This is a genomic window from Streptomyces diacarni, from assembly GCF_003323715.1.
GTDB lineage: Bacteria > Actinomycetota > Actinomycetes > Streptomycetales > Streptomycetaceae > Streptomyces > Streptomyces diacarni.
In genome coordinates, this window is record NZ_QOIN01000066.1 from 57,149 (window position 1) to 113,037 (window position 55,889).

The 55,889-nt window shown below is 71.7% G+C and carries 51 protein-coding genes and 1 pseudogene (2 of these 52 running past the window's edge); 26 read left to right on the forward strand and 26 right to left on the reverse strand.

Annotation, left to right across the window (positions count from 1 at the left end; translation table 11 throughout):
• The 3 genes in view from DTL70_RS29875 to DTL70_RS29885 are tightly spaced (at most 51 nt apart) and all read right to left on the reverse strand, a layout consistent with a single transcriptional unit that may run on beyond the window.
• On the reverse strand, window positions 1-1,021 hold the 5' end (the start) of the coding sequence (locus DTL70_RS29875) for an FAD-binding and (Fe-S)-binding domain-containing protein (RefSeq protein WP_245980050.1). 1,904 nt of this gene lie to the left of the window's left edge; the window shows 1,021 of its 2,925 coding nt (coding positions 1-1,021); it begins with the start codon at window positions 1,019-1,021; its stop codon lies off the left edge, out of view.
• Between the two features lie 2 nt (window positions 1,022-1,023).
• On the reverse strand, window positions 1,024-2,373 hold the full coding sequence (locus DTL70_RS33980; RefSeq protein WP_114025127.1) for an MFS transporter: 1,350 nt from the start codon (window positions 2,371-2,373) through the stop codon (window positions 1,024-1,026).
• 51 nt (window positions 2,374-2,424) lie between these two features.
• Entirely contained in the window at window positions 2,425-3,708 is a 1,284-nt protein-coding gene (locus DTL70_RS29885; protein WP_114025128.1) for a hydroxyacid-oxoacid transhydrogenase, read from the reverse strand.
• A gap of 295 nt (window positions 3,709-4,003) precedes the next feature.
• Between DTL70_RS29885 and DTL70_RS29890 the strand changes: the two genes are divergently transcribed.
• A complete protein-coding gene (locus DTL70_RS29890; RefSeq protein WP_114025129.1) occupies window positions 4,004-4,843 on the forward strand; it encodes an IclR family transcriptional regulator in 840 nt (279 codons plus the stop codon).
• Window positions 4,844-4,904: 61 nt separating this feature from the next.
• Here the strand turns inward: DTL70_RS29890 and DTL70_RS29895 are convergent, their stop codons facing one another.
• Genes DTL70_RS29895 through ald form a run of 3 tightly spaced genes read right to left on the reverse strand, consistent with a single transcriptional unit; the run spans window position 4,905 to window position 9,014 of the window.
• Window positions 4,905-6,422: an amino acid permease gene (locus tag DTL70_RS29895; protein WP_245980055.1), complete on the reverse strand. Its 1,518-nt coding sequence runs from the start codon at window positions 6,420-6,422 to the stop codon at window positions 4,905-4,907.
• Between the two features lie 57 nt (window positions 6,423-6,479).
• Window positions 6,480-7,865 (reverse strand): aspartate aminotransferase family protein, encoded by a 1,386-nt coding sequence (locus tag DTL70_RS29900; RefSeq protein WP_220183675.1) that lies wholly within the window; start codon window positions 7,863-7,865, stop codon window positions 6,480-6,482.
• A 33-nt stretch (window positions 7,866-7,898) separates the two neighbouring features.
• Window positions 7,899-9,014 carry an alanine dehydrogenase gene (gene ald, locus DTL70_RS29905; RefSeq protein WP_114025130.1) on the reverse strand — a complete coding sequence of 372 codons (1,116 nt, stop codon included), beginning with the start codon at window positions 9,012-9,014 and terminating at the stop codon, window positions 7,899-7,901.
• A 124-nt stretch (window positions 9,015-9,138) separates the two neighbouring features.
• On the opposite strand from ald, the gene pdxR reads away from it, so the two are divergent.
• Entirely contained in the window at window positions 9,139-10,608 is a 1,470-nt protein-coding gene (gene pdxR / locus DTL70_RS29910; protein ID WP_114025131.1) for a MocR-like pyridoxine biosynthesis transcription factor PdxR, read from the forward strand.
• An 81-nt stretch (window positions 10,609-10,689) separates the two neighbouring features.
• Here the strand turns inward: pdxR and DTL70_RS34865 are convergent, their stop codons facing one another.
• Genes DTL70_RS34865 through DTL70_RS29925 form a run of 3 tightly spaced genes read right to left on the reverse strand, consistent with a single transcriptional unit; the run spans window position 10,690 to window position 14,194 of the window.
• Window positions 10,690-12,456: a cobaltochelatase CobT-related protein gene (locus DTL70_RS34865; RefSeq protein WP_114025132.1), complete on the reverse strand. Its 1,767-nt coding sequence runs from the start codon at window positions 12,454-12,456 to the stop codon at window positions 10,690-10,692.
• Entirely contained in the window at window positions 12,453-13,424 is a 972-nt protein-coding gene (locus DTL70_RS29920; RefSeq protein ID WP_114025133.1) for an AAA family ATPase, read from the reverse strand. Before DTL70_RS29920 ends, DTL70_RS34865 begins: the two co-directional genes overlap by 4 nt.
• A complete protein-coding gene (locus DTL70_RS29925) occupies window positions 13,421-14,194 on the reverse strand; it encodes an IclR family transcriptional regulator (RefSeq protein ID WP_245980058.1) in 774 nt (257 codons plus the stop codon). The genes DTL70_RS29920 and DTL70_RS29925 overlap by 4 nt, the downstream gene beginning before the upstream one ends.
• A gap of 299 nt (window positions 14,195-14,493) precedes the next feature.
• On the opposite strand from DTL70_RS29925, the gene xsc reads away from it, so the two are divergent.
• The 3 genes from xsc (at window position 14,494) to DTL70_RS29940 (ending at window position 18,212) form a co-directional block, all read left to right on the forward strand.
• Window positions 14,494-16,266 carry a sulfoacetaldehyde acetyltransferase gene (gene xsc / locus DTL70_RS29930; protein WP_114025135.1) on the forward strand — a complete coding sequence of 591 codons (1,773 nt, stop codon included), beginning with the start codon at window positions 14,494-14,496 and terminating at the stop codon, window positions 16,264-16,266.
• Between the two features lie 207 nt (window positions 16,267-16,473).
• Window positions 16,474-17,523 carry a phosphate acyltransferase gene (locus DTL70_RS29935; RefSeq protein WP_114025136.1) on the forward strand — a complete coding sequence of 350 codons (1,050 nt, stop codon included), beginning with the start codon at window positions 16,474-16,476 and terminating at the stop codon, window positions 17,521-17,523.
• On the forward strand, window positions 17,520-18,212 hold the full coding sequence (locus DTL70_RS29940) for a phosphonatase-like hydrolase (protein ID WP_114025137.1): 693 nt from the start codon (window positions 17,520-17,522) through the stop codon (window positions 18,210-18,212). Before DTL70_RS29935 ends, DTL70_RS29940 begins: the two co-directional genes overlap by 4 nt.
• A gap of 81 nt (window positions 18,213-18,293) precedes the next feature.
• On the opposite strand, the gene puuE is transcribed toward DTL70_RS29940, so the two are convergent.
• The gene (gene puuE / locus DTL70_RS29945; protein ID WP_114025138.1) at window positions 18,294-19,271 is read right to left on the reverse strand and encodes an allantoinase PuuE; all 978 of its coding nucleotides are present in this window, start codon (window positions 19,269-19,271) and stop codon (window positions 18,294-18,296) included.
• A gap of 211 nt (window positions 19,272-19,482) precedes the next feature.
• Here puuE and DTL70_RS29950 point away from each other — a divergent pair, with 211 nt between their 5' ends.
• The 7 genes from DTL70_RS29950 (at window position 19,483) to DTL70_RS29980 (ending at window position 25,832) form a co-directional block, all read left to right on the forward strand.
• Window positions 19,483-20,244 (forward strand): FCD domain-containing protein, encoded by a 762-nt coding sequence (locus DTL70_RS29950; RefSeq protein ID WP_114025279.1) that lies wholly within the window; start codon window positions 19,483-19,485, stop codon window positions 20,242-20,244.
• A 107-nt stretch (window positions 20,245-20,351) separates the two neighbouring features.
• A complete protein-coding gene (locus DTL70_RS29955; RefSeq protein ID WP_114025139.1) occupies window positions 20,352-21,542 on the forward strand; it encodes a sialidase family protein in 1,191 nt (396 codons plus the stop codon).
• Between the two features lie 86 nt (window positions 21,543-21,628).
• The gene (locus DTL70_RS29960) at window positions 21,629-22,261 is read left to right on the forward strand and encodes a hypothetical protein (protein ID WP_114025140.1); all 633 of its coding nucleotides are present in this window, start codon (window positions 21,629-21,631) and stop codon (window positions 22,259-22,261) included.
• Between the two features lie 30 nt (window positions 22,262-22,291).
• On the forward strand, window positions 22,292-23,089 hold the full coding sequence (locus DTL70_RS29965) for an energy-coupling factor transporter transmembrane component T family protein (protein ID WP_114025141.1): 798 nt from the start codon (window positions 22,292-22,294) through the stop codon (window positions 23,087-23,089).
• A 3-nt stretch (window positions 23,090-23,092) separates the two neighbouring features.
• The gene (locus DTL70_RS29970; protein ID WP_114025142.1) at window positions 23,093-23,959 is read left to right on the forward strand and encodes an energy-coupling factor ABC transporter ATP-binding protein; all 867 of its coding nucleotides are present in this window, start codon (window positions 23,093-23,095) and stop codon (window positions 23,957-23,959) included.
• Window positions 23,956-24,837, forward strand: coding sequence for an energy-coupling factor ABC transporter ATP-binding protein (locus DTL70_RS29975; protein ID WP_114025143.1), 882 nt, complete (start codon window positions 23,956-23,958; stop codon window positions 24,835-24,837). Before DTL70_RS29970 ends, DTL70_RS29975 begins: the two co-directional genes overlap by 4 nt.
• A 2-nt stretch (window positions 24,838-24,839) precedes the next feature.
• Complete coding sequence (locus DTL70_RS29980) at window positions 24,840-25,832, forward strand: NAD-dependent epimerase/dehydratase family protein (protein WP_114025144.1); 993 nt, start codon at window positions 24,840-24,842, stop codon at window positions 25,830-25,832.
• Window positions 25,833-25,842: 10 nt separating this feature from the next.
• Here DTL70_RS29980 and DTL70_RS29985 read toward each other — a convergent pair whose 3' ends face one another.
• Both DTL70_RS29985 and DTL70_RS29990 read right to left on the reverse strand, forming a co-directional pair.
• The gene (locus DTL70_RS29985; protein ID WP_114025145.1) at window positions 25,843-26,184 is read right to left on the reverse strand and encodes a winged helix-turn-helix domain-containing protein; all 342 of its coding nucleotides are present in this window, start codon (window positions 26,182-26,184) and stop codon (window positions 25,843-25,845) included.
• Window positions 26,171-26,695, reverse strand: a complete 525-nt coding sequence (locus DTL70_RS29990) for a hypothetical protein (protein ID WP_114025146.1) — start codon at window positions 26,693-26,695, stop codon at window positions 26,171-26,173. Before DTL70_RS29990 ends, DTL70_RS29985 begins: the two co-directional genes overlap by 14 nt.
• A 405-nt stretch (window positions 26,696-27,100) precedes the next feature.
• Between DTL70_RS29990 and DTL70_RS35215 the strand changes: the two are divergent.
• Window positions 27,101-27,151: pseudogene (locus tag DTL70_RS35215) on the forward strand (hypothetical protein); the annotation flags it as partial.
• Between the two features lie 107 nt (window positions 27,152-27,258).
• Here the strand turns inward: DTL70_RS35215 and DTL70_RS30000 are convergent.
• Entirely contained in the window at window positions 27,259-27,879 is a 621-nt protein-coding gene (locus DTL70_RS30000; RefSeq protein WP_181861146.1) for a hypothetical protein, read from the reverse strand.
• A 204-nt stretch (window positions 27,880-28,083) separates the two neighbouring features.
• On the opposite strand from DTL70_RS30000, the gene DTL70_RS30005 reads away from it, so the two are divergent.
• Entirely contained in the window at window positions 28,084-29,586 is a 1,503-nt protein-coding gene (locus DTL70_RS30005) for a PucR family transcriptional regulator (RefSeq protein ID WP_245980069.1), read from the forward strand.
• Window positions 29,587-29,673: 87 nt separating this feature from the next.
• On the opposite strand, the gene DTL70_RS30010 is transcribed toward DTL70_RS30005, so the two are convergent.
• The gene (locus DTL70_RS30010; protein ID WP_114025149.1) at window positions 29,674-30,834 is read right to left on the reverse strand and encodes a CaiB/BaiF CoA transferase family protein; all 1,161 of its coding nucleotides are present in this window, start codon (window positions 30,832-30,834) and stop codon (window positions 29,674-29,676) included.
• Between the two features lie 211 nt (window positions 30,835-31,045).
• On the opposite strand from DTL70_RS30010, the gene DTL70_RS30015 reads away from it, so the two are divergent.
• Window positions 31,046-32,212 (forward strand): acyl-CoA dehydrogenase family protein, encoded by a 1,167-nt coding sequence (locus DTL70_RS30015; RefSeq protein ID WP_114025150.1) that lies wholly within the window; start codon window positions 31,046-31,048, stop codon window positions 32,210-32,212.
• Window positions 32,213-32,345: 133 nt separating this feature from the next.
• Here DTL70_RS30015 and DTL70_RS30020 read toward each other — a convergent pair whose 3' ends face one another.
• Both DTL70_RS30020 and DTL70_RS30025 read right to left on the reverse strand, forming a co-directional pair.
• On the reverse strand, window positions 32,346-32,939 hold the full coding sequence (locus DTL70_RS30020; protein WP_114025151.1) for an RNA 2'-phosphotransferase: 594 nt from the start codon (window positions 32,937-32,939) through the stop codon (window positions 32,346-32,348).
• 133 nt (window positions 32,940-33,072) lie between these two features.
• The gene (locus tag DTL70_RS30025; RefSeq protein WP_114025152.1) at window positions 33,073-34,257 is read right to left on the reverse strand and encodes an ROK family transcriptional regulator; all 1,185 of its coding nucleotides are present in this window, start codon (window positions 34,255-34,257) and stop codon (window positions 33,073-33,075) included.
• 330 nt (window positions 34,258-34,587) lie between these two features.
• On the opposite strand from DTL70_RS30025, the gene DTL70_RS30030 reads away from it, so the two are divergent.
• From DTL70_RS30030 to DTL70_RS30045, 4 genes are all read left to right on the forward strand, one after another.
• Window positions 34,588-35,607, forward strand: coding sequence for a Gfo/Idh/MocA family protein (locus tag DTL70_RS30030; RefSeq protein ID WP_114025153.1), 1,020 nt, complete (start codon window positions 34,588-34,590; stop codon window positions 35,605-35,607).
• A 38-nt stretch (window positions 35,608-35,645) separates the two neighbouring features.
• The gene (locus DTL70_RS30035; RefSeq protein WP_114025154.1) at window positions 35,646-37,181 is read left to right on the forward strand and encodes a sugar porter family MFS transporter; all 1,536 of its coding nucleotides are present in this window, start codon (window positions 35,646-35,648) and stop codon (window positions 37,179-37,181) included.
• Between the two features lie 162 nt (window positions 37,182-37,343).
• Window positions 37,344-37,775 (forward strand): PPOX class F420-dependent oxidoreductase, encoded by a 432-nt coding sequence (locus tag DTL70_RS30040; RefSeq protein ID WP_114025155.1) that lies wholly within the window; start codon window positions 37,344-37,346, stop codon window positions 37,773-37,775.
• A 149-nt stretch (window positions 37,776-37,924) separates the two neighbouring features.
• The gene (locus DTL70_RS30045; RefSeq protein ID WP_114025156.1) at window positions 37,925-39,430 is read left to right on the forward strand and encodes a cryptochrome/photolyase family protein; all 1,506 of its coding nucleotides are present in this window, start codon (window positions 37,925-37,927) and stop codon (window positions 39,428-39,430) included.
• A 124-nt stretch (window positions 39,431-39,554) separates the two neighbouring features.
• On the opposite strand, the gene DTL70_RS30050 is transcribed toward DTL70_RS30045, so the two are convergent.
• The 3 genes from DTL70_RS30050 to DTL70_RS30060 form a co-directional block, all read right to left on the reverse strand.
• Complete coding sequence (locus DTL70_RS30050; RefSeq protein WP_114025157.1) at window positions 39,555-39,992, reverse strand: glutaredoxin domain-containing protein; 438 nt, start codon at window positions 39,990-39,992, stop codon at window positions 39,555-39,557.
• 105 nt (window positions 39,993-40,097) lie between these two features.
• Window positions 40,098-41,456, reverse strand: a complete 1,359-nt coding sequence (locus DTL70_RS30055; protein ID WP_147266839.1) for a hypothetical protein — start codon at window positions 41,454-41,456, stop codon at window positions 40,098-40,100.
• 82 nt (window positions 41,457-41,538) lie between these two features.
• On the reverse strand, window positions 41,539-42,921 hold the full coding sequence (locus DTL70_RS30060; RefSeq protein ID WP_245980071.1) for an MFS transporter: 1,383 nt from the start codon (window positions 42,919-42,921) through the stop codon (window positions 41,539-41,541).
• A gap of 87 nt (window positions 42,922-43,008) precedes the next feature.
• Between DTL70_RS30060 and DTL70_RS30065 the strand changes: the two genes are divergently transcribed.
• Window positions 43,009-44,460, forward strand: a complete 1,452-nt coding sequence (locus DTL70_RS30065) for an aromatic amino acid ammonia-lyase (protein ID WP_114025160.1) — start codon at window positions 43,009-43,011, stop codon at window positions 44,458-44,460.
• Window positions 44,461-44,574: 114 nt separating this feature from the next.
• Here the strand turns inward: DTL70_RS30065 and DTL70_RS30070 are convergent, their stop codons facing one another.
• Together DTL70_RS30070 and DTL70_RS30075 are read right to left on the reverse strand one after the other, a co-directional pair.
• Complete coding sequence (locus tag DTL70_RS30070) at window positions 44,575-45,066, reverse strand: DUF6292 family protein (RefSeq protein ID WP_114025161.1); 492 nt, start codon at window positions 45,064-45,066, stop codon at window positions 44,575-44,577.
• Between the two features lie 200 nt (window positions 45,067-45,266).
• Entirely contained in the window at window positions 45,267-45,968 is a 702-nt protein-coding gene (locus DTL70_RS30075; RefSeq protein ID WP_114025162.1) for a GNAT family N-acetyltransferase, read from the reverse strand.
• Between the two features lie 243 nt (window positions 45,969-46,211).
• Between DTL70_RS30075 and DTL70_RS30080 the strand changes: the two genes are divergently transcribed.
• From DTL70_RS30080 to DTL70_RS30095, 4 genes are all read left to right on the forward strand, one after another.
• Window positions 46,212-46,829, forward strand: a complete 618-nt coding sequence (locus DTL70_RS30080) for a TetR/AcrR family transcriptional regulator (RefSeq protein WP_245980072.1) — start codon at window positions 46,212-46,214, stop codon at window positions 46,827-46,829.
• Window positions 46,830-46,925: 96 nt separating this feature from the next.
• Entirely contained in the window at window positions 46,926-48,155 is a 1,230-nt protein-coding gene (locus tag DTL70_RS30085) for a cytochrome P450 (RefSeq protein WP_114025164.1), read from the forward strand.
• A 36-nt stretch (window positions 48,156-48,191) separates the two neighbouring features.
• Complete coding sequence (locus tag DTL70_RS30090) at window positions 48,192-48,386, forward strand: ferredoxin (RefSeq protein WP_114025165.1); 195 nt, start codon at window positions 48,192-48,194, stop codon at window positions 48,384-48,386.
• Window positions 48,383-49,600, forward strand: coding sequence for an NAD(P)/FAD-dependent oxidoreductase (locus tag DTL70_RS30095; protein WP_245980076.1), 1,218 nt, complete (start codon window positions 48,383-48,385; stop codon window positions 49,598-49,600). Before DTL70_RS30090 ends, DTL70_RS30095 begins: the two co-directional genes overlap by 4 nt.
• Window positions 49,601-49,669: 69 nt before the next feature.
• Here the strand turns inward: DTL70_RS30095 and DTL70_RS30100 are convergent, their stop codons facing one another.
• The 4 genes from DTL70_RS30100 to DTL70_RS30115 all read right to left on the reverse strand — a co-directional run bounded on the left by DTL70_RS30100 (window position 49,670) and on the right by DTL70_RS30115 (window position 53,099).
• The gene (locus DTL70_RS30100) at window positions 49,670-50,287 is read right to left on the reverse strand and encodes a TOPRIM nucleotidyl transferase/hydrolase domain-containing protein (protein ID WP_114025166.1); all 618 of its coding nucleotides are present in this window, start codon (window positions 50,285-50,287) and stop codon (window positions 49,670-49,672) included.
• 40 nt (window positions 50,288-50,327) lie between these two features.
• Window positions 50,328-51,197 carry a class I SAM-dependent methyltransferase gene (locus DTL70_RS30105; protein ID WP_114025167.1) on the reverse strand — a complete coding sequence of 290 codons (870 nt, stop codon included), beginning with the start codon at window positions 51,195-51,197 and terminating at the stop codon, window positions 50,328-50,330.
• A gap of 157 nt (window positions 51,198-51,354) precedes the next feature.
• Window positions 51,355-51,951, reverse strand: coding sequence for a helix-turn-helix domain-containing protein (locus tag DTL70_RS30110; protein WP_181861136.1), 597 nt, complete (start codon window positions 51,949-51,951; stop codon window positions 51,355-51,357).
• A 254-nt stretch (window positions 51,952-52,205) separates the two neighbouring features.
• Window positions 52,206-53,099 (reverse strand): NADP-dependent oxidoreductase, encoded by an 894-nt coding sequence (locus DTL70_RS30115; protein WP_114025168.1) that lies wholly within the window; start codon window positions 53,097-53,099, stop codon window positions 52,206-52,208.
• Between the two features lie 69 nt (window positions 53,100-53,168).
• Here DTL70_RS30115 and DTL70_RS30120 point away from each other — a divergent pair, with 69 nt between their 5' ends.
• Window positions 53,169-53,747, forward strand: a complete 579-nt coding sequence (locus DTL70_RS30120) for a TetR/AcrR family transcriptional regulator (protein ID WP_114025169.1) — start codon at window positions 53,169-53,171, stop codon at window positions 53,745-53,747.
• 78 nt (window positions 53,748-53,825) lie between these two features.
• Here the strand turns inward: DTL70_RS30120 and DTL70_RS30125 are convergent, their stop codons facing one another.
• Window positions 53,826-55,277 carry an amidase gene (locus DTL70_RS30125; protein ID WP_114025170.1) on the reverse strand — a complete coding sequence of 484 codons (1,452 nt, stop codon included), beginning with the start codon at window positions 55,275-55,277 and terminating at the stop codon, window positions 53,826-53,828.
• Window positions 55,278-55,399: 122 nt separating this feature from the next.
• Here DTL70_RS30125 and DTL70_RS30130 point away from each other — a divergent pair, with 122 nt between their 5' ends.
• Window positions 55,400-55,889 carry the 5' portion of a TetR/AcrR family transcriptional regulator gene (locus tag DTL70_RS30130; protein WP_114025171.1) on the forward strand. 143 nt of this gene lie beyond the right edge of the window, so the window shows 490 of its 633 coding nt (coding positions 1-490); its start codon is at window positions 55,400-55,402; its stop codon lies off the right edge, out of view.

Consider the following 55,889-nt stretch of genomic DNA (forward strand, 5'->3'; position numbering starts at 1 on the left):
GCCGCTCCGCCGCCGCGGTGAGCGCCGCGGTGTCCGGTCCCGCCAGCTCGACCAGCAGCCAGCCGTCCCCGCGCGGGAGTTCGGGGACCGCGGCCGCGCCCCGCCGCTCGGCGACGGTGCGGACGATGCGCGCGTCGATCCCCTCGCAGGCGACCGGTGCGTGCGCCAGGAGTGCCGGTACGGCGTCCGCCGCCTCGGCCATCGCCGGATAGCCGAGGACGACCAGGAGGCGCGCGGGTTCGTCCCGTACGAGATTGACCCGCGCGGCCAGGGTGAGACCGAGGGTCCCCTCGCTGCCCACCAGAGCTCGTGGCACATCGAATCCCCGCTCCGGCAGGAGGTGTTCGAGGGAGTAGCCGGAGACCTGGCGCGGGAAGCGGCCCAGTTCGGTACGGATGACGGCGAGGTCGGCGCGGACGGTCCGCGACAGCTCATCGAGGAGGGGAGAGTGCGCTGTCCGCCCCGGCACGTCGCCCAGGCGCAGCCGCTCGCCGGTGCCCGCGAGGACGTCGAGTCCGAGGACGTTGTCGCTGGTGCGGCCGTAGCCGAGCGCTCTGCTGCCGCAGGCGTTGTTGCCGAGCATGCCGCCGAGCGTGGCGCGGTTGTGGGTGGAGGGGTCGGGGCCGAAGCGCAGACCGTGCGGGGCGACGGCCTGTTGCAGGCGGGCCTGGACGACGCCGGGTTCGACGAGCGCGGTGCGGGCCTCCGCGTCGACCTCCAGCACCCGGTCGAGGTGGCGGCTGGTGTCGACGACGACGCCGGGCCCGACGGCGTTCCCGGCGATGGAGGTGCCTGCGCCGCGCATGGTGACGGGGACGCCGTGTTCCCCGCACACGGACAGCACGGCGGCGATCTCGTCGGGGTGGCGGGGGAAGACGACGGCGCTGGGCGGGATGCGGTAGAGCGAGGCGTCGGAGGCGTACAGGGAGCGGGCGAGTGGCGAGTCGTCGGTCTCTGTCACGCCTGCGCGGTGGAGGGCGGCGGTGAGGTCGGCGGTGGCGCCGGAGGGAGAGGTGGGCACGTTCACTGCCTTACGGGCGGAGCGGAGGCCGGCTGTGCGGCGGCGGGTACGGGCTCGGGGGCGGCGGCGCGGGCACGGCGTCGTGCCAGCACGGCGATGAGGACGACGGAGACCAGGCTGACCGCCGACATGCCCACGATGTAGGTGACCATGAGCCACGGGCTGCCGTCGCCCGCGTTCAGCAGGCTGGTGAGGATGAGCGGGGTGCAGCCGCTGGCGAAGATCCCGGAGACCTGGTAGACGAACGACACGCCGCTGTAGCGGACGTTGGGCGGGAAGAGTTCGGCGTACAGGGCCGCCTGAGGGCCGTACATGGCCCCGTAGAACAGGCCCATTGTCACGACGAGCGTGCCGCCGATGACCAGCGCCGAACCGGTGTCGAAGAGGACGAACGCCGGCACCGCCGAAGCGCCGAAGAGCGCGGCTCCCAGCCCGAACGTGCGCAGTCTGCCGAACCGGTCCGAGACGGCCCCCCACAGGGGGATCATGGGTACGCACACCGCCGCGGCCACCATCACCCCGATCAGCGCGTGGGTCCTGGGCACGTCCAGTTCGGTCGTGGTGTAGGCGATGGCGAAGACGCCCCAGGTGTTGAAGGCGATGCCCTCGGCCATGCGGGTGCCCATGCCGAGCAGCAGGTTGAGCTTGGAGGTGCGCAGGAGTTCGACGATCGGGATGCGCGCTTGGGTGTCCTCCTTCCTGACGGCCTGGAAGTCCGGGGTCTCGAAGACCTGGAGGCGGATCCAGAGTCCGAGCAGGACGAGGAGGGCGCTCAGCAGGAAGGCGATGCGCCATCCCCAAGCGAGGAACTGCTCGCTGGACAGGGTGCTGGAGAGGAGCGCGAAGACGCCCGTCCCCAGCATGAGTCCGGCCGGCACGCCGATCTGGGGCCAGCTGCCGTAGTAGCCCTTGCGGCCTTCCGGCGCGTGCTCGACCGACATCAGCACGGCGCCGCCCCACTCGCCGCCGATGCCGATGCCCTGGATGATGCGGAGGAGGACGAGGAGGACCGGCGCCCAGACGCCGATGGCGGAGTAGGTCGGCAGGACGCCGACGAGGAAGGTGCCGACGCCCATGAGGAACATGGTGGTGATGAGGGCGGTCTTGCGGCCGACCCGGTCGCCGAAGTGGCCGAAGATCAGGCCGCCCAGGGGCCGGGCGACGAAGCCGACGGCGAAGGTGGCGAAGGCGATGAGTGTGCCGACGACGCTGTCGAAGCGGGGGAAGAACAGCTTGTCGAAGACGATGCCGGCGGCGGTGCCGTAGAGGAAGAAGTCGTACCACTCGATGGTGGTGCCGATGGCGCCGGCCAGTGCGGCCTTACTGGTCGGCGACTGCGCGGTTGCGGGCATGCGAATGCCTCCGGAGGGGGCGCAGGGTGCGGGGTCTGCCGGGCGTGCCGGTCACCAGTTGCTCAGTGACTCGCGGAAGATACGGGCGGCGGCTTGGGCCGTCAGGGGACGCGGGGTGACGGAGAGCTGACGGGACTGCTTGAGCGTGCCGGACACGAGGGTGTCGAGGTCGTCCTCGGTGAACCCGAAGGCGGAGACTCCGGTCGGCATGTCGATGTCGCGCTGGAGTTCGCGCAGGACGCGGGGGAGGGCTTCGGCGCCCTCGTCGGGGTCGACGGGGCGGCCGCCGATCAGTTCCGCGGCCCGCAGGTGGCGCTGAGGGTTCGAGGGGAAGGTGAAGCGGAACGCCGCCATCGCCGTGGAGGCGACGGCCTGGCCGTGCGGCACCATGGGCATCGGCGGGTAGCCCTCGGCCTGGTAGTTCTCGACGGCGCCGGCGATCGGGTAGGCGTTGGCGTGCGGGATGTGGGTGCCCGCGTTGCCGAAGCCCATGCCGGTGACGGCCGAGGCATAGGCCATGCCGTAGCGGGCGCTGAGGTCGTTGCCGTTCATCACCGCCCTGCGCAGGTGGGTGCCGACCAGTTCCATGGCCTTCTCGCACCACACGTCGCTGACGGGGTTGGCGCCGCAGAAGGCCGCGCGTGCCTTGGCGTCGGGGAAGGCGGGGCGGGCGTCGAAGGAGAGCGCCGTGTAGCTCTCGGCGGCGTGGGTGAGGACGTCCATGCCGCTGGCCGCGGTGACGGCGGGGGGCACGGTCAGCGTGGTGAGCGGGTCGACGACCGCGAGCGCGGGCCGCAGCCGCGGGTGGCTGACGCCGGCCTTGAGGCGCAGGCTCAGCAGGTCGACGACGCAGATGGTGGTCGCCTCCGAGCCGGTGCCCGATGTCGTCGGCACCGCTATCAGGGGCCGCACCGGCTGCTCGGGAACCTTGCCGCCGCCGATGGGCGGGGCGATGTAGTCCATGAGTGTGCCGGGCTGGGTGGTGAGCAGGTTGACGGCCTTGGCGGTGTCCATGGCCGAGCCGCCGCCGACGGCGATGTAGCCGTCCCAGGGGCCTGAGCGGGCGAAGGCGACGGCTTCCTCGATGCTGGCGTCGGTCGGCTCGACGGCGACGCGGTCGAAGATGTCGACGTCCAGCCCGGCCGTCTTGACGGCGTGGGCGACCCGGTCGGGCACTCCACTCGCCGCGACACCGGGGTCGGTGAGGATCAGGGGGTGGCGGACGCCGTGGGCCTGCAGGTCCTCGCCGATCTCGGCGAGGGCGCCGAGGCCGAACTTCAAAGGGGGTGCGGCCCAGGTGAAGACGGTCTCGGTGGGGTGGTCGAAGGACGGCACGGGGCCTCCTCGGAGTCGGGGGGTGGGGAGTGTGGGTGGGCCGATGGCCGTGCTCCCTGGCGGCGGTTCGGCCGGGTTCGCCCGTTCGGCCGGCTTCGGCCGGTGGGCCGGAAGGCGGGCCGGGACCGCAGGAGCAAGATTTTTGGAAGAGCATCCACAATGTGGAGTGAGTGGCACGGTAGAGGTGCCCGGACAGAGGGTCAAGGGTCTTGCAGCAGACGGTTCGCACCGCCGGTAGGCTGCACGGGCACGGGCCCGAAGTGCCGTAGGGGTGAGAGGACGGAGGCCGCCTGCAGTGGGAGACACCTCGGAGCGGCACGGACGAGGGACATCCGAGAGTCCGGCCGGAACTCAGGCCGTCGGCCGAGCCCTTGCCGTGCTGCGGCTGTTCATCGAGGCCGAGGGCGACGTCCAGATCACCGAGATCACCCAGCGTCTCGGCCTCACCCCGGGAACCGCGCACCGGGTCGTGGGAGCGCTGGCGGCCGAGGGCTTCCTCGTCCGCAACCCCGCGACGGACGGCTACTACCTCGGCAGCACCGCCATCCTGCTCGGCCAGGCCGCCCAGCGGACCCTGGGCGCCGACCGGGCCATGCCCCTGCTCAAACAACTCAACGCAGAGACCAACGAGTCGGTCAACCTCGTGGTCAGGGACGGCGACGAGTCGGTGGTGGTGATGCGGGTCCAGTCGACACTGCCGCTCCGCTTCGAACAGCACCCCGGTGCGCGGTTCCCGCTGTACTCCACGGCGTCCGGCAAGGCGATGATGAGCCGTGCGGGAGACACCGAGGCGTACGTCCGCTCACTCCCCGCACGGCTGCCTGCGGTCACCCCGCACACCGTTTCCACCCCGCGGCAGCTCACCGGCGAGTTGGAACGCACGCGGGCACGCGGCTACAGCATCGACAACGAGGAGAACGTCGAGGGCGTCCGCTGCATCGGCGCCCCGGTGCTGGACGCGCACGGGCACGCCCACGCGGCCGTGGTCGTCCAGGTGCCGGCCGTACGGCTGCCCGACACGCGCATCGAGGAGCTCGCGCCGCGGCTGATCGAGGTGGCCGGCCAGGTGGCCCAGGTCGTCCCCTCCGACCGCACGATGCGCTCGGCGCACAGGCGCGCCGAGCCGGGCCGGTGAGCCGGGGCGGGGCGTCGCGGCCCCGCCCCGGCTCACCGGCCCGGCGTTCGGTTCCCGTGGGTCAGGTCCGCCCCCGGCGGCGTCGTATCGCGTAGGCACCGAGCACCACCGCCAGGGTCAGGGTGCTGGCGACGAAGTCCATACGGGTGTCGGGAAGGAAGGCCATCGCGAGGATCACGATGGCCATCGCGGCGACCGTGAACCAGCTCAGATACGGATAGCCCCACATCTTCAGCGTCAGCGCCCCCGGATCCTCGCGCTCCAGCCGGCGCCGCAGCCGGACCTGTGACAGGGCGACGAGCAGGTAGACGAAGAGCGCGACGGCACCGTAGGAGTGGACGATGAAGGAGAAGACGGTGTCGGGGGAGACGTAGGCGAAGACCACCGAGACATAGCCGAGGACGGTGGCCAGCAGGATCGCACGGCGCGGTACCCCGTTGCCGCTGAGCCGGGTGAGGCCGCGCGGCGCGTCGCCGTTGCGGGTCAGCGCGAAGACGATGCGGGACGCGCTGTAGAGGCCCGCGTTCAGCGCCGACAGGACGGCGACGAGGATGATCAGGCGCATCACGTCGGCGGCGGCCGGTATCCCGATCTGCTGGAGCGCGGCCACGTAAGGACCGTCGCCGATGCTCTTGGAGTTCCACGGCACGATCGCCACGATGAGGAAGATCGAGCCGACGTAGAAGAGCAGCACGCGCAGTACCACCGAGTGCGTGGCCCGGGCGACCGCGCGGCGCGGCTCGGTGGACTCGGCGGCGGCCAGCGCCGCGATCTCCGCGCCGGTGAAGAAGCCGACGGCCGGGATCACGGAGGTCAGCGCGGGGCCGAGGCCTTTGGGCGCGAAGCCGCCGTGCTCGGTCAGATTCCCCGCGTCGGCGTGGGCGCCGGGCCACAGGCCGACGACGAACGCCAGCCCTATGACGAGGAAGACGACGATCGCGGCGATCTTCAGCGAGGCGAACCAGTACTCGAACTCGCCGAAGGACTTGACCGAGAAGAGGTTGACCACCGTCAGCAGCACCATCAGACACAGGCTGATGACCCACAGGTCGATGCCGGGCAGCCAGGCGTGGATGATCGTGGCTCCGGTGACGGCCTCCAGGGCGACGACGTTGACCCAGAAATACCAGTAGAGCCAGCCGATGGTGAAGCCGCCCCAGGGGCCGAGGGCCAGCCGCGCGTACGCGTAGAAGGACCCCACCGCCGGGCGGGCCACCGCCATCTCGCCGAGCATCCGCATCACGAGGATGGCGAGCCCGCCCGCCAGCAGGAACGAGACGATGGCGATGGGGCCCGTCTCGCCGATGACGACACCGCTGCCGACGAACAGCCCGGCCCCGATCACGCCGCCCAGCGCGATCAGTGTCATGTGGCGCTGCTTGAGCCCGTTGTGCAGCCCCGCGCTCGCCTCCGCGGCCTCCGGTTCCCCGGCATCCCGCGATCCGTCGGTGGGATCCTTCGATCCGCCGGAGGCCGCGGGCCCGGCGGGAGGGTGGACGCCGCCGGGAACCCGGGCTCCACCGAGTCCCCCGTTCCGGCCGGGGACCTCGGTGGTGCCCGCGGATGCCGGTTCCGGCACCCGCGGAGGGTCCGGTGTGGTGTCGGCCGTTCCGTCCTGTCGCACAGGGTGCCCCTCTCAGCCGTGGACGCTGTGCGCCACGTCGTCCACCATCACCGCGATGCCGGCCAGCAGCTCGCCGAGCACCTCGCGGTCGGCCACCAGGGGCGGCGAGACCATCAGCATCGTGGCGCCCCGGTCGTCGGGGCGCAGCACCACACCGGTCTTGCGGAACGCGGCGGGCAGCACCTCGCGCAGCACCCGCGCCGACTGCTCGTCGCTCAACTCGGCGCCCGCGTCGCGGTCGGCGGTGAACTCGATCGCGTAGAAGAATCCCATGCCGCGCACGTCCTTGACGACGCGGTGCCGCTCCTTGATCTCCTCCAGCCCGGCGCGGAGCTCGGGGCCGAGCGTGCGGACATTGTCGAGCACGTGCTCGTCGCGCATGGCGGTGATGTTGGCGACCGCGACGGCGGTGGACACCGGGTGCCCGCCCCACGTCGCGCCGTGGGTGAACGTGCCGCCGAGCGGTGATTCGTACAGCGCACGCACCAGCGGCTCGCGGGCGATCATCCCGCCGAGCGGCGCGTAGCCCGAGGTCGCCCCCTTGGCGAAGGTGATCATGTCGGGGACGGTGCCGAACGCTCCGCTGCCGAACCAGTGGCCGAGCCTGCCGAACGAGCAGATCACCTCGTCCGCGACGAGCAGCACTCCGTGCCGGTCGCAGATCCTGCGCAGCTCCTGCCAGTAGCCGTCGGGCGGCACGAGCGCGCCGCGTCCGTTCTGCACCGGCTCGGCGAAGACGGCGGCCACCGTCTCGGGGCCCTCCTCGACGATGGCCCGCTCGATGGCGCGGACGCACTCCAGCGCGTCGGCGGGCCCCTGGTCACCGGTGACGCCGAGGGTGTTGGGGACGTGCCGCACCCCCTCCAGCAGGGGCATGAACGGCTCACGGATCTTCTCCAGCCCGGTGACGGACAACGCCCCCAGCGTCACCCCGTGGTAGGCCATGCTGCGGCTGATGATCTTCGTACGTCCGGGCCGGCCCTGGCTCCTGTGGTACTGCCGCGCGAACTTGATCGCCGTCTCGACGGCCTCCGAGCCCGAGTTGACGAACCACGTCACGTCCAGGTCGCCCGGCGCCAGCTCGGCGATGAGGCTCGCGGCCTCGACGGACGGCGGGTGCGCGGCGCCCCAGTTGGTGGAGTACGCCATCGTCTCCATCTGTTCGGCGGCGGCCGCGACGATGTCGGAGCGGCTGTGGCCCATGTTCACGCAGAACAGTCCGGCCAGTCCGTCGAGGAACCGGCGGCCTTGGTCGTCGTAGAGGTGGCAGCCCTCGCTGCGGACGAAGACGGGCAGTTCCTCGCCCTGCCACACGTCCCGCCGGGTGAAGTGCTGGCCCAGGTGCGCCTGCGCCTTGGCGCGCAGGCCGGTGTGGGTGCCGGTGGTGGTCACGGTCACGGTGAGCTCCTTACGAGAGTGTGCGGTGCCCGGTCAGTGCAGGAGGGAGGCGGGGTCGGTGTAGCCCAGACCGTGTGCCTCGGCGACGGGCCGGTAGGTCACGCGGCCGTCCAGGACGTTGACGCCCCGCAGGACGGCGGGATCGGCCTGGGCCGCGGCGGCCAGGCCGTTGCCCGCGATGGACAGGACGTAGGGCAGCGTGACGTTGGTCAGCGCGTAGGTGGAGGTGTTCGGCACGGCACCCGGCATGTTGGCCACGCAGTAGAAGAGCGAGTCGTGCACCGGGTAGACGGGGTCGGTGTGCGTGGTGGGGTGGGAGTCCTGGAAACACCCGCCCTGGTCCACCGCGATGTCCACCAGCACCGAACCCGGGCGCATGCCCGAAACCATCTGGTTGGTGACCAGCTTGGGCGCCCGCGCGCCCGGTACCAGCACCGCCCCGATCACCAGGTCGGCGTCGGCGACGGCGGCCTGGAGTTCGTACGCGTTGGACGCGACCGTGGTGATCCGGCCCTGGTACATCCGGTCGGCGGCGCGCAGTTTGTCGACGTTCAGGTCGAGCAGGGTCACGTCGGCCCACATGCCGGTGGCCACGGCGACCGCGTTCATGCCCGAGACGCCCGCGCCGATGACGGTGACCTTCGCGGGCCTGGTGCCGGAGACGCCGCCCATCAGCACACCGCGTCCGCCGGCGGCCCGCATCAGGTGGTAGGCGCCGACCTGGGGCGCGAGCCGCCCGGCCACCTCCGACATGGGGAAGAGCAGCGGCAGTGAGCCGTCGCCGGGCTGCACCGTCTCGTAGGCGACACCGGTGATGCCCGAGGCCAGCATCGCCTCGGTGCACTCCAGCGAGGCGGCGAGGTGGAGGTAGGTGAAGAGGGTCTGGCCCGCCCGCATCCGGGGATACTCCTCGGCCACCGGTTCCTTGACCTTGAGCACCAGCTCGCTCTCGCCCCACACCTCGTCGGCGGAGCGCAGCACGGTGGCACCGGCGGCCTTGTAGTCGGTGTCGGCGATGGACGATCCGGCGCCCGCCTCCTCCTCCACGTACACCGTGTGGCCCGCACGGGCCAGTTCGTGGACACCCGAGGGGGTGATGGCAACGCGGTACTCGTGGTTCTTGATCTCTTTGGGGATGCCGATCCGCATAACGAACTCCCATCTGCGCAGCTCTGTCCAGCGGCTGCGATGGGGTTTAGATTGCGAGCCCAACTGGTCCGGTGGAAAGTGCCAGGACCGGCGACTCTGATGGGACCAGACGGCGGGAGGCGGCATGCCACGCACGGTGATCGAGGTGGACCGGGAGTCGGACGAACCCCTCTACCGGCAGCTGCGCAAGGCGATCGAGCACGGCATAGGATCCGGCCTGGTGGACGCGGAAGGCCGGCTGCCCTCGTCCCGGGAACTCGCCCGTGAGCTGGGACTCTCCCGCAACACGGTGAACGCCGCCTACCAGGAGCTGGTCGCCGAGGGGTTCGTCGAGAGCCGCGCCCGCCAGGGCCTGTTCGTCAACCGCGAGATGCGCCCGTACTGTGCGGTGGAACCCGCCACCGCCGTCCGGCGCTACGACTGGTCGGCGCGGCTCACCGACCTTCCCAGCCGCGCCGATCCGCTGCCGCACATCGAGAAGCAGACCGACTGGGTCGGCTACCCGTACCCTTTCCTGGCCGGGCAGGTCGACTTCCGGGCCTTCCCCGCGCGCGCCTGGGCACGGGCACTGAACGAAGCGCTGTACCACCCGCACGCCCAGTTCAGCCTCCAGGACAGCATCGCGGCCGACGATCCGCTGCTGGTGGAGACGTTGTGCACCCGGCTGCTGCCCGCCAGGGGAGTGCGCGCAGAGCCCGACGAGGTGCTGGTCACCGTCGGCTCCCAACAGGGCCTCGACCTGCTGAGCCGAGCGCTGCTGGGCCGCGGCTCGGTGGTCGCGGTCGAGGACCCCGGCTATCTGGACGCCCGGCACATCTTCGCCCGCGCCGGCGCCGAGCTGCGCCCCCTGCCCGTCAACGCCGCAGGCCTCAAGCCCCCCGCCACGCTCGCCGGTGTCGACCTGCTGCACGTCACCCCCAGCCACCACCATCCGACCAACGTGACACTCAGCATCGGCCGCCGCCGCGAACTGCTCGCACTGGCCCGGGAGTCGGGTACCGCGATCGTGGAGGACGACTACGACAGCGAGTTCCGCTACCAGGGCAGGCCCACACCGGCGCTCAAGGGCCTGGACGAGACGGGGCAGGTCATCTACCTGGGCACGTTCTCGAAGTTCCTCGCCCCAGGGCTGCGGCTCGGCTACCTGGTGGCCTCGCGTGAACTCGTACGGGAGCTGCGCGACATCCGGCGCTACTCGGTGCGGCACCCTTCCGGGCACACCCAGCGCGCGCTGGCGCTGTTCATCCGCTCGGGCGAGTACCACAGGGCCGTGCGGCGCTACCGCACGCGGCTGATGCGCAAGTGGGAGGCGGCCTGCACCGCCGTCAACACGCATCTGCCGTGGCGCTCAGCGCCGCCGCCGGGCGGAGTCAGCCTCTGGATGACGGGCCCTCCCGCGCTCGACGGGCGGCGCCTGGCCGGGCTGGCCCAGCGGCGGGGCGTGCTGATCGAGCCCGGCGACCTCTACTTCCTGGGGGACGACCCGCCCCGCAACCACTTCCGCATCGGCCTGGCCGCGCCCCAGCTCGCCGCGATCGACCCGGGAATCGCGATCCTGGGCGAGCTGGTGGAGGCCGCGAGCGCGCACGGGTGAGAACCCGGCTCGCCCGGTCGGCGCGGGCGCTCTCCGGTCTGCGCCCGGCTGGGCTTCGTCGCGCCGGTCGGGTCGGTGGCGTCACGGCCGGCAGGCGGCGGGCAGCAGCCGTGCGGAGCGGGCCAGCGGGGCGGCCGGATCCAGGAGCGAGGTACGGGACAGATACGGGCTCAGGTCGCCGCCCACCGTCAGCCCGTGCAGCTCCACCGCGCCCTCGGCCTCGATCCGTGCGGCCACCGACGCCAGATGGGAGTCCAGCAGGTGCGGCGGGTTCACCTGGACCGTCGCCCCGTCCGTCGGCCCGCCGTCCGAGACCAGGAACAGCAGCCGGCGCCCCGCGGGACGCCGCGCGGCACGGCCCGCGGCCCATTCCAGCGCCTCACCGTCCACCCCCTCGCGGTACAGGTCCGGCTTGAGCAGCGCCGCGAGCGCGGTCCTGGCGCGGCGATAGGGCACCTCGGCGTCCCTGACCACGAGGTGCAGCCGCTCGTTGAGTCTGCCCGGACACGCCGGGCGGCCCGCCCGCAGCCAGTCCCGGTGGGCGCGGCCGCCGTGCCACGCGGCCGTGGTGAAACCCAGGACCTCACTCCGCACGCCGGCGAGGTCGGCAGCCCGCGTCCACACGTCGAGGAGCGCCGCGAGCTGCTCCCTGTGCTGCTTCATCGAACCCGAGCAGTCCAGCAGGAACGTCACCAGCGCCGCCGGCCGGTGCTCGGCCCGCCGGGTGCGGAAGACGCGCCGATCGCCGGGGGAGACCACCAGCCGCGCCAGCGCCCGCCCGTCGACCAGTCCTTCCTCCTGGCCGCCGGCCCAGTCACCGGGCCCTGGCCTCGCCAGCCGTTCGCGCAGCTGCCTCGCCAGCCGCGCCGTGTGCGGGCGCGCCTCCTCGATCCGCTGGTCCAGCCGGGCGCGGAAGTCGGCGAGGAGAGCGGGCCTCACAAGGGCGTGGGCGGCGCGTTCCCGGTCGTAGGCGGTGGTGAAGACCCGGTAGTCCGCGTCACCGCCCGCGCCGTCCGGCGCGGTGCCGAAGCCCCCCGCCGCCCCCTCGCCGTCCTGCGCGCTCTCCTCCAGCAGCAGCGAGAAGCGCGGCTCCTCCCTGCCGCGGGGCCCGTTGCGGCCCTTGCCGCCCGCCTCGTCCTCGCTCAGCATCGCGGCGACGGTGCGGGCCACCTCCCGTGCGTGCGGCGCGTACGCGGCCTGGTCGGCGCGGTGCCGTCGCAGCGCGGCGAGGTGAGGCCCGAGCCGGGCACCGAGCGCCGCGCGTGTCGCCTCGATCAGGTCCTCGGTCTCGGCGAGCACCGGCACCCCCAGCACCCGGGAGCGGCAGACCTCCAGCGTCGTGTGGAGCAGCAGGCCGCGCGCGGTCGCCGTCAGTCCCGAGCGGTGGAAGGCGCGGGCCCACTCGGTGTGGCGACGGCGCAGATTGTGCGCCATGCCGGGAAACGGGTCAGGAACGAGGGATTCGGCGCGGTACTGCTCCAGCGTCTCGAACAGCAGCCGCTCCACCGGGTCCACGGGCCGCAGCCTGGTGTGCAGCGCGGCATCGGAACGGATCAGCCGCAGGGCGAGTCCGTCCGCCACGCCCCGCAGCGCCGCGGGGCCGTCCGCGGGGGAGGGGCGCAGGTGCGGGGCGTGTGCGGGGACCGGCGTGCGGCCGTCGTGCAGCCGGTGGCCTCGGAACGTCAACCCCGGTGTGCCGCTCAGTGCCCGTACGGCCGCCGCGCACAGCTCTTCGGCGCTGGGTTCGGCCGTTCCGGCGGCGGCGTACCGCGATGCGTCCTGGGCGGCGTGCCGCGAGGTGTGCTCTGCGGCGGATCCAGGCGTGTCCTTGCCGGCGGGTTCGCTCACGCCGCCTCCAGCTCGCGGTCGAAGCAGCGCTGGAAGAGTTCGGCGACGAGCGGGCGTTCCTCCTCGTCGCACTTGTTCAGGAACGAGAGCCGGAACGCGAGCGCCACGTCGCCGAAGAGTTCGGTGTTCTCGGCCCAGCTGATGACCGTGCGGGGCGACATCAGGGTCGACAGGTCGCCCGCGCGGAAGCCGGAGCGTGTCAGTCCCGCGACCGCGACCATCGCCTCCACGAGCGCCGGGTGCCCGAGCCCGGGCACCCGGGCCCGCACGATGGCGGCCTCCTCGGGCGGGGGCAGGTGGTCGAGGGCCGCGACGATGTTCCAGCGGTCCAGCTGCGCGTGGTTGAGCCGCTGCGCACCGCGGTAGAGGCCGTACGGGTCGCCGAGCCCGACCGTGTTGGCGGTGGCGAACAGACGGAAGGACGGGTGCGGCTCCAGCACCCGGTTCTGGTCGAGGAGGGTGAACTTGCCGTCGCGCTCCAGCAGCCGCTGGATCACGAACATCACCTCGGGCCGCCCCGCGTCGTACTCGTCCAGGACCAGGGCGACGGGCCGCTGCAACGCCCAGGGGATGACCCCTTCCTGGAACGCGGTGACCTGCTTGCCGTCCCGAAGCGTGACCGTGTCCTTGCCCACGAGGTCGAGGCGGCTGAGGTGCCCGTCCAGGTTGACACGGACGCACGGCCAGTTGAGCCGCGCCGCGACCTGCTCGACGTGGGTCGACTTCCCCGTCCCGTGCGGGCCCTGGAGCAGCACGCGGCGGTTGTGCGTGAAGCCGGCGAGGAGCGCCCGGGTGACGTCCGGGTCGAAGCGGTAGGCGTCGTCGCGCTCTGGTACGTGAGCGGAGGGCTCGCTGAACGCGGGGATCTTCAGATCGGTGGACAGACCGAAGACCTCCCGCGCGCTCAGCCGGGTGTCGGGGCCCGTCACCTCGCGCGCGTCGGTCCCCGCAGGTGCCGTCTCGTTCATTCCTGTCCTCCTTCGTGCTCGACGCGGGCGATGGCCTCGGCCGCGCGTTGCAGCGCGGGCAGCAGGTGCAGCGCCTTGTCCGCGGTGAGCCGCATGACGGGTGCCTGGACGGCGACGCACTGGTTGGAGCGCCCGGCGGGGGAGGGGACCAGCACGGCCACGCAGACGAGACCGGGCAGGAACTCCTCGTCGTCCACCGCGAAACCGTCCCGCCGCACGCGGGTGAACTCCTCCTCCAGCGGTCCCGGCTCGGTCACGGTGTGGGGCGTGTACTGCTTCAGCGGCGCGTGTGAGAGGAGCTTCGCGCGCTGGCCCGGGCTCATCTGGGAGAGGATCATCTTGCCGCTCGCCGAGCAGTGCGCCGGGACGCGGGAGCCGGGGCGCAGGTAGAAGCGCAGCGGCTCGGGGGTCTCGACGCGGTCGAGGTAGACGACCTCGTTGCCGGACAGGGCGGTGACGTTGCAGCTCTCCCCGATCTCCTCCACCAGGTGGCGCAGCACCGCGTGGCGTGCGCCGTGGTGGGTGGCGTTGAGCAGCAGGTTCTCCGCCAGTCTGCGCAGCCGTGCGCCTGTGCCGTAGTGCCGCCCGTCGCTCTGCCGCACGAGGAGGCCCGCGCTCTCCAGCTGTTGCAGCATGCGGTGCAGCGTCGGCTTCGGCATGCCCGTCTCGTCCACCAGGTCCTGGAGGGTGACGAGCCGGTCCTTGGCGGCTATCAGCTCCAGCAGGGCGAACAGCCGGATGGTGGGCGTCTCGCCGTTGAGTGTGTCCATGTGTGTGCGCCTCCGGGCGGGTTCTGTGACGGCTCCCATGATCGACCATCGGTTCCGAAAAACAAGCTAGCAGGTACCGAATTGCGGAACACATGGTTGACGCCTGCGATGGCGGCTCCCTATCGTCCAGTGCGATCCCGGATTCAGGAACACAACGTACCGATTTCTCGACTGCCACGGCGAGTTGCCGTGTTCTCCCGGGGCCCGACCCTCCGGCCCCACGAGCGGACCGCCCGGAGCGCTGACGCGTGCCGCCGGACCGCTGACGCGTGCCGCACTGGAAGTGAAGGAGCTGGACCATGAGCGAGCAACAGAAGATGACACCCTCCGAAGCCTTCGTCGAGACGCTGGCCGCCAACGGCGTGACCGACATCTTCGGCATCATGGGCTCGGCGTTCATGGACGCGATGGACATCTTCGCGCCCGCGGGCATACGCCTGGTCCCCGTCGTCCACGAGCAGGGCGCCGCGCACATGGCCGACGGCTACGCCCGCGTCAGCGGCCGGCACGGCGTCGTCATCGGCCAGAACGGCCCCGGGATCAGCAACTGCGTCACCGCCGTGGCAGCCGCCTACTGGGCACACAGCCCCGTCGTGATGATCACGCCCGAAGCAGGCACCATGGGCATGGGCCTGGGCGGCTTCCAGGAGGCCCACCAGCTGCCCATGTTCCAGGAGTTCACCAAGTACCAGGCGCACGTCAACAACCCGCGCCGGATGGCCGAGTTCACCGCACGCGCCTTCGACCGTGCCATGTCCGAGATCGGCCCCACCCAGCTCAACATCCCGCGAGACCACTTCTACGGCGAGATCGAGACCGGGATCCCCGAGCCGATGCGCGTCGACCGCGGCGCGGGCGGTGAGCGCAGCCTGAACGAGGCCGCCGAACTCCTGGCCACCGCCGAGTTCCCCGTCATCATCTCCGGCGGCGGTGTCGTCATGGCCGACGGCGTCGAGCAGTGCAAGGCACTCGCCGAGCGGCTGGGCGCCCCCGTCGTCAACAGCTACCAGCACAACGACTCCTTCCCCGCCAGCCACCCCCAGTGGTGCGGCCCGCTCGGCTACCAGGGCTCCAAGGCCGCGATGAAGCTCATCTCCCGGGCCGACGTCGTGGTGGCCCTCGGCACCCGGCTCGGCCCCTTCGGCACCCTGCCGCAGCACGGCATGGACTACTGGCCCAAGAACGCGAAGATCATTCAGATCGACGCCGACCACACGATGCTCGGCCTGGTCAAGAAGATCACCGTGGGCATCTGCGGCGACGCCGCCGACGCCGCCGAGGCCCTGACGCGGCGCCTGGCGGACAAGACCCTCGCCTGCGACGCCACACGCGAGCGCCGCGCCGCCGAGACCGCCGAGGAGAAGGCGGCCTGGGAGACCGAGCTGAGCGAGTGGACCCACGAACGCGACCCCTACAGCCTCGACATGATCGCCGAACAGGACGCTGAGGAGGGCAACTGGCTGCACCCCAGGCAGGTCCTCCGCGAACTGGAGAAGGCCATGCCCGAGCGGGTCATGGTCTCCACGGACATCGGCAACATCAACTCGGTCGCCCACAGCTACCTGCGGTTCGAGGAGCCCCGCAGCTTCTTCGCCCCGATGAGCTTCGGCAACTGCGGCTACGCGCTGCCCACCATCATCGGTGCCAAGGCCGCGGCCATGGACCGGCCCGCGATCGCCTACGCCGGTGACGGCGCCTGGGGCATGAGCATGGGGGAGATCATGACGGCCGTCCGCCACGACATCCCCGTCACCGCCGTCGTCTTCCACAACCGCCAGTGGGGCGCGGAGAAGAAGAACCAGGTCGACTTCTACGACCGGCGCTTCGTCGCCGGCGAGTTGGAGAGCGAGAGCTTCGCCGGCATCGGCCGGGCCATGGGCGCCGACGGCATCGTCGTCGACAAGCTGGAGGACGTCGGCCCCGCGCTGCGGCGCGCCGTGGACCGGCAGATGAACGAGGGCAGGACGACGGTCCTGGAGATCATGTGCACCCGGGAGCTGGGCGACCCCTTCCGCCGCGACGCGCTGCAAAAGCCCGTCCGCTTCCTGGAGAAGTACCAGGACTACGTGTAGGAGCCGGTCCGTATCGGACCACGCGTGGAAGCCGGCACGTATCCGGCCGGCCGGGCCCCGAGGCCCCCGGCCGGTGCCCGCCCGTCCCGCCGGGGACGGGCGGGCCCGCCGGAGCGGGGAGGGCACCACCCCTCACCGGGCCCTCCCCGCCCCGGCACCTCCCCTCCCCGGAGCACCGATGCCCGTCACCACCCACCGGGAGCGCTCATGCTCGTCGAACCGCACGATCCCCTCCCGTTCCCCGGCGCTGCCGGACCCGCCGTCAGGCGGCTGGCACAACGGTGGGCGACGCAGCTCGAAGGGGCCGCGCGCAGACCCCGCGTGGCCCTCGTCGAGGGGACGGATCCGCGAGTCCTGTGGGCGGCGGCCCGTCTCGCCCAGGAGCAGGCCGTCACCCCCGTCCTCGTCGCGGAAGAACCGGCCGCCGTCCGCGACCGCGCCGCCGACCTCGGCCTGAAACTTCCCGAGGACCCCGCGCTGCTGGAGATCCTGCGGCCCTCCCGCTACACGGACACCCTCGCGGCGCTGCTCGAGGAACGGCCGCGCCTGGCCGCCCAGGTCCTCGACGACCCGCTCTTCCTCACCGCCGCCGCCCTGCGCCGCCACGACGTGGACGTGTGCGTGGCGGGCAGCAACCGCCCCACAGCCGACGTGCTGCGCGCCGGGCTGCGTGTCGTCGGCCTGGCGCCCGGCATCCGCACCCTCTCCAGCAGCTTCCTGATGCTGCGGCCCGACGGCGGTGCGCTCACCTACGCGGACTGCGCCGTCGTCGTCGATCCGGACGCCGGGCAGCTCGCCGACATCGCCCGCGCCGCGGCCGCCACGCACCACGCCCTCACCGGCGACGAGGCGAGGGTCGCGCTGCTCTCCTTCTCCACGCGTGGCAGCGCGGCACACCCGCGCGTCGACGTGGTGCGGGAAGCACTGTCGGTGCTGCGAGCGGCCGCCCCTGAGCTGCCCGTCGACGGCGACCTCCAGTACGACGCGGCCGCCGACCCCGACATCGGCGCGGCCAAGGCGCCCGGCTCGCCCGTCGCCGGGCGCGCGAACACCTTCGTCTTCCCTTCCCTCGAAGCGGGCAACATCGGCTACAAGGTCGCCCAGCGCGTCGGCGGCTGCGCCGCGATCGGCCCGTTCCTCCAAGGGCTCGCCGCACCTCTGCACGACCTCTCGCGCGGGTGCACCGGATCGGACATCGCCGCCCTCGCCCTCGCCGGCGGCGTGCAGGCTCTCACCACCGCGCAGGAGACACCATGACCACCCTCAGCCTCGCCGTGCTCGACCTCGCGGGTACGACAGTGGCGGACGACGGAATCGTCGAGGACGCCTTCCTCCACGCGCTCTCCCGCGAAGGCGTACGCCAGGGCAGCGCCCGCCACGACGCCATGATGCGCCACGTCCGGGACACCATGGGAGAGTCCAAGGTCTCCGTCTTCCGGCATCTCTTCGACGGTGACGAGGACACCGCCCAGCGGGCCAACACCGCCTTCGAGGAAGCGTACGCGCAGATGGTCGCGTCGGGCCGCTGTTCCGCGCTTCCGGGTGCGCGGCAGGCCATCGAGTCGCTCAGGGCACATGGCTGTGCCGTCGTCCTCAACACCGGCTTCTCGCCCCGCACCCGTGACGACCTGCTCGCCTCGCTGGGCTGGAGCGCACTCGCCGACGCGGTGCTGTCCCCCGCCGACGCGGGTCGTGGCAGGCCCTATCCCGACTTGGTGCTGGCGGCGCTGCTGCGCACGGGAGCCCCCTCGGTCGACTCCGTCGCGGTCGTCGGAGACACCCCGCACGACATACGGGCGGGCCGCGCCGCCGGCGCCGGGCTGGTGGCGGGTGTGCTGACCGGCGGGCACGACGCGCAGTCCCTGCGCGCCGCGGGCGCCGACCAGGTGCTCGACTCGGTGGCCGGGCTGCCCGCGCTGATCGAGGCGGCCGACCGCGCCGCCTGACGCGCGCCGGCCCTGACACGCGGTCCCCGCCGGGCGGGCGCGGGCGCCGCGCCCGCCCGACGGGTACGGATGTGGTGACCGTCAGGGCCGGTCCTTCGCGCGGTCGTCCTCCGCCAGCGGATCCGCGGACTGCGGCAGCCACCGGGAGGCGGGGTGGACGGTGCGCCAGTGGCGGGCGATGTCCACACGGCGTGTGACCCACACGTCCGGGTGCTGAGCCACGAGATCCAGGAACCGCCGCAGGTCGGCGGCGCGGCCCGGCCGTCCGCTGACCCTCAGGTGCAGACCGACACTCATCATGCGGGGGCGCTCCGCGCCTTCTTCCAAGAGGAGTTCGAGGGCGCGTGTGAGGTACGCGGAGAAGGACTCGGACTGGAAGCCGTAGGTGTTGACGTACCGGCCGTCGTTGTTGTCGAGGGTGTAGGGGACGACGAGTTGCGCCGTGCCGTCGACGTCGACCCAGTACGGCAGGTCGTCGCTGAAGGAGTCCGAGTCGTAGAGGAAACCTCCGTGCTCGACGACCAGGCGGCGGGTGTTCTCGCTGTTGCGCCCCGTGTACCAGCCGAGGGGCGGCCGGCCGCACACCTCGGTGTGGAGGCGCACGGCCTGCTCGATGTGCTCGCGTTCGACCTCGGGGGCGAGTTGCGCGTAGTTGATCCACCGCAGCGAGTGTGAGGCGATCTCCCACTCGGAGGCCTGTGCGGCCGCCACGAGTGGCGGGTTGCGGCGCAACGACTCCGTGATGCCGAAGACCGTCACAGGCAGGCCGCGTTCTTCGAACAGCCGGTGCAGCCGCCAGAAGCCCGCGCGGGTGCCGTACTCGTACTGGGACTCGACGTTGAGGTTGCGGCGGCCCCGCAGCGCGGTGGTCGGCTCCTCGGTGAGGAACGCCTCCGAGGCCTCGTCGCCGTGCAGGACGTTGTTCTCGCCGCCCTCCTCGACGTTGAGGACGAACTGCACGGCCACCTTCGCTCCGCCGGGCCACTGCGCGTGGGGGAGCCGCCCGCCGTAGCCGGCCATGTCACGGGGGTAGTCACTGGGTGAGGAGACGCGTGTCATCGCAATTCCTTGCCTCGGTCACGAATGGGCGTGCCGCCGCGCGAACAAGCGCGATATCCTCTTCCTGACAAGCCCTGGTCACTTTTGACTAACCATGCTCGGCGTGGGGTGCCGAGTCAAGTGCCCGCTTCTGCGGACCTGTGGCACGCGGCGGGTGAGGATGGACCGGCCGGCGAACGAGGCGTCCGGCGGCACGAGTGAGAGGACGACGATGCACGACCGCGAAGGAGCCATGCTCGCGCTCCTGCAACTGATGTCGGGGTCGAGCGATCCGCTGGGCACGCGCAACGCCCAGCGGGAGTTGGCGCGCCGCGGCAGGGAGCTCAGCGAGTCGTCCGTTTCCCGGCTGCTGCGGGAGATGGACGCCCGGGGCTGGACCGAGCCCGTGGGCACCAAGGGGCGGACGCTGGCCGTCGAGGGGAGGCGCCGTGCGGCCGAGGCGGTACTGACCCACCGCGCGAAGGACTCGTTGCACAACGCGGTGCGCGACACCAAGGACCTGCTCGACCTGCTCAGGGCGCGTCTCGCCGTGGAGAGCGCGGTCGCGGGCGACGCCGCGAGGGCGCCCCGGGAGGGGCAGTTGGAGCGGTTGCGGGGGCTGTGCGTCCAGCACGCCCGCGTCGTCGGCAGCGCCCCGATGATCGAGCAGCCGGGGCTGCAGTTCCACCGGGCCGTCGTCGAGATGTCGACGAACAAGATCCTCGGAGTCGCCGCCGAGATGATGCTCGCGCCGCAGCTGGACCGGGTTGAGGCGGTGCTGGACACGGTGTTGGCCACCCGGCGCGACGAGGAGAAGGTCGTGGCCGAGCACCAGGCGGTCGCCGACCGGATCGCCGGGCGGGACCCGGTCGGTGCCGAGGAGGCCATGCGGGCGCACTTCGAGGCGATGATCGCCGCGGTGGAGACCTCGATCGTCGGCGGGAACGAGGTGCTCGTCCAGCGACTGCTGGAGTGGGTGCCTGTGAACGACTGACATGTGAGCAGCGTTCGTCACTATTGACAGACGGCGATGCCTCCTCAACACTGTCGTGCACCGTCGCACGTACCGATGGCGCAGCACCACCGATGACAGGAGCAGGCATGCCGCAGGCAGGCACCATGTCCCCCGCACGAATCCACTCACGCCCCACCGGTGCCCGCTACCAGGACGCACACCGCAAGTGGCAGGGCATCCCCTCCATCGAGCGGACCCGAGGCGGCCGGCTGTACGTCAACTGGTACTCGGGGAAGGAGACGGAGACCGGCGGGAACTTCGTCGTCGTCACGACCAGCGACGACGACGGGACCAGCTGGGACGGCCCCCGTTTCGTCGTCGAGCACGACGACCCCGAGGTGCGGGTGTACGACCCCTGCCTCTGGCGCGACCCCCACGACCGGCTGTGGATGACGTGGAACCAGAGCCGCGACTTCTTCGACGGACGGATCGGCGTCTGGGTCGCCACCAGCGACAACCCGGACGACGAGGAGCCCGTCTGGAGCGCTCCGCGCCGGATCGCCAACGGCATCATGATGAACAAGCCCACCGTGCTCTCCGACGGCACCTGGCTGTTGCCCGCGGCCATCTGGGCCTGCCACACGCCCACCGAAGAGCACCAGCTCCAGGCGGAGCGGTTCTCCAACGCGTACGTCTCGACCGACGAGGGGGAGACGATCTCCTACCTCGGCGGTGCGGACGTACCGAACCGCAGCTTCGACGAGCACATGATCGTCGAGAGGCGCGACGGCAGGCTGTGGATGCTCGTCCGGTGCTTCGACGGCGTGGGGGAGAGCTTCTCCGACGACGGCGGCAGGACATGGTCACCCGGCCGCAGGAGCCACATCGACGGCCCCTGTTCCCGCTTCCACATCCGGCGGCTGCCCTCGGGCCGCCTGCTCATGATCAACCACGCGGACTTCGGCGACCGGCGGTCCCGCGAGGAGATCGAACTGCAGGGCAACGTCAAGGAGTGGAAGGGCCGCACCAACCTCACCGCGTTCCTCAGCGACGACGACGGTGACACCTGGCCGCACAGGCTCCCCCTCGACGACCGCGAGGACATCTCCTACCCCGACGCGGCCGTCGGCCCCGACGGCCGTATCCATGTCGTATACGACCACGACCGCTTCGGCGACCGGGGCGTCTACCTCGCCCGGTTCACCGAGGAGGACATCCTGGCCGGCCGGATGGACAGCGCGGACTCCGCTGCCCGCCTGCTCGTCAACCGCGCCCTCGCACTGCCCGAGCCCGGTGGCGACGCCCCGGCACGGGTCGGTACGGCCGCCGCCGGCTGACCGGCCTCCACGGCGGCCGCTCCGGCCACCTCGCAGGGCGCCCGCGTCGACGCCCGCGCCCGCACCCACCAGTGAAGGAAAGACGCATGGCTATGGCGACACCCGTGTCGGCGAAGCGCTGGACGACGCTTCCCAACTGGAGATTCCGGTTGCTGCCCCGGGACACCCGCACGATCATCACGTGCGTGTTCCTCGGGCTGACCATGGCGGTGGTCCTCCAGATCACCGAGCGCCTCGACCTGGCTCTCACCGGCGGCAGCGTTCCGCTCGTCTCCGCGATCGTCGTCTGCGCGATCTGGGTGCCCTCCGCGGCGTTCTACGGCCTCACCGGGGCGCTGATCACCGCGTGGATCAACCCGATCATCTCCAACCTCACCGCCTCCCAGCCGATGGCCCCCTTCCTCTTCCTCACCAACGCCGCGCACACGATTCCCGTCGCGCTGCTGGTGTGGCTGATGAAGACCCGCGGCAAGGGCCTCAAGCTGTGGCAACTCGTCCTCATCGGGCAGATCGCCGGCCTGGGCGACGCGCTGATGTTCGGCGTGGGCAACCGCCTCATCCTGCATCTGCCCTGGGACTTCATCGCAGGCCAGATCCTGGTCGTCCAGCCGTGCTATCTCGCAGGATCCTTCATCACCTACGGGATCATGCGCCGGCTGGTCAACACCGGGCTGGTCCAGAAGGAACGCGATGCCCAAGCGGTCGCCGACGCGATCTGACCGGCTCGCACGAACCAGGAGAAGCCCGCAATGAGCGGAACGATGCTCTACCAGCCAGGAAAGACGGTCCTGCACCGCGCCGACGCGCGCGCGAAGATCGTCGCCATCCTCGTCGTCCTCGCCCTCGCGCTGACGACGACCCGCGTTGACGTGCTCGTCGCGCTGACCGCGGTCGTGGTGCTCGGCCTCGCCGTGCTCGCACGGATCACCCCGGCCTCGTACGCCAAAGCCCTGCTCCTCATCATCCCGCTCGTGCTCCTCCTCACTCTCCTGCAGGCCCTGGTCCAGGGTGGCCCGGCGATCGCCACGCTCGCGGGGGTCCCGCTGTCCCGGTCGGGCGTCCTGCTCGGACTGGGCATCGGAATGCGGCTGTTCGCCATGGGGATCTGCTTCTACGGGTTCTCGGTGACCACCAGCCCGTCCGACATCGCGCTCGCCCTCCACAAGGTCGGCGTGCCCTACAAGTTCGCCTACCTGACCAGCTTCGCCTTCCGGTTCCTGCCCCTGCTGCAGGACGAGGCGAAGACCCTGCTGACCGCCATGGCGGTACGCGGATCTGCCGAGAGCAGTTCGCGTCACCCGCTCCGCCGCGGACGCGCCATCGTCCGCATGCTGTTCCCCATGCTGGCCGGCTCGATGAAACGCAGCAGCGAGATCGCCCTGTCCATGGAGCTGCGCGGCTACAGCCTGCCGGGGCCGCGGACGTTCTACCGGTCGGCCACCTTCAGGGGCAGCGACGCGGCGCTGGTCGCCGGCGTCCTCGTTCTGGCCGCGGCGCTGCTGGCCATGCAGTGGCAGCTGCCCGCACCGTTCACCGAAGGGGCATGAGCAATGAGCACACCGGCCCTGGCCGTCTCCGGCCTGTCCGTCCGCTACGAGGGCGCCGAGCGGCGTGCGCTCGACGAGGTGGCCTTCGAGGTCGCACCCGGACAGATCGTGGGTATCCTCGGCCCGACCGGCGCGGGGAAGTCCACCCTTCTGCAGTGCCTCTCCGGCGTCATTCCCCGGCACGAGGACGGCGCCGCCATGCGTGGCGACATCGCACTCTTCTCACGCCCGCTGACCGACTTCGCGGGCCTGTCCGACATCACGGAGACCATCGGCCTCGTCCTGCAGGACCCGGAGGTGCAGCTGGTCAACACCGTGGTGCGGGAAGAGCTGGTCTGGGGCATGGAGAACCGGGGTGTCCCGGTACCGGAGATCGAACGCCGCCTGAGCCGGGCCGCCGAACTCTTCGGCATCGGCGACCTCCTCGACAGGTTCACGCACGCGCTCTCCGGCGGGGAGAAGCAACGCGTCGTCGTCGCCTCGGTCTTCTGCCTCAGCCCGCGGATCATGCTGCTCGACGAACCCACCTCGGAGCTCGACCCCGCCGGCACCGAAGGTGTCATGAACGCCATTCGCGTACTCGCCGACGAGGGTGTCACCGTCCTCGTCGTCGAGCACAAGGTCGAGGAGCTCGCCGTGTACGCCGACCGCCTCATCGCCATGCGTCAGGGCAGGATCGAGGCGACAGGCACCCCACGCGAGGTTCTCATGGGCACCGCCGCCCCCGACCGGCCCCAGGTACTGGACATCGCGCTGCGGCTGAGGGAACTGGGGCACTGGGAATCCGAGCTTCCCCTGTCCGTCCCCGCGGCCGTAACCGCCTGGGAAGCGATGACGAACACCCCGCACAGCGACAGGAACCGCACATGAGCCACCCGGACCCCGTCATCGAGGTCGTCGACGTCGAGCACACCTACAAAGGCGACACCAAGGCCCTGGCGGGAGTGGACCTGACCATCGGCCGCGGCGAGTTCGTCGCCATCATCGGCAAGAACGGCTCGGGCAAGACCACTTTGGCCAAACACTTCAACGGCCTGCTCCGGCCGACCAACTCCGGCGGCGCCGTCCGCCTGCACACGGGGGAGGGCAAGACCATCGACACGCGCGGCTCGCGACTGCACCACCTCGCCGCCACCGTCGGATACGTCTTCCAGAACCCCGACCGGCAGATCTTCCACGACACCTGCCGCGAAGAACTCGAGTACGGCCCGCGCAACCTCGGCGCCGATCCCGCCACGCTCGCACACCAGGTGTCCGAAACCCTGGAGCTGGTCGGGCTGGAGGGGCGCGCGGAAGCCAACCCGATCCACCTCTCACGGGGCGAACGCCAACGCCTGGCCATCGCTTCGACCCTGGTCATGGGGTGTGACGTCGCCGTCGTCGACGAACCCACCACGGGCCAGGACCGGGCCGAGTCACGCAAGATCCTCGACTCGCTCGCCCACCACCACGCCCAGGGCCGCACGGTCGTCATCATCTCCCACGACATGGCGCTGGTCGCCGAGTACGCCACCCGCGTCATCGCGATGCGCCGGGGGCACGTCCTCGCCGACGGGACACCGGCTCAGGTCTTCTCCCAACGCGAGGTGCTCCAGGAGACCAACATCCGGCCACCGCAGGCCGCCGTACTCGCAGCCGAGATCGGTCTGCCCGGCGCCCTCACCGTCGACCAGGCGGTCCGCTCCATGCGCGACGCCCTGCTGCCCACGTCCCGCACCCCTGTCTCCCCGATCGGCGAGGTCGAGTGAACATGCGCTATCTGGTCACCGGAGCCCGGGGCTTCGTCATGAGCGTCCTGGTCAGGGAACTGCTCACCGCCGAACCCGACGCCTTCGTCACCGCACTGGACCTGCACGAGCCCGACGAGGTCCTCACCCGGCACCTCGGCGAACACGGGGAACGCGTGCGCTACCTGCGCACCGACGTCACCGACAGCGGGGCGGTGACGGACGCGGTCGCGGCCGGCGCGCCCGACGTGATCGTCCACGGTGCCACGGTCACGCACGACGCGCTGACCGAGCGCCGCGACCCCGCGCGCTTCGTCCGCGTGAACGTCACGGGTATGACGCACGTCCTCGACGCCGCGCGGCGCGCCGGCAGCGTGCGGCGCGTGCTCCTCGTCAGCAGTGGTGCCGTCTACGGGAGCTCCCCGCAGCGGCTGCTCACCGAGGAGACGCCGCCCGCACCCGACGAGATGTACGGCGTCACCAAGGTGACCGGCGAGCTCGTCGCGCAACGGTTCAGCGAGCTGTACGGGCTCCAGGTGCCCATCGCACGCCTGACCAAGATGTTCGGTCCCATGGAGCGGCCGAGCAGTGGCCGCGCGGTCATGTCCCTGCCGTATCACCTCGCGGCGGCAGCGGTACGCGGACGGGAGGTCGGACTGACGGAACGGACGCTCCAGGCGGGTGGCGACTGGCTCAGCGCGACCGACGCCGCCCGGGCCCTGAGCCGGCTCGCCGGGGGAGAGAGCGAAGGCAGCCGGACGTACAACATCTCCAGCGGCGTCCGCACCACCGTCACCGACCTCCTGGCGCACTTCGGCGTCGAGGCCCGCACGGTCCCCGCCGAACAGGCCGACGCCGACATGGACCCGGCCGCCGAGAACGGCAAGAACGGTGTGTACGCGGCCGACCGCGCCTGGGACGAGTTGTCGTGGAAACCCGCCGACCTCGCGCAGCAGGCCGGCGAGTACCTCGCGTGGGCGAGGCAGCATCCCGACATCTTCGCCGACGGCCGGTGACGGCTGCCCCTCAGCCGTGCGAGGGCCTCTCGTCCGTCGCCCGATAGGTGTCCGCGGCCCGCCGGGAGTCCTCGACAACCCGCTGGAGCGCCCCGAGATGGGCCTCCAGCGCGGCGCGTCCCTCCCCGCTCAGGTTCAGCCAGGTGCGGGGGCGCTTACCGACGTAGCCCTTGTCGATGTCGACGTAGCCCTGGGTGCCGAGCGTGGTGATCTGCTTGGAGAGGGCCGAGGCGGACAGGCCAACCGATTCCCGCACCCAGGCGAACTCGGCCCACTGGACCCCGGACAGCAGTGACACGATCGACAGCCGTGTCGGGTCGAGGAGCAGAGGGTCGAAGTCAGCGGCCGCCATGCGCCCAGCCCAGATCCTTCCCCTCGGTCCTGTCCCGGCGGGCGACGGCGAGCAGTGCCTGCTCGGACCGGCGTCCGAACACGATCACGAAGCCGCCGAGCAGCACGCCTGCGACCGTCCGCCAGTAGGGGAGGGGTATGCCCGGGTGCGGGATGAAGGCGGCCGCGAGGCCGGCCGCCATGACCAGCAGCAGGATCACGCGCGCGATAGTGGCGAACCTCGGTGCGATCTCCTTCCTGCGCAGCCGCGTGGGCCGGCCCAGCAGGGCCGAGCCGCGCCGCGTGTTGAGCATGACCGCGTAGGTCACGGACAGCACCGCGAGGAGGGGGGAGGTCCAGCGCGTCGCCTCGGAGCCGAAGAAGTCCGGCGCCGCGAGGCACGCGAACAGCACGGTCCCGCACACCACCGCGACCCACCGGGATTCCTGTACCGAGGCGAAAACCTGGTCCCTTCGGTGCTCGGCCTCCTGCAGCGCGCGGGCGGCCTCGGCGGGGGTAGGACGGTCTGTCATCGGGAGCCTCCCAAACTTTCCCGGGCGGAATCACTTTCCTACAAGGAAAGTAGTTGCCTCACGGGGAGAGGTCAACCCGAGCGGTGGCGCCCCGCGGCCTCATGAGCCGGGCCTCGCGACCGCGCGCGTGCGCCGCGTGGACGCGACGCCGCGTCCTCGGGCTGGGCGGTGCGTTTGGGCTGGCCACCGCGGTTGGACTGACGCTGTCCGGAGCGATGGCCACCGTCCGGCGCACACCGGCAACCAGCTCAGCAGCGCCGTGCCGCTGCCCGAGCCGTACTCCGTGCCGCAGCCGATTCCGCCCGTCCTCCGACTGGATGGGACCACCGGGGGCGTCGACCGCTATGAGATCACCCGTTTCGACGGCTACCGCGGGCGCGTCACTTCTTCCACTGCCACAACGCGGAACACGAGGACATGGGCATGATGGCCGATCTCGAGGCCATCTGGGGGTGACGTCGGCTTCGCCGCCGGCACGCTGGCGGCCAGCGCACCCCATGAGCAGGCAGGCGGCGAGGGCTCTCACCGCGTCACGCGACGAGAGCCCTCGCCCTGCCCCTCGCCTACGCCTCGCCTCCTGGTGGCCGGTCATCGATCACGATGCGCGTCACCTGCCGCTCGTCCGCGCCGTCATCCACAGACTGACCCGTCTCACGCAGGGCCTCCCCGATCCGTTGGTACGCCAGAGCCGCCATCCGTTGCGTGCCCACCGACGCCCCGGGCTCGCGCCGCACCGCCCACAGCTCGTCCACCGCCGCGAGCAGCGACCGCCCCGACACGTCCACCTCCACCGTGCCGTCCGGCTGCTCGGAGATGTCCGTAGGCAGCCTGAAGTGCTCACCGCGGGACGCCCGCTCCACGACGAAGGCCCACGTGTCCCGATGGCACACCAACTCGGCGCGGGCGACACCCGCAGCCAGGCCCAGCAACTCCTCGCGGTCCTGCTCGCCTGCTTCCTCACCCGGGCCCCGGGTCACCGTGGTCCGATCCTGCCGGGACCGTTCCGCCAGTTCGGCGCGCAGTGCTGCCACCGCGTCGCGTGACTGCTCCACCTCCCGTCGCGTTGTGACCAGGTCAGCATGGGCTTGACCCAGCAAGCCACGCAGCTCCTGGTTCTGCTCCCGCAACTCCGCGAGCCCCGACCCCACCCCTTCCCCGAGCTGAGCGATTGCCTCGCGCAGCATTTTGACGTCTTCCTTCCAACCCATCCGAACCCCCCAGAGGCGACGGCGTATCACCCCGGGAAGCTCCCCCGCCAAAGCAGTCACCACGCGGCGACTTTCGGCCGCGGCAGATCGCTCCCGCCCAGGTCAGCCAGGGCCTACGCCTTACCGCGCGTGTTCCCGAACGGTTCGTCCCGGCACCCGGGTCTGGTGCACAATCGCGAGGTGTCTGTCACCGTTTCCGATCTCCTGGACGAGTCCGCTCTGGGGCTGTGTGCCCTCACCCGTCACTGCCGGGCCGGTGACCGGTCGATCAGTTGGGTCTCGACGACGGAGCTGCCCGATCCGCTCCCGTTCCTGCGCGGCGGTGAGCTCGTCCTGTCCACGGGCATGCTGGAGCGAACGGACGCGGAATGGCGGCGGCTCGTCCATCGGCTCGCCGAACTCCCCGTGGCGGCGCTCTGCTTCGGTACCGGCCTCGTGCACCGCAGTGTGCCCGGTGCCGTGGTCGAGGCCGCGGAGGAAGCGGGGCTCGCGCTGGTCAGCTCACCGGTCGAGGTGCCGTTCGTCCAGATCAGCCACTGGGTGGCCGAGCGGATCTTCGCCGAGCAGTACGACGCGGTACGCGCCGCGGTCACGCTCCAGGACGAGCTCGTGCGCGAGCTGACCTCGGGGCACGGCTTCCGCGGCCTGCTGCGGCGGCTCCACCAGCAGCTGGGGGCGGGGGCGCTCGCCGTCGTCGACCCCGCGGGCCTCGTCCTGTCCCGGTTTCCGGCCTCGTCCGCCTGGCCGGACGCCCCCCAAGGCCGCCAGGTGGACGAGGCGGGAACGGCGGTGCCGGTCAGTGTGGACGACGTGCCGGTGGCGTGGTTGTGCACACAACGGCCCGCCGAGCAGCGCGAGTTGCTATCGTTCGCCACCAGCATCCTCGGCCTGGAGGCCGCCCGCCACCAAGCCGTACTCACCGGCCGGCGGGAGCTGCTGGGGCAGCTGCTCGAAGACGTCGTGCACCGCACCGTGTCCGAGGGCGAGGCCCGCCGTCGCCTGTCGTCGTACGGCATCTCCGCCGAGGCGCAGCACGCGGTCGTGGTGGCGCGGATCGTCGGCGACGCCGGGCGGTTGCGCACTCTGCCGTGGACGCTGCGTCCGCTGCTGGAGCGGGAGGGGGACCGGTTGCCCACCGCCCTGATCGACGACACCGTGACGGTGCTCGTGCCCGAGGGGGCCGACGCCGAGGCGAGCGCCCACACGGTCGCGGGGCACCTGGCGATGGTGGACCCGCACGTGCAGGTCGGCGTGAGTGAGGCGCGCCGCGGTGTGCCGGGGCTGCGGACGGGGTATTTCGAGGCGCGCCAGTGGGCGCGGTCGGGGCCCGGTGTGCACCGGGCTTCCCCGCTGAGCATCACCGGACTCCTGATGGGCAACCTGGAGCTGCCGCTGCAGGATCTCGGCCGGACCGTTCTGGCTCCTCTGCTCCGCTACGACGAGGAGCACCACGCCGAACTGACCGCGACCCTGCGCACGTACCTCGCCCACGACTGCGCGCCCGCCGCCACCGCGAAGGCTCTCACTCTCCACCGCAACAGCCTGCGCTACCGGCTGCGGCTGGTCGAACAGCTCACAGGGCGCGACCTCGGCCGTCTCGCGAACCGCATGGAACTGTGGCTCGCGCTGAGCGCACTGGAGGCCGGGGGAGAGGGAGGCGCGGGCGCGGTTTCCGGGCCGTGAGACGGAGGCCGCACACGATTCCGCCCGCACGCGCGGCAGCCCGGGACGGGTTCTCGCCCTGGACCAGACGCGCGACCGCGCGCGTGTTCACGAAGGCCGCTCTTCGGAGAGCCACTGGCTCATGATCTGCGCCGCGTGTTCGCCGAGACCCGGACTCGAAGGCGCCGTGTCCTCGTCGGGCGCGGTGACCTCACCGAAGCGGACCGGCTGGCGCAGGAAAGGGGTGCGGCCCAGCACGGGATGGTCGAAAGCGCCGATCAGGCCGCGGTCCCGTATCTGTTCGCTGTCCACCGCCTGGGCGAGGTCGCGGATGGCGGCGGCGGGGACGCCCGCGTCCAGCGCCTGCTTAACCGCGTCGTCCGTGGTCAGCGTGGCGGACCAGCTCTCGGTGATCTCCCGTATCTCCCCGATGTGCCGGGCCCTGGCCGTGTCGTCGCTGAACCGCGGGTCCGCGGGCAGCTCGGGTCGTCCCACCAGGTGGGCGAAGCGCGCGAAGCCCGTGTCACTGGCGACGGCGACGGCGACGAGTCCGTCGGCGGTGCGGTAGGTGTCGAAGGGCGCGGAGACGGGGTGCCGGTTGCCGATGCGCCCTGGCAGCCGGCCGGTCGCGGTGAGCAGGCTCATCGCGGTCACCTGCAAGGACACCAGCGAGTCGAGCATGGCGACATCGACGTACCGGCCTCGGCCCGTGCGTTCGCGGTCGAACAGGGCCGCACCGACCGCCCAGGAGGCGAACAGTCCGGCCATGAGGTCCCCGACCGACTCACCCACCCTGGTGGGCGGTCCGTCCGGTGTGCCGGTCGCCGCCATGAGCCCGGACATCGCCTGCACGATCAGGTCGTAGGCGGGGTACTCGCGCATCGGGCCCGTCTGGCCGAAACCGGAGATGCTCGCGTAGACCAGCCGCGGATTGGCGGCGCGCAGCGTGGCGTGGTCGATACCGAGACGCCGGGTGACACCGGGGCGGAAGTTCTCCACCAGGACGTCGGCCCGCTCGGCCAGCCGCAGCAGCGCGGCATGGTCGTCGGCCTTCTTCAGGTCGAGGACGATACTGCGCTTTCCGCGGTTGAGCTGGGCGAAGTACACGCTCTCCCCGTCCCGGAACGGGCCCAGGTGGCGGGCGTCGTCACCGGTTGGTGGCTCGACCTTCACCACGTCGGCGCCCAGGTCGGCCAGCAGCGCTGTGCAGTACGGGCCGGCCAGGACCCGGCTGAGGTCGAGGACACGCAGTCCGGTGAAGACGTTCATCGCGTGGGCCTTTCGGTCCGGGGAGGGGCGGTGGAGGAGCCGCGACGCGGCGGCAGAGGGAACGTACGGACGCGCCCGGCGCTGCGTCGACGTGCGCCTGCACGAAGACGCGGCCGATCCTCGTGCACACGCACATTGGCCCCGACCCCTGTGGTGCGCCCCAATGAGCTGGCACACGCGTTGTCCGCAACCGGCCGCGAAGGAGCCCGCCATGACACAGGACCCTCTCCAGACGTCGACGCCGTACCTGCTGCCCGAGGTGTACGAGGAGTTCCGGGCCGCGGCCCGTACCGTCGCGGAGAAGAAGCTCGGTCCCCGGGCCGCACAGGTCGACGCCCGGGGGGAGTTTCCGCACGACAACCACGAGACACTCGTCGCCGCCGGCCTGCACGCGCCAGGGGTCCCGGAGGAGTACGGGGGTGACGGTGCCGACGCCCTCGCGGCCGCCATCGCCGTGGAGGAGGTCGCCCGGGTGTGTGCGTCCACCTCCACCATCCAGACCTCCAACAAGCTGGGGGTGACACCGTTGCTGCTGGCCGGCACGGAGCAGCAGCGGCGTCGCTACCTCCCCGAAGTGGCCGGGGGCGACGCCCTGATGGCCTACGCGCTCAGCGAGCGGGAGGCGGGCAGCGACATCGCGGCGATGCGCTGCCGCGCGACGATGACCGAGGAGGGCGAGTGGTCTGTGGAGGGCGTCAAGACCTGGATCACCTCAGCCGGGGTCGCCCGCTACCTGATCGTCTTCGCCGTCACCGATCCCGAGGCGGGATCCCGTTCCATCTCGGCGTTCGTCGTCCACGCCGACGACCCGGGCCTGGGCTACGGCGCGCCGGAACGCAAGATGGGTCTCAAGGGCTCGGTCACACGTGAGGTCTACTTCGACGACTGCCGCATCCCCGCCGACCGGCTGCTCGGGCAGCGGGGCAGGGGACTGCACCTGGCACTGGGGACGCTGGACCACACCAGGGTCTCGGTCGGCGCCCAGGCACTCGGAATCGCCCAGGGTGCCCTGGACACCGCCGTGGCCTATGTGCGGGAGCGACGCCAGTTCGGGCAGGCGCTCGCCGACTTCCAGGGCGTGCAGTTCATGCTCGCCGACATGGCGATGCGGGTGGAGTCGGCCCGCCAGATGGTCTACGCGGCCGCGGCCCGCAGCACCGCGCGTGCGCGTGACCTGACGTACTTCGGGGCGGCGGCCAAGTGCCTCGCCTCGGACGTGGCCATGGCGGTGACGACCGACGCGGTGCAACTCCTCGGCGGCTACGGGTACACCAAGGACTTCCCCGCGGAGCGGATGATGCGCGACGCGAAGATCACGCAGATCTACGAGGGCACCAACCAGATCCAGCGGCTCGTCGTCGCCAGAAACCTCGTGTGACCCGCTGCCCGGCGCGGAGCGCCGGACCCGGCGGTCCTGCGTCCTCCGACGGAGGGTGTGCCCGCCGACGATGTGTCCGGAGCCCTCCGCACCGGCGGGCCCTCAGGCGGCGCCGAAGCCGGCCTGGGACCGGTCACGGGTGCCGTCCACAATGCTGGTCGGGGAAGGTGAGGTAGCGCGGCGGAACGGAGCCGGTGAGCCACACGCCGTTCGCGCTGCGCTGGAAGGTGTGACCCCGCTCGTGCATGAGGCCGGCGGCGACCCTCAGCACGACGGCCCTGCCGCGGCGGGCCCCCACGCGGGTCGCGGTCTCCCGGTCGGGCGACAGATGCACCGCGTGCCGGGCCATCGGGCGCAGTCCCTCGTCGCGGATGGCGGCGAGGAACCGCGGGGTGGTTCCGTGGAACAGCGCGGGAGGGGGTGCCGACTCGGGCAGGCCCAACTCCACAGCGACCGTGTGCCCCTGGTTCGCGCGGATGCGCATGCCGTCGGCGGAGAACGCGTAGCGTTGCTTGTCGTTGTCGGCGACCGTGGCTTCCAACTCGGCCCGTGTGAGGGGGAAACCGTGCGCGGCGGCCGCGGCGAGGAGTTCGTCGGTGCGGGCCCATCCGCCCGCGTCCAGCACGAGCCCGATCCGCTGGGGGTCGTGGCGCAGGTGGCGGGCCAGATATTTCGAGACCCGTATGTGGCGCGCGTCGCGCGGTCTGTCTTGCGGATTGTTCTTCATGGGCCTCCAGAATGCGGGACGGACCCCGGCAGGCGCACCCGTATTGTGCCGCCTCCAGGCCGAGGCCATCCGATCCCGCACCCCTTCCCGCAGGTGGGGAGTGCGGGCAGGTGTGGAGTGCGGGCACCCCGGGTCAGGCAGGCGGGCGCTCAGCAGGCGTGGCGTGCCGCGGGGGAGGCGGTCCGGGGGCGTTGAAGTGGTGGGAGAGCACGAGTCCCGCCGCGCCCAGCAGCGTGGCGTGGTCTTCCAGCGCGGTGAACGCCACCTGCGGCGGCCCGCCGGGGTGGGGCGGGATGCGGGAGTGCAGGGCGCGTTCGATACGGCTCCGCAGCTCCTCGCCACCGGCGACGGTGTCTCCGTGGAGGATGAACAGCCCGGGCGCGAAGACCTGATGGAGGTTCACCAGGCCGACGGCGAGGTTGCCCGCCCACTCGTCCAGCAGTTCCGCCGCGTGCGGTACGCGCGCGGCGGCGAGGCGGGAGAGCGCACCGGCGCCCAGCGTCGTGGCCCCCGGCAGGCCCCGGCTCGCCGCCTGGGCGCGGAGCCAGGAGTGGCTGGCGAGGGTCTCCCAACAGCCCCGCTGGCCGCAGTGGCACAGTTCGCCGTCGACCTGGACGATGCTGTGCCCCACCTCACCGCCCGCGCCGGCCGGGCCCCGGTGCACGTCACCGCCGACGACGAGGCCGACACCGAGTGCCTCTCCGGTGTAGACGGAGGCGAAGTGGCTGCGTCCGCGCCCCTGGCCGAACCACCGGTCGCCCAACGCCTGGGCGCGCGGGTGCATGTCGACGCGCACGAGGCTCAGGCCGAGCCGGGCTTGGAGTGTGCGCCCGACGGGCAGGCCGTCGAGTTCGGGTGCGAGGGCGACCTTGACCACCGTTCCGGTGTCCGAGTCCACCATGCCGCCCACCGCGACACCGACGCCCAGCGGGGTGGTCGAGGCGGCGTCGGCCACTTCCGCCGTGGCGCTCACGAGCGCCTCGATGGCCGCCTGCGCGTCCGGCTCCGTGCTGAAGACGCGTTCGGCCTTGGCGAGCACCTTCCCACCGGCGCTGACCAGCGCCGCCTCCACGCGCCCCGGCAGCAGGTGGACCCCGATCAGCGGCGGTGAGTCGGGTGCGAACCACAGCGGCCTGGCAGGTTTGCCGCCGGCGGGACTACTGGGCCGCGCCGCCTCCTGCGTGAGCAGACCCTGACGGACGAGGTCCTCGACGATGACTGTCAGGGCGCTGCGGGACAGGCCGGTGACCCGGGCCAGTTCGGCGCGGGAGAGCGGCCCGAAGTCGTAGAGCGACTGGAGTATCCGGACCCGGTTCACGGCCTGCCTTTCCCGAGGACCGCAACGCCTGCGGAGCGGTGATCCTCACTGTCGGGTTTCGACGTTTCACGTACTAACCCCGGTTTTTCACGTACCAATCCCGGCGCTCGACGTCAGCTCACTCACTCTGCCACAGAAGCGATGTGTGCCGGGAGGTCCTGCGCTCATTCGCTGTGGCGACGCGGTAGGCGGGAGGAATTCGATCCTCCGCACCCCTTGACGCTCGGCGAGGTTAGTACGCAGTGTGAACTTACTTGATCGGCCGGGCCGACAGCCGCCGCCCCTCTCGCGAGCGGCAGTGCCCGGCCCCACGTTGACGGCGAGGTCCCCATGCAGAAGATCGGCATCATCGGCGGCGGCATACGCGGCCACATGTACGCCAAGTCGCTCCAGCACTTTCCCGGTGCCGACGTCCGCGCGGTGAGCGACCTGTCGCAGGCCACCGCGGAGAAGACGGCCGACGCCTTCGGCCTCGCCGCCTACACCGACCACCGGCACATGCTCCAGGAGGTCGACCTCGACGCCGTCATCGTGGCGACGCCCGACTTCGCCCACCGGGACCCGGCGGTGGACGCGGCGGAACGCGGCCTCCACCTGCTGATCGAGAAGCCTCTCGCGACGACCGCCGAGGACGCCGCCGCCATCGAAGCCGCCGTACGGAAAGCGGGGGTGGAGTGCATGGTGGGCTTCGAGAACCGCTGGAACCCGGCCGTCCGCCGGATCCGGGAGGTCGCCGCCGCCGGAGAGCTGGGCCAGGTCCTCACCCAGAACATCCTGCTCAGCAACACCTGGTACGTCCCCACCGAGATGCTCTCCTGGGCCGCGCGTTCCTCACCCGCGTGGTTCCTGATGAGTCACACCGTCGACGTGGCGACGTGGGTGAACGGCCGCACGGTCGCCTCGGTGGACGCACGCGGCTCCCGGGGGCAGCTCGCGGCCCGGGGCGTGGACACCTGGGACGTCGTGCACGCCCTGCTCACCTTCGACGACGGCACCACGGCCAACCTGACGTCCACCTGGGTGCTGCCCGACAGCATGCCCTCCCTCGTCGACTTCCAGCTGCAGGCCGTCGGCGACCGCTCCGCGGTCCAGGTGGATCTGCACGAGCAGAGCGTGCGGCACGCGGCCCCCGACGGCCTCCGCTTCCCCGGCCTGCTCGGGGACGAGATCGACGGAAGGCTGCAGGGGCCGCCCACGTGGATGGTGCAGCACTTCGTCTCCTGCCTGAACGAGGGCCGCCCCGTCGGCCCCGGCCTGCGGGCCGGCCGGGCGGTCACCGACGTGGTCCTGGCCGTGCACGAGTCGCTGGCGACAGGCGGCACCGTACGGCCGGGCACGCACGCCGCCTGAACAGGACGGCACCCACTCGGCACAGGGAGGAGCGGAACATGGCGGGCACCAGATCGGCGGGCGGCGCAGGGAAACACGGACCGGTCACCGGGACCGGCGGTTCCGGCGCGGGCGCCACCACCGGCGAGGAACGCGGCGACGTGGCGCGGGAAGGGGAGACGCGGCAGGCGACACACCAGCCTTCGGGCGAACAGCACACGGCCCCGACGCGGGCGCCCGAGCGGCGAAGCCTCGGCACGAAGGTCGCCGTCGTCGCCTCGGCCATCGGCCTCATCTACGGATACGACACCGGGTCGATCTCGGGCGCGCTCGTCTTCCTGGAGAGCGACTACCACCTGACGACCCTGTGGACCTCGGTGATCACCTCGATCGTCGTGGTCGGCAGCCTCGTGGGTGCCGCGGTCGGCCCCCGGGTCGCCAACGAACTGGGCAGGCGCCGCGCGATGCTCGCCGTGGCCTTCGGCTTCATGGCCTTCGCCGGACTGAGCGCCGTCCCGCTCGGGCTGTGGTGGCTGACCGTGGTGCGACTCCTGCTCGGAGTGACCGTGGGGCTGGCGACCGTCGTCGCCCCCGTCTTCATCTCCGAGTTCGCCTCCGAGGAGAACCGCGGCCGCCTGGGCACCGCCTTCCAGTTCTTCACCTGCGCGGGCGTGATCATCTCCCTGCTCACGGCCTGGGCGCTCTCCGGCAGCGAATCCTGGGAGGCCGTACTCGGCCTGGCCGCGGCCCCTGCCGGGGTGGTCTTCCTCGCGCTGCTGCGCTTTCCCGACAGCCCCCGGTGGTACGCCATGCGGGGTATGCGGGAGCGCGCCCTGGAGACCCTGCGGCGGCTCGACCCCGACGCGGACGCCCCGGCCCGGCTGACCGCCATCGAGGCGGACCTGGCGGAGAGCGAACACGGCCGCTTCCGGGAGATCTTCGCCAAGCGGTACGCGCGCCCCACCTTCTTCGTCATCGCCTTCGGGTTCGCCGTACAGATCACCGGCAACAACACCATCCTCTACTTCAGCCCGACCATCTTCGCCAAGGCCGGCTTCGGCGACGGCGCCGACAGCATCCTGGCCTCCACGCTGGTGCAGGTCGTCGCCGCCGTGGGAGTGGTGCTGTCGATGGCGGTGGTGGACCGGTGGGGCAGGCGCCCGCCGCTGATCCTGGGTACGGCCGCCATGGTGGTGGGACACACGGTGATGGCCTTCGTCTTCGCGCAGGACCGCATCTCCACCGGCACCGGGTACGTGGCCACCGCCGCCATCGGACTGTTCTACCTGGGCTTCTACTTCGGCATCGGCTCCCTGATCTGGGTATACACGGGCGAGGCGTTCCCGGCCCGCCTGCGCAGTGTGGGAGCCGGCGCGCTGCTCCTGTCCGACTTCGCGGCCAACCTGATCGCCACCTTCGCCTTCCCCAACGTTCTCGCGGCGTTCGGCGGGTCGACCGCGTTCGGGGCGTTCGCCGTCCTCTCCGCGCTCGCCCTGGTCTTCCTCTACCGCATGGCGCCCGAGACCAAGGGCCGCTCCCTGGAGGAGATCCGCGGCTACTGGGACAACAAGGCGACGTGGAGCCGCGCGGAATGAGGCCGCCCCTGTGACGGTGCGGCGCCCACGCCACCGCACAGCAGCGGGGCACCGTCCGGCCGACCGCCAGGCGGGTCCCCGTGTGCGGGAATCCGGTGAAAACCCCAGCGCCGCACCGAGGCATCGGGAATACGCGCACCCGCCTGTGGATTGGTCTCCACCATGACGACCACCGCATTCGACCCGCGCACCCTGCTGACCGAGAGCCGACTCGGCGTCCTGGCCACCCTCAAGTCGGACGGCAGGCCCCAGCTCTCACCCGTGCAGCCGTTCTACGACCGGGAGGCCGACCGCCTGTACGTGTCGATGACCGAAGGACGCGCCAAGACGGCCAATCTTCGGCGCGACCCCCGCGCCGCCCTGGAGGTCACCAGCGCCGACGGCTGGGGGTGGGCCACCGCCGAGGGCGCGGTGACGCTCACCGGCCCCGGAACGGATCCCCACGGCCCGGAGGTCGAGGAGCTGGTCCGCTACTACCGGCGCGCCGCGGGGGAGCACCCGGACTGGGACGAGTACCGCTCCACGATGGTCTCCGACCGGCGCGTGCTGATGACGATGGCGGTCGACCACGTGTACGGCGCCAGGCTCCGCTGAGGAGCGGCTATCACAGGGCGCGCGTCGGCGTCCACGGCGGCCGGGGCTGGCCGGCCCCGAGCGTGCCGCCTCCGCCCGTGGCGCAACGTGGATCACACTGGCGGTGGCCGGGTGAGGCAGCCAGGGGCAGCCAGGGAAGGATCCACGAGATGGCAGACGAGCGCTCCGAGGCGCCCTTCCACTGGCTGTTCGGCGACCAGCTGGGACCGCACTTCCTGCGTCCTGACAGCACCATCGTCATGATCGAGTCCCGGTCGGTACTCCGCCGGCGGCGCTTCCACCGCGCCAAGGCGCACCTGCTGCTGTCCGCCATGCGGCACCGTGCGGCCGAACTCGGCGACCGGGTGCGCTACGTCCAGGCGGAGACCTACCGCGACGGCCTGGCCCGGGCTGTGGGCAACGCGTCCGTGACGGTCCACCACCCCACCTCCCACGCCGCCGCGCGCTTCGTGCGCGAGCACGCACAGGTGCGGGTGCTGCCCCCGCGCGGGTTCCTCGTCGATCCTGACGCGTTCGGCCGGTGGGCGGAGTCCGTCCGCGGCGGGCACCTGCGGATGGAGGACTTCTACCGGCACGTGCGCCAGGACCACGCGCTGCTGATGGACGGCGACCAGCCCGCCGGCGGCAAGTGGAACCTGGACACCGACAACCGCGAGCCGCCGCCCAAGGACCGGGACACGTTGCCGGTGCCGGCCCCCTACCGGCCGCGCGAGGACGCCATCGACGAGGAGGTCAGGGCCGATCTGGACCGCTGGGAGCGGAAGGGGGAGGTCTCCTTCGTCGGCCGGGACGGGCCGCGGCGGTTTCCGGCCGGCCGTGCGGAGGCCCGGCGTGCACTGCGCGCCTTCGTCGACAAGCGCCTGCCCACTTTCGGCCGGTGGGAGGACGCCATGCTCGCGGGGGACTGGACCATGAGCCACAGCGTGCTGTCCGCCGCGCTCAACCTGGGGCTGCTCGATCCGGCGGAGTGCGTCGAGGCCGCCGAGAAGGCCTACCGCGCGGGCGAGGCGCCGCTCAACTCCGTGGAGGGATACGTCCGGCAGGTCGCCGGGTGGCGCGAATACATGTGGAACCTGTACTGGTACTTCGGTCCGCGCTACCGGGAGGCCAACGCGCTGGGCCACCACGCGCCACTGCCGGACTGGTTCTCCCGCCTGGACGCCGACGCCGTCGAGGCCCGCTGCCTGTCCACGACCCTGGCACAGGTGCGCGACCACGGCTGGGTCCACCACATCCCCCGGCTGATGGTTCTGGGCAACCTCGCGCTCCAGCGCGGCTGGGACCCGGCGGCGGTGACCGACTGGTTCCACCGCTGTTTCGTGGACGGGTACGACTGGGTGATGCTCACCAACGTCATCGGCATGTCCCAGTACGCCGACGGCGGGCGCGTCACCACCAAGCCGTACGCGGCCGGAGGCTCCTACATCAACACCATGAGCGACCTGTGCGGGCCCTGCGCCTACCGGCCCACCGAACGCACCGGCGAGCGCGCCTGCCCCTACACGGCCGGCTACTGGGAGTTCATCCACCGCCACCGCGACCGGCTCTCGCACAACTACCGCACCGCCCGAGCCGTCAAGCAACTCGGCCGCCTCGGCGACCTTGACGACGTACTGCGCGACGCGCGGCGCCGCGACCCCGACGTGGCGCCGTGAACGGTCCGCACACCAACGCAGGCTGAAGCCTTCGGGGTGACGAGGTCTCGCCCTCGCTGCGCTGCGCCGGTCCGGCGCCGCGCTCGATTCAGGCGCCGCGCTCGAGTCTGGCGCCGCGCTCGATTCAGGCGGAAGGCGAGAGGTTTTCACGCACCCAGGCGGGATCGGGATTCGTGTGGGCCTGCCCCGCCAGCAAAACGGTCGGCACGGTCTCGTTGCCGTCGTTGGCCGCTCGCACCGCCGCCGCCCCAGCCGGGTCGCGCCAGATGTCGACCCAGTGCGCTTGGCGGGCGCCGCGGCCCAGCTTGACGCGCATGCGCAGGCAGTACGCGCAGCCAGGACGCCAGAAGACGACCGGTCGACCGTCGAGCGCGCTGCGGCGCTGCGCCTCCTGCGCGCCGATCGACCTGGGGAAGACCACGGTCGAGTGCGCGACGGCGAGCAGGACGAACAGGACCAGGAGAACCGCTGCGGTGCCGGAACTGCCCTCGAAGGCCCGCCAGGCCGCGACGACTGCGCCGCAGAGCACGTACAACACCGGCACAGTCCACGTACGTTTCATGGGGCACAGGTTATCGGCGGATCGAGACGCTCCGGCACCGGACGGTGAACGGCGCTGGACGCCAAGCCGCCACGGAGAGCCGCCACCTTGGAGGGCCGGCCCCGCTCAGTCCTTCGCGTCCGCGTCGTAGCGGGCGAGCATGGGGCGGAGGGGCTGTTCGTTGGTGCCGGGCGGGATGTAGCGCACCGCGCCGGCGGCGAGCACCGTACGGGTGCCGGGGACCAGGCACAGGACGGCGCACTCCATCGGCTGCCCGAAGTCGTACTTCTCCGGTGGGGCTGAAGCGTATTTCGGCGGGTCGGGCAGCCTTCCCGGGCTGTGCAGGCGGCGCACCTTCCCGTCCTTCGTCAGCCGGTTCTCCGAGTCCAGCAGCAGACTCCCGGTCCCGTCGGGGACGGTGGCGGCGGTGGAGAGGGCACGGTTCATGCGCGGCAGCCGGCGTTTGGTCCAGCCGCTGCCGTCGCCCATCAGCAGGATGGTCTGCGAGTCGGGCTCCTCCTCGACCTCGCCGTGGTTGAAGTCGTTGCGCCCGAGGGACCACAGGCGGTCGCGCTCGGGGTCGTGGACGACGGTGTCGAGGGACGCGCTCGCCTCGGGCGGTACGGGGTCGGGGAAGCGGTAGGCCGGAGTGTCCAGCTTCTGCCAGCCGTCGTGGGCCCAGCGGGCGCTCGCCGGTTGCGGATAGCACTCGCCCGACCCGCAGTCGGTGTCCTCCCTTCCCACGACCCAGACCCGGGGAGCGGCCCGCGGATCCTCTGCGCGGGCCGCGGTGATCGCCGAGGCGTGGAAGGGCAGTTCGGGCGCGTGCCAGGCGTCGCCGTCCCAGTGGAGCGTCTTCCCGCCGACGCAGAGCCATAGGCGCGGGCCGACGGCGGTGCACCAGGACCCGTCCAGCTCACCGCCCCCGAACCGCTGGGCGTTGGCCGCCGGCGGTGCGGGCAGGGTCCGCCATGTGTGGCCGTCCCAGTGGTGTGCGGAGGGATCGTCGCCCGACGGGCGGCTCGCCAGCCACACATCGTCCGGGCCGCTCGCGGCGAGCGCCCAGGCGGCGGCCTTCGTGCTGAGCCCGTCCGGCAGCGGATGGCCGCGCCACCTGTCACCGTCCCAGTGGTCCAGGAACAGGGCCTCGGGCCCCTTGCCGTCCTTCACACCGCCGCGGACGCCGAACGCCCACACGTCGTCGCGTGAGGTGACGGCGAGTGCTTTGTAGGAGCCGTCCAGGGTGTCCGCGAGATGTGTGTAGCGCCAGGCGCCGGAGCCCGATCGGGCGGAGGCTGCCGCGTCGGCGGGCGGGCCGTCGTCGAGGCGGGCCAGGTCGGTGGTGGAGGGGCTGGGCGAAGGCTTCCCCTTTCCACGGCCGTTCGACCCGTCGGAACCGTGCGTCGAGCAGCCGGTCAGCGCGGTGGCTCCGGCGAGGGCCGCCACGCTCAGCAGCCGGCGCCTGGAGGGGAGGCGTGCGTCCATGCGGACCGACTGTAGTATGAACACGCGTTGGCCCCTCGTGCCCGTTTCCTTCTGTGCGGTGCCGGGCCGGTCGCGCAGTGGTTCAGTCCAGTTCCATCCCGCTGGTCTCCGGTGCCCAGGCCACCGACACCACCGCTCCGAGAACGAGGAAGCCCGTCAGCGCGACCATCGAGGTGGAGAACCCGAACGTCGAGAGGCTGACGGGCAGCAGGAACGTGCCCATGGCGGAGCCGATCCGGCTCAGCCCGTTCAGCAGGCCCACGCCCGAACTGCGCACCCCGGTGGGGAACAGCTCCGGGGGATAGACCTGGTCGAGGTTGGAGGAGGCCGACATGGTGAACGTGAAGACCAGGAAGAGCGGGAACAGCAGCAGCGTCGGCGCGCTCGGCCACACACCGATCACTCCGAGCGCGAGGGACATGACGACGAACGAGGAGATGAGGAACCCGCGGCGGGTGAACCTGGCCACGAACCACAGCCCGCCGATGCCGCCCAGCAGCAGGAAGACGTTGAGCAGCCCGTTGCTGAGGAACTCCTCGTCCGCGAGCCCCAGGCGCGCCATGACCGTCGGCAGGAACGTGTAGATGGCGAAGTACGGGATGACCTGGCAGTTGTAGTAGAGGACGCCGAAGAGGGTGTTCTTGCGGTGACGTCGGCGGAAGAGCTCGCGGTAGTCGTGTGTTTCCTCGGGCTGCGCTCGGGTGAGAAGAGGGGAGATGTCGATTCCGGAGCCGATGTGCTTGGCGACCACCGCCTTGGCCTCGTCGACACGCCCCCTGCTGACGAGCCAGCGCGGGGACTCGGGGGTGCCGATGCGCATCAGCAGGACGAAGACGGCGGGGAGGGCGCTGCTGGCCAGCAGCCACCGCCAGCTGTCTCCGCCGAAGCCGACCAGGTAGTTGCCGAGGAAGTAGGCGGCGATGTAGCCGACCGTCCACATCGCGGTGAGCGAGGCGAGGAGGCCGCCGCGGTAGCGGCGCGGGCAGAACTCGGCCACCAGCGTCGGGCCGAGGGCGTAGTCGGCGCCGATGCCGAAGCCGATCAGGAGACGCAGCACGAACAGCTCGGTGGGCCCGGTGACGAAGAACTGGGCCACGGAGGCGACCGTGATGAGCAGGAAGTCCAGCAGGTAGATCCGCTGTCTTCCGTAGCGGTCGGCGGCCCAGCCGAGCACGATGCTTCCCGCGAAGATGCCGATGAGCGCCGAGGCCCCCAGCAGGCCCTGCCAGGCCGCGCCGAGGCCCATCTGCGGGGTGATCAGGGTCAGGGCGATGCCGATGATGCCCAGGTGGTAACCGTCGGAGAAGTTCGCCCCGAACGTCAGCGCGGTGATCTTGATGTGGAAGCGGTTCAGGGGCGCGTCGTCGAGGGTCGGGAGCGACGGCGAGGAGACTGCCGCGTCGTCCGGCGGGCTGGGGGTGTTCGGCGGCTTCGGGGTGCGAGTGGCCTCGGGGACGTGTTCCACGGCTTTCTCCTCAGACTTGCCAAGCACCATGAATGGAGGATTTCATGCAGCCTCAGAGGTGAATAGATCTATGTCAAGGGGTGGGTGATGACCGACAGCAGCACTGTCCGCATCGACGGTCGGCACCTGCGCTGTGCCGACGTCGTCCGGGTGGCACGCCGGAGCGCATGGGCGACGCTCGACGACGCGGCGCTCGGCAGGGCCCGCGAAGCCTACGCGGTGGCGCGGGACATCGGCGCCAAGAGAGCCGTCTACGGGCGGACGACCGGCGTAGGAGCCAACCGGCACGACGTCGTCGACCCCGACTCCGCCGACCAGCACGGCCTGCGCCTCCTCAGCAGCCACGCGGGCGGCACGGGCGAGCCGGCCGCCGACCCCCTCGTCCGCTCGACCCTGCTGATCCGGCTCAACCAGCTCGCCGCCGCCGGCAGCGGGGTCCACCCCCGCCTCCTGGAGGCCCTGTCCGGCGCGCTGCGCGTCGGAGCCCTCCCGCGGGTGCACTCCCTCGGCGCCATCGGCACCGGCGACCTCAGCGCGCTCGCCGAGATCGCCCTGACCCTCGCCGGGAGGCGTCCCTGGGCCGTGGGCTCCCTCCCCCCGGTGCCGATCAGCCCCGGCGACGCCCTGGCGTTCATCTCGAGCAACGCCGCCACCCTCGCGGAGTCCGTACTGGCATGGCACGACCTGCGCGAGCTGCTCCACTCCAGCCATCTCGTCGCGGGGCTGTCCTACTGCGCGCTCGGCGGCTCACCCGAAGCGTTCAGCGCACGCGTCCACGCGCAGCGGCCGCACCTGGGGTCCGTGCGCAGCGCCGCCGAGATGCGCCGCATCCTCTGGGGCGACGAGGAGCCCCGGGCCGGCCGCAGGCTGCAGGACCCCTTCGGGCTGCGCGCGTTCCCCCAGGTGCAGGGGCCGGCGCTGGAGGCTGTCGACTCCCTGGAGAGCGTGCTGAGCACCGACCTCAACGCGGCGGCCGAGAACCCGTTCATCGACATCGAGACGGAGAACGCCTATCACCACGGACACTTCTCCACGGCCTACCTCGCGCTGTCACTCGACCACCTGAGGGCCGCGCTCCACCACGTCGCGGAGCTGTCGGCCGCTCGCCTCGGCGACCTGGTCGAACCGGAGCTGACGGGGCTGTCCCCGTTCCTCGCCGCCGGGCCGTCCGGCAGCTCCGGCATCATGATCCTCGAATACGTCGCCCACGACGCCCTCAGCCAGTTGCGGCACGCGGCCGCACCGGTCACCTTGGGGACGGCCGTCATCTCCCGCGGCCTGGAGGACCACGCCAGCTTCTCCACCCAGGCGGCGCGCAGCACCTCCGCCGCGATCGGCGCGTACCGCACCGTGCTCGCGTGTGAACTGCTGGCCGCCGTACGGGCGCTGCGGCTCAGGTCCGAGGAACTGCCGCACGCCCCGGTGGCGGAGGCGTTCCGCATGGCTGCGGCGTCCCTGCCGATGGTCTCCGAGGACCACCCGTTGACGGAAGAGATCGCCCGGGCCGAACAACTCGTGGCCGGGTTGGCCGCTGTGTGAGGAGCGCCGCGGGGTGTGCCGCTTGGTGAGGACCGCTCCGTTCGCCACGCAAGCGCCGGCGGCGCGACGGAGGGGGCCCGGCCGCCGCGCGGCCTGACCCCCTCCGGGCGCGGCTCACGGTGCCGGTTGGACCGGCACTTCCCGCACTTCCTCGCCTGCCGCGTAGACCGCCAGACGTCGCGCGACAGGCTCGGTCAGGTCGCCGTGTGCGACGGCTCGCGCCTGTGACGGGGCGAGCCGGACGTCGTCTCCCACGGTGGTCTCGGCTGCCCGTAGGGGCAGCTCTCCGGCTCTCTCGTCGAGAAGCTCGGCGGCCCGCAGGACAGCGTCGGGTGCGGGCACCAGTGCGTCGGCGACCAGGTGACGGCGACGGCCGCTCAGCTCACCGTCCGGGTCCACGGTGTCGTACCACCAGCCGTCGTCCTGGCCCCAGAACAGTGCCCACCGGCCGTCGCACTCCACCGAGATCTCCAGCAGAGCCGAGGCGTCGGGTGTGGGCGGCTCCAGGCTGGTCGCGCCGGCGCGGGCCCCGAAGGCGCGTGTGACGGCGCGCAGATAGGGGGCATGGGCGCACTCGGAGAGCACACCCGCGAGAAGGTCAGTCATAGCCGCAGCATCACCCCTGCCCCGGCCCCGAGCCGCGGGGCGCGCGGGAGACGCACGGATTAACACCCTCTCGCGCGCCCGCACACCATGCCGGCCGGACGGTAGCGAAGCGACCGGTACAGGCCCGTGCCGCTGCCCGCTGCTGGTGTTCGGCGCCCGGGGTGCGCGGCGCACTCCGAGGTCACCGTCAGGCGACGTGGTCACGGCGTGCGGAAGCCCCGAAAGGTCACCTGTCTCCTGAGCCGGAAGCCGAGCTTCTCGTAGAGGGCGATCGCGCCGGTGTTCGTCTCGGCCGCGTGGAGAAAGGGGGTTTCGCCACGTGCCGTGACACGCGCCACGAGCGCACCCAACAGACGGGCCGCGTATCCTCGTCCGCGCGCTTCGGGCGCGGTGCACACCGCGCTGATCTCGGCCCAGCCCGGTGGCCGCAGCCGTTCGCCCGCCATCGCCACCAGGACGCCGTTCTCGCGGACGCCGAGATAAGTGCCCAGTTCGTGGGTGCGCTGCCGAAACGGACCTGGCCGCGTCCGGTCGACGAGATCGAGCATCTCGGGCACGCTGTGTGCCCCCAGCTCGACCACACCTGTCGCGGCGTCCGTACGTGGCGGGGCGCAGCGGTCGCTGCCGGACCACACCATCTGGCGGCCTTCCAGGACGAAGACCGGCTCCCAGTCGTGCGGCGGGGTCGCCGGACAGCTGAACATGTCGGCGAGCTGTCCCCGCCCCAGCAGCCGGGCCAGGTCCGCCCACTGCTCGGGTCCCGGCTCGGCTCCCACCGAGGAGAAGGTCGCGACCTCGGGCAGAAAGCCGGCAGCCCGGCCGAGGCGGCGGGCGAGGTGCGCGTGGTGACCGCGGAGCGAGGCACCCACCGGGTCGTCGAGTACGGCGGCGTCGCGCTTCATCGTGGTGCTTCGCCTTTCGTGTCGTACGGGGTGGCGGTGGTGGACCGGGCGGGCGAGGAACCCGTTGTGCTGATCATCCTACGGATGGGCGGGCCGGCCCTCCGCCCCGAGGAGCCGCTGCGGACCACCAGCGCCGGACCGCCGCTCAGCGTCATGGCGTAGCGGACTGCCGCGACGCGGCGGAGCGGATCGATGGGTTCAGGCCACAATGAGTGGTGCTTTCCACGGTCGGGAGGGGACGAGGTGACTGACGGGTTCAAGCGCCGCACGCCGAGCCGGTGGGGGGAGGGCGGCGTGCTGCGTGAGGAGATCCTCGCGGCCGCCGCGCGGCTGTTGGCGGAGTCCGGCCGTGAAGGGGACCTCTCCCTCCGTGCGGTCGCCCGTGAGGTCGGGATCTCGGCTCCCAGCATCTATCTGCACTTCGAGGATCGCGCGGAGCTGGTGTCCACGCTCACGCGCCGGGCGTACGAACGGCTGGTCGGCGACCTGCGTGCGGCCAGGGAGCGCGGGGCCGTCGACGGGCCGCGGGCGGGGCTGCGTGCCATGACCCGGCGGTACTGCGCGTTGGCTCTCGACAATCCGAGGCTCTACCGGCTGATGTTCGGCATCGAGCGGATCGAGGTTCCCCGCGAGGAGCTGGCCTCCCACCCGCTGTGGTGGGTGGCCGAGGCGTGGCACGACGCCGTCGCGGCCTGCCGGCCCGGCGCGGCTGAGGAGCCCGGCGACAGACGGGTGGCCAAGCTGTTGTGGTTCTCCCTGCACGGGGTGGTGGCGATGGCCCTGTCCACGCCCTTCCAGGTGGACCGGCAGGCGTTGGAGGAAATGGCCGATGACCTCCTCGACTTGGCGCTGACCAGATGACATGCATGCCGGCGATCACTTCGAGCCAAGTGGTTGCCCGAGGCACCTAACGGTGTTAGCAAGAGAGGACGCGATCCCTCTGCCGTGGAGGCATGCATGACGGAGACAGTGGCGGACACCGCAGCCGGACTGCCCGGATATCCTTCACCCAGGGCGGCCGGGTGCCCCTTCGACCCCCCGCCGGCCCTTCGCCCCCCGCACGCGGACCGACCCGTCTCCCGCGTGCGACTCTGGGACGGCACGCAGCCGTGGCTGATCACCCGTCACGCAGACCTGCGCACACTGCTGAACGATCCACGGGTCAGCGCCGACTCCACCCGCGACGGCTATCCGCATAGGTCCGCCTCGATGCAGGGCAGCGACCCGGCCACCCAGACCTTCTTGAGCATGGACGATCCGGAGCACGCCCGGCTGCGCCGGATGGTGACGTCCCCCTTCGCCATCAGGAAGATGGAGGCCCTGCGGCCGTCCATCCAAAAGATCGTCGACGACCTGATCGACGCGATGCTCGCGGGCCCCCGGCCGGTCGACCTCGTCGAGGCGTTCGCGCTTCCCGTCCCCAGCCTCGTCATCTGCGCGCTGCTCGGCGTGCCGTACGAGAAGCACGACTTCTTCCAGCGCAACACCAGGGTCATCGTCCGCCGCACCTCCAGCCCCGAGGAGGTGGCGGCGGCGAACACGGCGCTCGTCGACTACATGGACGACCTCCTCGGTGACAAGCTCGCCCACCCCGCCGACGACCTCCTGTCCACACTTGCCACCGAACGCGTCGCCACCGGCGAGATGACCCGGCGCGAAGCCGCCCGCATGGGCAACCTCCTGCTCGCCGCGGGCCACGAGACCACCGCGAACATGATCGCTCTGGGCACCGTCGCGCTGCTGCGGAACCCCGACCAACTCGCCCGGCTACGGGACACCGAGGACCCCAAAGCCGTCGCGGGCGCGGTCGAGGAACTCCTCCGCTACCTGAACATCACCCACTCCGGGCGCCGCCGCGTGGCGCTGGAGGACATCGAGATCGGTGGCGAGACCATCCGCGCCGGTGAAGGCCTCATCTTCGCCAACGACATCGCCAACCGGGACCCGGACGCCTTTCCCGGGCCCGACCGGCTCGACCTCAGCCGGGACGCCCGCCGCCACGTCGCCTTCGGCTACGGCGTGCACCAGTGCCTCGGCCAGCCGCTCGCCCGCGTCGAGCTCCAGGTGGTCTACAGCACGCTGTACCGCCGCATCCCCACCCTGGCGCTGGACACCCCGTTCGAACAGCTTGAGTTCAAACACGACGGCCTCGTCTACGGCGTCTACAAGCTCCCCGTCACCTGGTAACCCTTCGCCGCCCTCGACGAAAGAAGCGAGAAACCCATGCGCGTGGAAGTCGACCAGCCCAAGTGCGTCGCGTCCGGGCAGTGCGTCCTGGCGGCCCCCGACGTCTTCGACCAGGACGACGACGGCATCGTCGTGACCTTGAACGACCGTCCGGACACCGGCCTGCACGACGACGTGCGGGAAGCGGCGGCGCTCTGCCCGGCCGCCGTCATCAGCCTGGTGGAGAAGTGACACCCTCGCCGCCGCTGCGACGCGTCGTCATCGCAGGGGCCTCGGCGGCCGGATTGTCCGCCGCCGAGACCGTGCGCCGAGAGGGGTTCGCCGGCACGGTCACCCTCGTCGGCCAGGAGCGGCACCTCCCCTACGACCGGCCGCCGCTGTCCAAACAGGTGCTGACCGGAACCTGGCCCGCCGAACGCACGGCACTGCGCACAGCGGACGACTTGAAGGCCCTCGGCATCGACCTGCGGCTCGGCACGGCCGCGGCCGCTCTGTCGCCCACTGCCCGCACGGTCACCCTGGCCGACGGCACGGACCTCGGCTACGACGCGCTGATCATCGCCACGGGGGTCAGCCCGCGGCGGTTGCCGTGGTGCGGCACTCCGGGCGTGCACGTGCTCCGCGACCTGCAGGACGCCCTCGCCCTGCGGCAACGGCTTGCCGCGGGACGGCGGTTGGTCGTGGTCGGCGCAGGGTTCCTCGGCTCAGAGGTCGCCTCGGCCGCCCGCTCACTCGATGTGGACGTGACCCTCGTCGAACCGGCCGCCGTCCCCCTCGCACACGCCGTCGGACACCAAGTCGGCGCCCACCTGGCCGAGGTGCACCGAGACCACGGGGTCGACCTGCGTCTCGGTACGCAGGTCGCGGACATCGCTGCCGGGGCCGGCCGGGTCACCGGGGTCCGGTTGACGGACGGGACACTGCTCCCGGCGGACGACGTGCTCGTCGCCGTCGGGTCCGAACCCAACACCGCGTGGCTGCGGGGGAGCGGACTGCGGCTGTCCGACGGGGTGGTGTGCGACGCGTACAGCGCCGCCGCCCCCGGGGTGTACGCGGCAGGCGACGTGGCCCGCTGGCACCACCCGCTGTTCGACACCTGTCTGCGCGTCGAGCACCGCACCAACGCCGCCGAGCAGGGCATGGCCGTGGCACGCAATCTGCTGCGCCCCGAGCAGGCGAAGCCGTTCACCCCGGTCCCGTACTTCTGGTCGGACCAGCACGGCAGGAAGATCCAGGCCTACGGCCACCTGCGCGGCCACGGCGAGGCGCGGGTGGTGGAGGGCGATCCGGCCGACGGCCGCTTCCTCGTCCTCTACCGGACCGGCCGCACCCTCACCGGCGCGCTCGCCGTGGGCATGCCCCCGAAGGCACTCCGCCGGTGGCGAGCCGCCATCGCCGCCGGAACCGACTGGCACACACTCACCACGGACTCACTCGTCGCCTGACCAAGAGCGCTGCCGTGACCGTGTGAGCGGTCACGGCAGCGCTCTTCGAGCAGGTCACAGGACCGCGGGTCACAGGCTGTCGAGCAGGCCGCCAAGGGGAGCCGGAACCTGCTCGGGGCCGAGCGCCTCGACGAGGAGGCGGCCGTAGCGGATCTTGCGGCCCTTCCTGGTGCCGAGGAACCGCCGCAACTGCTGCTCCCGGGGCCGGTCGCGGTGCGCGGGTTGGTGCAGGAAGGTCTGCCAGGCGCGGAGGTCGCCCTCGCCCCGGACGATCTCCTCGACCCGCGCCGTTCCCATCGCGCGGATCAGCTCGTCCTCCAGGTCGGCCGCGCACACGAAAACGTCCCCGTGCGGTGCCCGCGCCCGCGCGAAGGCACGGTCGAAGAAACCCCGCTCGCGCTCGTCGCACAGTCCCGCCAGGCGTAGGCCGAGACCGGGCGGCCCGAGGAGCTCGGCATAGCGGCCGACACTCATCGCCCCGCCCATCGGCACGACGCACACGCCCTCGGCGGACAGGTCCCGACCGTGCCGTACGGCCAGTGTCTCGACGGCCGCGAGATCACTCAGCCCTTCCAGCAGCACCGCCGTACGCACACCGAGCCGCAGAGCCCCGTCACTTGCCGGCCCGCCGGGTCCGCCGCTCGCCCAGTCACCGACCGCGTCCCGGAACGCCCCCATCCGTGTCATGGCACGAGTCTGCACCCGCTCAGGGGCCGGCGGCAGAGGGTCAGGTGCGGCGCGCGGCCCAGACGGCGCGTTCGGTGCGTACTGCGAGGTCGTCGCGGTGCAGGATGCTGTGCGGGCTGTCGGTGTCGAGGAGCCGGTCGAGTGCGGCGAGGTCCTCGCCGGCGAGCGACTCGGCGGCAGTGCCGCGCACGCGTTGCAGGCTGCCGAGCGCGTACCGGCCGACCGCTTCGCTGCGGGCGCCCTCGATGTGTACGGACACGGTGCGTTCGCCCTCGACCGTGAATCCGGCGGCGACCAGCATCGGACCCCAGTCGGCGCCGCGGTGGGGCACGTGTTCGGCGTGGAAGCGGTCGCTCGCGGTGTGGCACCGCTCTTCCAGGCCTGGCCGGTCCTCGGGGGCGTCCTCGGGCAGGAAGCGGGGGAATCCGGCCAGCTCGACGACGGCGAACAGACCGCCGGGCGCGAGCATGCCGTGGACGGTGCTCAGGGCGCGGTCGGGGTGGGCCATGTGGTGCATCGAGGCGGACGCCCACACCAGGTCGGGTGAGCCGAGGTCGGGCCAGTCAAAGTCGTCGAGATCCGCTTGGACGGTGCGCACGTGCTCCTCCACGCCGCGTGCGCACGCTTTGCCGCGCAGCTGCTCGAGGTGGGCGGTGGATGTGTCGACGGCGGTGACGTGTGCCTCTGGGAAGCGGTCGAGCAGGGCGAAGGTGCCCGCCCCCGTGCCGCAGCCCAGATCCACGATCCGGCGTGGGCTCGTCTTGAGCGGGAGCCATGTGGTGATGGAGGCGGTGTGTTCGGCGAGAACCTCGGCGTCCAGATCGAGGAGCTCGGCCTGGTCGCCGAGCTCGTGCGCCTGGTGCGGGCCGTGGGTGTCGTGGTGGGGGGTGTGCGAGTGCTGGGAAGTCATAGCGCCACAGTAGGTCGGGCATGCGTCAGGGGCACACTCTCTTGCGTATATGGCAAGGTGAGGGACGTGTGCGCTGCCTGTCGGGCAAGAGGCCACCCGTCATGCGCGCAAGAGGCCGCCCGTCAGGGACGTGGGCCGTCACTCGCGGCTCGCGCTCTCACGCGTGGCTGCCGGTGTCGCCGTCGCCGCCGTCCGGTTGGTGGCCGCGGCGGGCGTCGCGGTCGAAGATGCCGAGGATCTCGCACGGTCCGCTCTCGGCGGCGCCGATCGCGTGCGGCATCATCGTGGGGAACTCGGCAGCCTGGTGGGTTTCGACGCGGAAGCGGTGGTGGCCGAGCATGAGGATCGCGGTGCCTGACAGGACGACCATCCACTCGTGGCCGGGGTGGGCGCGCATGCGCGAGGGGTCGTCGGGCGGCGGCTCGGTCATGCGCTGCAGCAGGACACTCACGCCGGGGTCGCTCTTGACGGACCAGCGCATCCGGTCGTGAGCGCCGTCGATCATCGGGCTGGTCACGACGTCGTCGGCGGCGGTCTCGACGAGCTGGTCGAGTGTGGTGTCCAGCGCGCGGGCGAGGGTCACGAGCTGGTCCAGGGCGAGCCGGCGCCGGCCGTTCTCGATGCGGCTCAGCGAGGACTGGCTGAGGTTGGCGCGGCCGGCCAGCTCTTCCAGGGACCAGCCCTGCGCGACGCGCAGCGCGCGGATCCGCTTGCGGACGAGGCTCTCCAGACCGACGTCGTCGTCTTGCGTCATGAGCAGCAGCATATGCTTTCTACGCAACCCAGGATCGGCTCGTGTATGGCTTCCCCCGCTGGGACCTCCGGTCGTCGTCCGTGGCCTTCCCCCGCCGCCCCGGCGGCGGGGGAAGTGCGAGCACGCCCAGGGCCCCGCCCACACCCGGGAGTCACCACGTCGGCGGCCGCCACACGGGCAGCCACGTCGCGCCGGAACCTGAAGGCCGTGTGTCGAACCGGACCTGAAGGCGGCGTGCCGGACCGGAAGTCGGCTCAGACGAGCACGACTCGGCGTCCGCGCGTGTGGCCGGCCTGGCTGTCGGTGTGCGCCGCCGCGGCCTCGGCGAGCGTGTACGACTTCTCGACCGGGATGTGGAGCTTCCCCCGTGCGATCAGGTCGGCGGCCTCGGCGAGCGCGTCCGGCACGCTTCCGGCCACGCCGGAGAAGCGGACGCCGAGCTCCGGCGCGGCCAGGTCGGCGATCGTGAGCACCTTGTGGGGGTCCCCGGTCAGGTCGACGAGTTCGCGGATCACGCCGGAGCCCGCCAGATCGAGAGCCGCGTCGACCCGGCCGAGTTCCCGCACCCGCTCGATCCAGCCCTCGCCGTACGTCGTGGCGAGGGCGCCCAGGCCGCGCAGGTAGTCCTGGTTCGCGACACCGGCCGTGCCGATCACCGTGATGCCGCGGTCGCGGGCGACCTGCAGTACCGCGGATCCGACACCTCCGGACGCGCCGCTGACCAGCAGCGTCTGCCCGGGCCGCACGCCGACCTCGCGGATGACGCGCAGGGCCGTCTCCATCACGGAGGGGTATCCGGCGGCCTCCTCGAACGTCAGTCCCTCGGGCATCCGGGCCCAGGCCGACAGGACGGCGAACTCGGCGTAGGTGCTCGAACCCTCGCCGAAGACGTGGTCTCCGACCTCGATCCCCTCGACGCCCTCGCCGACCTCGTCCACCACCCCGGACGCGTCCAGCCCGACTCCGGCCGGCAGCTCGGTCGGATGAGCCTTGAGGATCTGCCCTTCGCGGACCCTCCAGTCGACGGGGTTCACGCCTGCCGCCCGCACCGCGATGCGTATCCGGCCGGGGCCCGCGTGGGGCTCTTCGCTGTCGATGAGCCGCAGTACGTCGGGGCCGCCGAATTCGGCGAAGCTCACTTTCTTCATGCCGTGACCGTAACACTAACGGTTAGCTCTTTGAAACGAGTACGGGTTCGTACCTGCTAGCGTGAGCGCATGACCGTGCCGACCGGACGACGCGAGCGCAAGAAGGCCGCGACCCGTAAGAAGATCGCCGATGTCGCCCTGCGGCTCTTCCTGGACCGCGGATACGACGCGGTCGGTATCCGTGACGTCGCCGCGGAGGCCGACGTGGCCGTCACCACGCTCTTCTCCCACTTCGGCTCGAAAGAGGCCCTGGTGTTCGCGCAGGACGAGGGCTTCGAGCAGCGCCTCACGCAGGCGGTCGCCGACCGGGCGCCGCGCGAGCCGCTCATCCCGGCGCTGCGCCGCGAGGTCCGGGCCCTGGTGCGTCACTGCACGGCGGAAGGCGCCGCGCCGGTCTGGCACATGATCGAGGAGTCGCGAGCTCTGCGGGAGTACGAGGAGTCGATGCGGCTGCGCCACGCGGAGTCGCTGGCCGCCGCCATCGCCGCCGCCCCCGATCTGACACGGACCGTGACGGTCTGCCGCACCATCGCGCGGTTCGTGATCGACGCCTACGCGCTGGCCCGGGAAGCCGCAGAGCCGGACGCCGCGGTGGACGAGATCTTCCGGATGATCGAGGCGGCCTGGGAGGCCACCCGCCCTGCGTGAGGGGCTTTGTCCTCGTGGGCTCGGGAGCCGCGACGGAAGCCGCGGCGAACCCCGCTCCGTGCACCCGTCGGCCTCACCTCAGTGGCGCGGGTGTTGCCCCGCCCACACGACGGGCGTACGGCCGAGCCATGGGCTCGCCTGTTCGAGTTGCCCGGCCAGGCGGAAGAGGCGGTCTTCGCGACCGTAACCGGCGGCGAACTGCATGCCGATCGGAAGCCCCGTACGTTCGTCCGAGGTCACGGGCACGGACATGGCGGGCGTGCCCGCGACGTTGAACGGCATGCTGAAGGGCGAGCGGTCGTTGAGGCGGCCGATCCAGCCGTGGCCGTCCAGCGCGTCCCCGCCCTCGGTGTAGCCGCCCAGGGGGAGGGGAAGCTCCGGCAGGGTCGGGGTGAGCAGGACGTCGTAAGCGGCGAAGTACCGAGCCAGGCTCCGCGCGACCCGGTTGCGGACCGCGAGGGCCGCGGCGAACTGGACACCGCTGACGCGCTGTCCGTAGCGGTGTCCCGCGAGGGTCGCCGGTTCGAGGGTCGAGGAGTCGACGGGCCGGTCGAAGGCGGCAGCCAGGGCGTCGACATCGGCCGCGAGGTTCGCCGCCATCAACCGGGCGTTGGCCAGGACGAACTCCTCCCAGTCCGCGCCCAGCTCGACCTCGGCCTCCGCCACCCGGTGGCCGAGGTCTTCGAGCAGAGCCACGGTGCGCGTGAGGGCGTCGGCCACGGGGGCGGTGGTGCGGCGTCCGCCCCACGCTCGGGGGAGGACGCCGATGCGCAGCGAGCCCGGAGGGCGGGTGACTTCTTCGGCGTACGGCCGTGACGGTTGCTGGGCGAAGTAGGGGTCGCCGGGTTCGGGTCCGCGGATCAGGTCGAGCAGCGCGGCGCTGTCCCGTACCGTGCGGCTGACGCTTCCGTGTGCGGCCAGGCCGTTGAAGACCTCGTCGGCGCCTGGGCCCATGGACACTCGGCCGCGGGTGGGCTTCAGCCCGAAGAGGCCGTTGTACGCGGCGGGTATGCGCAGCGACCCCGCGGCGTCGGTGGCGTGTGCCAGCGGGACCACGCCGGCAGCGACCGCCGCGCCCGCGCCTCCGCTGGATCCGCCCGCGCTCCGCCGCGGGTCCCACGGGTTGCGCGTCGGGCCGTGCAGCGCGGGTTCCGTCGTGATGCTGTAGGCCAACTCCGGCGTCGCGGTACGACCGAGCGTCACGAGGCCGGCGTGCCGGAAGCGCGCCATCAGGAAGGAGTCGGCCTCCGCGACGTTGCCCGCCGCGAGTCGGCTGCCCAACTCCGTGCGCCTCCCGGCCATGGAGACTCCGATGTCCTTGATCAGGAAGGGGACTCCGGCCAGCGGTGTGCTGCCGGGGCGAGGCGCGTCGTCGGCCTGCCACATCTCCACGACGGCGTTGATCCGCGGCTCGACCCTCCGCGCGGCCTCGCGTGCGGCTGCCTCCAGTTCGGCGGGGGCCACCTCACCGCGGGCCACCAGCTCCGCGAGCCCCACCGCGTCGAAGGTCACGTACTCGGACACTCTCATTCGTCTCTCCCAGCGATCGGAACGATACCGATGAGCACCATACGATACCGAACGGTACCGCTCGGAACGCACTGGTATCGTAGTGTCAGAAGAGGAACCCGACCGGACGTCACGGAGCAGTCATGGCAACGACCGCCGGCAGGCCGAGCAGGATCGCGAAACTGCCGCCTCGTGAGCGCATCCTCGACGCGGCGGAAGAGCTCTTCCACAGCGAGGGGATCCGGCGGGTGGGCGTCCAGGCGATCGCGGAGAGAGCCGAGACCACCAAGACGGCGATCTACCGGCACTTCGACACCAAGGACGCGCTGGTCGCCGAGTGGCTGCGCATCGTCGCCGCCGACTACCAGGCGGCCTTCGACCGGGTCGAGGCCGAACACCCCGACGCACCCGGAGAGCAGATCCTGGGCCTGGCCCGCTTCATCGCCGAGGGGCTTCCGCGGCTCTCGCACCGGGGCTGCCCCTTCATCAACTCCCTCGCCGAGCTGCCCGACCGCTCCCATCCCGCACGGCAGGTGATCGAGGAGCACAAGGCCCGGCAGACCCGCAGGCTGGTCGGTATGTGCACCGCGGCCGGGCTGACCGACCCCGAGCAGGCGGCAGCCGAGATCACGT

Excerpts from the sequence above, each read along its gene's own strand:
- DTL70_RS33980 (WP_114025127.1), bottom strand. The coding sequence starts at position 2,373 with ATGCCCGCAACCGCGCAGTCGCCGACCAGTAAGGCCGCACTGGCCGGC.
- ald (WP_114025130.1), bottom strand. The coding sequence starts at position 9,014 with ATGCGGATCGGCATCCCCAAAGAGATCAAGAACCACGAGTACCGCGTT.
- pdxR (WP_114025131.1), top strand. The coding sequence starts at position 9,139 with ATGCCACGCACGGTGATCGAGGTGGACCGGGAGTCGGACGAACCCCTC.
- DTL70_RS29920 (WP_114025133.1), bottom strand. The coding sequence starts at position 13,424 with ATGAACGAGACGGCACCTGCGGGGACCGACGCGCGCGAGGTGACGGGC.
- DTL70_RS29925 (WP_245980058.1), bottom strand. The coding sequence starts at position 14,194 with ATGGACACACTCAACGGCGAGACGCCCACCATCCGGCTGTTCGCCCTG.
- xsc (WP_114025135.1), top strand. The coding sequence starts at position 14,494 with ATGAGCGAGCAACAGAAGATGACACCCTCCGAAGCCTTCGTCGAGACG.
- DTL70_RS29935 (WP_114025136.1), top strand. The coding sequence starts at position 16,474 with ATGCTCGTCGAACCGCACGATCCCCTCCCGTTCCCCGGCGCTGCCGGA.
- DTL70_RS29940 (WP_114025137.1), top strand. The coding sequence starts at position 17,520 with ATGACCACCCTCAGCCTCGCCGTGCTCGACCTCGCGGGTACGACAGTG.
- puuE (WP_114025138.1), bottom strand. The coding sequence starts at position 19,271 with ATGACACGCGTCTCCTCACCCAGTGACTACCCCCGTGACATGGCCGGC.
- DTL70_RS29950 (WP_114025279.1), top strand. The coding sequence starts at position 19,483 with ATGCACGACCGCGAAGGAGCCATGCTCGCGCTCCTGCAACTGATGTCG.
- DTL70_RS29955 (WP_114025139.1), top strand. The coding sequence starts at position 20,352 with ATGCCGCAGGCAGGCACCATGTCCCCCGCACGAATCCACTCACGCCCC.
- DTL70_RS29960 (WP_114025140.1), top strand. The coding sequence starts at position 21,629 with ATGGCTATGGCGACACCCGTGTCGGCGAAGCGCTGGACGACGCTTCCC.
- DTL70_RS29965 (WP_114025141.1), top strand. The coding sequence starts at position 22,292 with ATGAGCGGAACGATGCTCTACCAGCCAGGAAAGACGGTCCTGCACCGC.
- DTL70_RS29970 (WP_114025142.1), top strand. The coding sequence starts at position 23,093 with ATGAGCACACCGGCCCTGGCCGTCTCCGGCCTGTCCGTCCGCTACGAG.
- DTL70_RS29975 (WP_114025143.1), top strand. The coding sequence starts at position 23,956 with ATGAGCCACCCGGACCCCGTCATCGAGGTCGTCGACGTCGAGCACACC.
- DTL70_RS29980 (WP_114025144.1), top strand. The coding sequence starts at position 24,840 with ATGCGCTATCTGGTCACCGGAGCCCGGGGCTTCGTCATGAGCGTCCTG.
- DTL70_RS29985 (WP_114025145.1), bottom strand. The coding sequence starts at position 26,184 with ATGGCGGCCGCTGACTTCGACCCTCTGCTCCTCGACCCGACACGGCTG.
- DTL70_RS29990 (WP_114025146.1), bottom strand. The coding sequence starts at position 26,695 with ATGACAGACCGTCCTACCCCCGCCGAGGCCGCCCGCGCGCTGCAGGAG.
- DTL70_RS30000 (WP_181861146.1), bottom strand. The coding sequence starts at position 27,879 with ATGCTGCGCGAGGCAATCGCTCAGCTCGGGGAAGGGGTGGGGTCGGGG.
- DTL70_RS30010 (WP_114025149.1), bottom strand. The coding sequence starts at position 30,834 with ATGAACGTCTTCACCGGACTGCGTGTCCTCGACCTCAGCCGGGTCCTG.
- DTL70_RS30015 (WP_114025150.1), top strand. The coding sequence starts at position 31,046 with ATGACACAGGACCCTCTCCAGACGTCGACGCCGTACCTGCTGCCCGAG.
- DTL70_RS30020 (WP_114025151.1), bottom strand. The coding sequence starts at position 32,939 with ATGAAGAACAATCCGCAAGACAGACCGCGCGACGCGCGCCACATACGG.
- DTL70_RS30030 (WP_114025153.1), top strand. The coding sequence starts at position 34,588 with ATGCAGAAGATCGGCATCATCGGCGGCGGCATACGCGGCCACATGTAC.
- DTL70_RS30035 (WP_114025154.1), top strand. The coding sequence starts at position 35,646 with ATGGCGGGCACCAGATCGGCGGGCGGCGCAGGGAAACACGGACCGGTC.
- DTL70_RS30040 (WP_114025155.1), top strand. The coding sequence starts at position 37,344 with ATGACGACCACCGCATTCGACCCGCGCACCCTGCTGACCGAGAGCCGA.
- DTL70_RS30045 (WP_114025156.1), top strand. The coding sequence starts at position 37,925 with ATGGCAGACGAGCGCTCCGAGGCGCCCTTCCACTGGCTGTTCGGCGAC.
- DTL70_RS30050 (WP_114025157.1), bottom strand. The coding sequence starts at position 39,992 with ATGAAACGTACGTGGACTGTGCCGGTGTTGTACGTGCTCTGCGGCGCA.
- DTL70_RS30055 (WP_147266839.1), bottom strand. The coding sequence starts at position 41,456 with ATGGACGCACGCCTCCCCTCCAGGCGCCGGCTGCTGAGCGTGGCGGCC.
- DTL70_RS30065 (WP_114025160.1), top strand. The coding sequence starts at position 43,009 with ATGACCGACAGCAGCACTGTCCGCATCGACGGTCGGCACCTGCGCTGT.
- DTL70_RS30070 (WP_114025161.1), bottom strand. The coding sequence starts at position 45,066 with ATGACTGACCTTCTCGCGGGTGTGCTCTCCGAGTGCGCCCATGCCCCC.
- DTL70_RS30075 (WP_114025162.1), bottom strand. The coding sequence starts at position 45,968 with ATGAAGCGCGACGCCGCCGTACTCGACGACCCGGTGGGTGCCTCGCTC.
- DTL70_RS30085 (WP_114025164.1), top strand. The coding sequence starts at position 46,926 with ATGACGGAGACAGTGGCGGACACCGCAGCCGGACTGCCCGGATATCCT.
- DTL70_RS30090 (WP_114025165.1), top strand. The coding sequence starts at position 48,192 with ATGCGCGTGGAAGTCGACCAGCCCAAGTGCGTCGCGTCCGGGCAGTGC.
- DTL70_RS30100 (WP_114025166.1), bottom strand. The coding sequence starts at position 50,287 with ATGACACGGATGGGGGCGTTCCGGGACGCGGTCGGTGACTGGGCGAGC.
- DTL70_RS30105 (WP_114025167.1), bottom strand. The coding sequence starts at position 51,197 with ATGACTTCCCAGCACTCGCACACCCCCCACCACGACACCCACGGCCCG.
- DTL70_RS30110 (WP_181861136.1), bottom strand. The coding sequence starts at position 51,951 with ATGACGCAAGACGACGACGTCGGTCTGGAGAGCCTCGTCCGCAAGCGG.
- DTL70_RS30115 (WP_114025168.1), bottom strand. The coding sequence starts at position 53,099 with ATGAAGAAAGTGAGCTTCGCCGAATTCGGCGGCCCCGACGTACTGCGG.
- DTL70_RS30120 (WP_114025169.1), top strand. The coding sequence starts at position 53,169 with ATGACCGTGCCGACCGGACGACGCGAGCGCAAGAAGGCCGCGACCCGT.
- DTL70_RS30125 (WP_114025170.1), bottom strand. The coding sequence starts at position 55,277 with ATGAGAGTGTCCGAGTACGTGACCTTCGACGCGGTGGGGCTCGCGGAG.